Genomic DNA, 56,100 nt, shown 5'->3' with positions numbered 1-56,100 from the left:
GCTTCGCCGAGTACGTCGTCGCCCGCGAGGACGCTGTCGTGGCGCTGCCTGCCGCCGTCGACGACGTCACCGCCGCGGCGCTGCCGCAGGCGGCGAGCATGGCGCTGCAGGCGCTCGGCGACCGCGGCACTCTCGACGGACGGCGCGTGCTCATCGTCGGCGCCGGCGGGGGCGTCGGCACGTTCGCGCTGCAGCTCGCCACTGCGGCGGGCGCTCACGTCGCCGTCGTCGATCGAGCGGCGAAGCTCGACCGCCTGCGCGAGCTCGGGGCAACCGACTGCTTCGAGGCGGGTGCGATCCCAGCCGTGGCCGATGCGTTCGATCGCATCCTCGACGTCGTCGGCGCATTGTCGTCCGCCGAGCACCGGCGACTGCTCGCACCGCATGGCCAGGCGGTCGCGATCGGCGGCCGGCCCCGACGCATCCTGAGCTACGCGCTCGCCGGCGCGCGCAAGGCCGAACGCGACGGCGGCCGCGCCGTTCGCCTGCTCGCTGCCGTTCCGAACCGCGACCTGCCCGAGTTGGCAGCGCTCGTCGCTGCCGGATCACTTCGCGCGATCGTCGACGGTCCGCATCCGCTCGAGGCGGTGCCCCACCAGATGGATCGGCTGCGCGCCGGCGAGGTGTTCGGCAAGGTCGTCATCGTGCCGTAAGGGCTGCGCCGCCACTACGCGGCGACCGGCGCAACCCGCTCGGCGACGATCTGCTGCACGGCCGCTCGGCCCGCGCGGTTCGCGCCCACGGTCGACTGCGACGGCCCGTACCCGATGAGGAACAGCCGCGGCTCGTCGAGCGAGCGGCTGTCGGCGACGCGGAATCCACCGGCGGGCGTGCGCAGCTTCAACGGGGCGAGATGGTCGACGGCCGGCCGGAATCCGGTCGCCCAGAGGATGACGTCGGCCGCGAGGAGCGTTCCGTCGGGCATGCGGACGCCGTCCTCCTCGATCGCCGTGAACATCGGATGCCGCACCAGCACGCCGCGTGCCTGTGCCGCCCGCGCCCACGGCGTCCAATGCATGCCCGTGACCGAGATCACGCTGCCCGGCGGCAGGCCCTGTCGCACTCGCTCCTCGACGCCGGCGATCGCCGCACTTCGCGCAGGAAGATCGAAGTCCGCTTCCTCGACCCACTGCGGTTCGCGGCGCGTCATCCAGAGCGTCTCGGCGACGTGAGAGATCTCATCGAGCAGCTGGACCGCCGACACGCCCGCGCCGACGATGACGACGCGCCTGCCGGCGAACTCGTCGGCCGACACGTAGTCGGCGACGTGGAGCTGACGACCGTGGAATCGCTCGACGCCGGGGTAGTAGGGGCGGAAGGGGCGGGTCCACGTGCCGGTCGAGTTGATGACGTGGCGTGCAGCCCACGTGCGGCGGTCGGTCTCGACGAGCAGGCGCCCGTCGGGGTCGTCGTCGGCGCGCCGGACTGCCTGAACGTGGACCGGCCGTTGCACTTCGAGCCCGAAGTGCTGCTCGTACTCGGCGAAGTAGGGCGGCAGTGCATCGCGGCTCGCCGTCTGGGGATCGGCCGGCGGAACGGGGAATGCCGGCAACTCGTGGATGCCGTTCACCGTCGCCATCCGCAGCGACGCCCAGCGATGCTGCCACGCACCACCCGGTGCCGCGTTGGCGTCGAGCACGACGAACGTCTCGCCGGCACCCTGGTCGCGGGTGACCGGCGCGAAACCCCGCCGCTGCAGGTGGTACGCCGCCGAGAGCCCGGCCTGACCGGCGCCGATGACGGCGACATCCACGGCAATCGCATTCATACGTATGAAAAACGATGCGACGCGAGGTCGTATTCCATCGAATGCAGGACGAGCCCCGCGGGCGACCTCGACTCAGCGGGACCGTCGGCCACGGGGCATCCGCTCTGGTAGAGTATTGAGGTTGCCGTCATGACGGCCGCGCACAAAGAGAGCCCAGGCATTCGGCCACGGGCAGCGCGCAACGAAGAGAGAGGGGATCCCATCTATGGCACTCGAAGCAGACGTCAAGAAGGCGATCATCGAAGAGTACGCGACGCACCCCGGTGACACTGGATCCCCCGAGGTTCAGATCGCGCTGCTCACCAAGCGCATCAAGGACCTCACCGAGCACCTGAAGGAGCACAAGCACGACCACCACTCGCGTCGTGGCCTGCTGCTCCTCGTCGGTCAGCGTCGTCGTCTGCTCGGCTATCTCGCCGATGTCGACATCAACCGCTACCGCAAGCTCATCGAGCGTCTCGGGCTGCGCCGCTAAGCGGAGTCCTGTGCCGCATTCGAGCGGCAGCGCGGCTCTCGAAGACACCGCGAACTTCTTGCGAAGGCCCCCACCGTGCATGGCACGGGCGGGGGCCTTCGTCATTCCGTCACGCCGTGCGCGCCCGGTAGGCCCGCACCGCCATGCGGTTGCCGCAACGCGTGCTGCAGAACCGACGTGAGGCGTTCTTCGACATGTCGACGTAGAGGCTCTCGCAGTCGTCGGCGTCGCAGACGCGCAGGCGCGCCATCTCGTCGGCGCGGATGACATCGACGAAGGCCATCGCCGCCTCGACCATGATGCGGCGGGCGAGCGGGGCATCGATCTCGGTCGCGTGGATGTGCCAGTCGAGGTCGTCGTGGCGCACCAGTCGGGGGAGTGCTCGAGCATCGACGAGCAGGTCGTTGACCTCGTCGACCGCGTCGTCGCGGTCGAGCAACCAGAGCGCGCGCAGCCGTGAGCGGGCGCTGCGCACTTCGATGAGCTCGCGATCGTCGCCGTCGCGTCGCCCCGAGAATCTCCAGGCGTCGAGCAGGGCGGTCAGCTGCGCCGGCGTCGACAGTTCGTCGTCGCCGGAATCGGATGCCTCGGGCACGGTGTCGGCGAGTGCTGCGGCGAACCCGAGCGAGGCTTCGGTGTCATTGGTGAAAATCATTTGACTCCTGACGGATGTGCGGAGTAGTGTAACCAGCATAACGCGGTTCGGTCATGACATCGGCTGTGACTCGCGAACATCGCCACCAGCACACAGACCGATCAAGGGAGCGCCCGATGCGTGGATCACGCGGCATCATCGGAATCCTGCTCGGGCTCGCTTCGGGCCTAGCCTTCGGCGCGGGCGGGGCGGTCGTCAAGCCGTTGCTCGAAGCGGGTTGGTCGCCGGGGGCTGCGGTGTTCCTGCGGGTCTCGGTCGCGGCACTGCTGCTCATCGTGCCCGGCCTCATCGCGCTGCGATTCGACCTGCGCCCGCTCTGGCGCGCGAAGTGGACCGTGCTCGTCTACTCGGTCATCGCCGTCGCCGGAGTGCAGCTCGCCTTCTACGCCTCGATCGCCCGCATCCCCGTCAGCACCGCGCTCCTCATCGAGTACCTCGCGCCGGTGGCGCTCGTCGCGTTCGCCTGGGCGCGCACCCGCCGGGCACCGCAGTGGGTCGTGCTCGCGGGCTCCGTCGTCGCGATCGCGGGCCTCGTGCTCGTCATCGGCCCGGCGGGCGGCGCCATCGACCCGGTCGGCATCGCGCTCGCGGGCATCGCCATGCTCGGTGTCGCGGTCTACTACGTGCTCGGGGCGCGTGACGACCTGGGCGTGCCGCCCATCGCCCTCGCGGCGTCCGGCGTCTTCATCGGCGCCATCGTGCTCGGCCTCGCCGGACTCACGGGGCTCGTGCCGTTCGAGTTCGTGCTCACCGACATGTCGTTCCTCGGCGGCACCGCCCCATGGTGGGTGCTCGTGCTCACGGTCGGCGCCGTCTCGACCGCGTTCGCCTACGTCGCCGGCATCCAGGCCATCCGCATGCTCGGCACGAGGCTCGCGTCCTTCCTCGGCCTGTCCGAGGTCGTCTTCGCCGGCATCGTCGCCTGGGTGCTGCTCGGCGAGGCGATCGGTCCCGTGCAGATGCTCGGCGGAGTGCTCATCCTCGGCGGCATCGTCCTCGTGCGACTCGAGCGGCCCGCCGTCGAACCGGTGCCGCTCGAGATCGACCTCGTGCCCGTGTCGCGCACCGACAGCGGATCGTCGCACGCGCGCGAGCCCGAGCCCGAGTCCGCAGCAGCCGGCCATGTCCCCGGCCCCGCGACATCCGCTCGCATCGTCGACGGGCCGTAGACTCGCGCCATGCGTTTCGGCGTCGTCATCCTGCCCCAGTACGACTGGCCCGAGGCCGCGGTGCGATGGCGCCGCGCCGAAGAGTTCGGGTTCGACCACGCGTGGACCTACGACCACCTCTCATGGCGCGGGCTCGCCGGCGAGCGCTGGCACGCGACCGTGCCGACGCTGACCGCGGCGGCAACAGTGACGAGTCGCATCGGGCTCGGCACGTTCGTGGCTTCGCCCAACTTCCGGCATCCGGTACCGTTCGCGAAGGACATCGCGACCGTCGACCAGATCTCGGGTGGACGGGTGCTGCTCGGCCTCGGTTCCGGCGGCACCGGATTCGACGCCTACGTGCTCGGCCAGCCGCAGCTGACGCCGCGCGAGCGGTTCGCCCGCTTCGCGGAGTTCGCCGAGAGCCTCGACGCGCTGCTCCGATTCGAACGGGGTGCCGCCGACGGGGCATCCGGCATCTCGTTCGAAGGCGAGTGGTACACGGCAGCCGGCGCGCGCATGGTCGGCGAGCCCGCGCAGCGCCCCCGCATGCCGCTGCACCTCGCAGCGAACGGGCCGAAAGCGCTTGATCTCGCGGTGCGCATCGGCGACGGCTGGGTGACCACGGGCGGCGACCACGACGACGACGCCACGTGGTGGCGCAGCGTCGGTGACCTCATCCACCGACTCGACGACGCCTGCGCGGCGGCAGGGCGCGACCCGTCGACGATCGGCCGAACCCTATCGCTCGACGATGGGTCGCGCTACAGCCTCGCGAGTGCCGGGGCGTTCGACGAGGCCGTCGGGCGCGCCGCCGAGCTCGGCTACACCGACGTCGTCTCGCACTGGCCACGCGAGCACGGTCTCTACGCCGGCGACGAGTCGGTGCTCGACGAGGTGGCCGCGCGATTGCCCGCTCTGCGCGCGATAGCCTGATCCTCGTGCCCGCGCCCCGATCGAAGTCTCTGTTCGCCTGGGAGCCGTCTCCGTTCATCGTCGTCGGGGTGCTGCTGCTGGCGACCTCGATCGTGCGACCCGAAGCCCCGCCCTGGGTGTTGTGGCCGTTCGTCGCGCTGCTCGCGGTCGCGGTGGCGTGGCTCGCCGGCTCGCTTCTGCGCGGGGGCCGCAGCGCGAACCCCGACCAGTGGGGCGACCTGACGACCCTCGAGGGCCTCGAACTCGTCGACGCGCTGCACGTCGATCGCGGCGTACGCGCGGTGGCGCCGGTGTCCGACGTGCAGCGCCACCAGCCCGCGATCGAGCTCGCGCTGCTGCACGGCGGCACCCAGCAGCTCGCTGTGCTGGTGCCGCGGGCCAGTCGCTGGCTGTCTCGCCGCTACCGAATCGGGGTGCAACTCGTCGGCGGTGACCACCCTCGGCATGCCGGTTTCCTCGAGGAGGCGGCCGACGTGCGATGGCGAGATGCGCTCGACGCGATGCGGCAGCGGGGTCAGTACGTGCGCGTACCGGCCCTCATCGTGGGGAATGCCCGCCCATTCAAGGTGGAACTCGACCTCAGCGGACTCGAGCACGCGCTCGAGGCGCGGCCCGACCGCTGAGGCCGACGACCGAACGTCGTCGTCGGCTCAACCGTGTCGTCGGCGCGCGTCAGGCGGTGGGCTCGGCGGCTTCGGCCGCCTCGGCCTCGCGACGCGCGAGGTCGGCGCGCACCTGGTTCATGTCGAGCTCGCGCACCTGCGAGACGAGGTCGTCGAGTACCGGGCGCGGGAGTGCGCCAGCCTGGGCGAACACGCCGATGCCGTCCTTGAAGGCCATGATCGTCGGGATCGACGTGATGTTCATCGCCGCCGCGAGCTGCTGCTGCGCCTCGGTGTCGACCTTCGCGAACGTCATGTCGGGGTTCGCCTCGGCGGCGGCCTCGTAGTTGGGTGCGAACTGCAGGCAGGGGCCGCACCAGCTCGCCCAGAAGTCGACGAAGACGGTGCCTCCTTCGAGGATGGTCTTCTCGAAATCGTCAAGGGTGAGCGCAACGGTTGCCATGCATCCAGCCTAAGCGGAGGCGCTGAGTGCTCGCCCGGTGTTCGCTGGCAGCGACCCGGGCGGCGGTATGGTGAGGTCGTGGCGGCATTCGACGGGGTGCGCGGCGCATTCCGGCGCCGACCAGAGAACTCTGAATCGGCGGGTTCGGTCGAAGCGATCGATCAGGTCGTGGTCGACGACGCTCGCGCGCTCGACGAGGCCATTGCCGATCTCGACTGGCGGCGGCTGCCGCCCGGCACCGAGCGCAGTTGGTTCGACGCGCCGAGCGGGCGCCTCGCGCACATCGCGCTGGGCCCGACCGACGGGCATCGCATCGTCCTGGTCCCGGGTGCGACCGGCTCGAAGGAGGACTTCGTGCTCATGTTCCCGCTGTTCGCCGCAGCGGGATTCCGGGTCGAGTCGTACGATCTCGCCGGCCAGTACGAGTCGGCCGACGCCGGTCCGTGGAACCTCGACCCGCCGCGCACCCACTACGACGAGCGACTCTTCCTCGACGACCTGCTGGCAGTCCTCGACGACGGCGCCGGCCGTGCCCATGTGCTGGGCTACAGCTTCGCGGGAACGCTGGCCGAACTCGCCCTGCTCGAACGGCCCGACCGCTTCGCGAGCCTCACCCTGTTGAGCGCCCCGCCCGAGCCCGGGCAGGCGTTCCGCGGTGTCAAGCGCATCGGCCCGATCAGCGGCTTCACCAGCCCGCGGCAGGGGGCGGCCCTGATGCTCTGGGGCATCCGCAACAACCTGAACAAGGTGCCACCCGGTCGACTCGCGTTCGTGCGCGAGCGCTTCGCCCTCACCCGGCGCGAGAGCGTCGACGACATCATCGGCCTCATGATGCACACTCCCGACGTGCGAGCGCGCCTCGCTGCGACGCCCGTGCCGAAGCTCGTCGCGGTCGGCGAGCACGACCTCTGGCCGCGAGAGCTGCACGAGCGGTTCGCTCGAGAGATCGGCGCTCGCCTCGCCGTATACCGCACGGGGCACAGCCCGTGCGAGACGGCACCGCACCAGCTCGTGCGCGACATGACGGTGCTCTTCGCCGCGGCCTAGCCGCAGCTCTTCGGTCAGGCGAGCAGCGGTTCGTCGCCGTCGTGATCGCGGGTCGCCACCTCGGTCTCGGCAGCATCCCACACCCACGCCGGCGCCGTGCTGCGATCGGCGCGTCGCTCCTGCGGGGGCCATTCGCCCGATTCGACGTAGAGCGTATGGAATGCCATGCGCACTCGCCTGCCTATCGCCCCGAGGCTGTCGAACGGGCGCGCCGAAACCGAGACCGCGAGGCGCGGCTCGCGAACCACCGTCATGCCTGGTCGCAGCGACCAGGCGAGGTCGAGGTCGTCGTGCAGGTCGGCACGATCGCGGTGCACGTGGTGGCGAAGCTGCCGCCACGCGTCGGCGCGCAGTGCATAGTTCGAGCCGTAGATCGGCGGATGTCCCAACACCGCGCCGATCACCGTGAAGTACCCGCCGATGTAGAGGTTTCGGGCGATCCACCGAACCGCGGCGTTGTGCCCGTAGAACGTGCCGCCGTTGGTGAGGACGGTCGGCCGGTCGCGCAACGCCATGCGCCGCTCGATCTCGGCGATCCAATTCGGTGCGGGCACGGAATCGGCATCGAGTCGTGCAAGGATCTCGCCGCGGGCGGCGTCGAATCCGGCTGCGGTGGCCGGCCAGATGCCGCGAGTCGGCTCGGTGACCACGCGGACCCCCGCCGCATGGGCGACGTCGGGCGTGGCATCGGTCGAGCCGTTGTCGACGACGATGATCTCGTCGGCCGGGCGGGTCTGCCGAGCGAGCGCGTCGAGGCAGGCGGCGAGGAAGTCCGCGTCGTCGAGACTCGGAATGATGACCGAGATCGTGCCCATCACGGCGAGTCTAGCCACTGGCTCCCGCGCGCACGCACGATTTCTGCGCATGCCGAGGAGTTTCGTGCAAGGGCTTCTCTTGCGCGATCGATGCCCTTAGGCTCCCCCATAGCCGTGGCGCCCAAACAGGGCGCCCCAGTTGGAGGGAAGACAATGAAGTCACCTGTAACACGATCCCGCGGGATCGCGATCGCGACGGTCGCCGCCTTCGCGGTCGCGTTGATTCCGGTCGGCGCGGCGACGGCCGCACCGGCCGCGAAGTGCGACAACCGCAACAACAACACGATCGCGAAGCTGCTCGAGTGCGTCGACGCCGACGGTGCGATGGAGCACCTCGAGGCGTTCCAGGCGATCGCCGACGCGAACGGCGGCAACCGCGCTGCCGGGCTCCCCGGCTACGAGGCCAGCGTCGACTACGTCGTCGACACCCTCGAGGCCGCCGGATGGAACGTCTCGATCGACGAGTTCCCCTACACCTTCGTGGGCCCGTCGACGCTCGACCAGATCCTGCCGACGCCGGCGTCGTACCCCACCGGGCCGTTCACCGGCAGCGGGCCGGGCAACGTCACCGCCGCCGTGACGGCCGTCGACCTCCAGCTCGGTCTCGGGAACACCTCGACCAGCGGCTGCGAGGCGGCTGACTTCGCCGGCTTCCCGGCCGGAAACATCGCGCTCGTGCAGCGCGGCACGTGTCCGTTCGCCGACAAGGCCGTGAACGCGGAGGCCGCAGGAGCGGGCGGCGTGATCATCTTCAACCAGGGCAACCTCGCGTCCGACGACCGGCAGGGCCTGATCGTCGGCACCCTCGGCGGCCCGAACGTCGTCGGGATCCCCGTGGTGGGTGCGAGCTACGAGCAGGGCGTCGCGCTCTCGCAGGCCGGTTCCACGGCTCGCGTCTTCGTGCCGGCACCCGAGCAGCGTCCGCAGAAGAACGTCATCGCAGAGCTCCCCGGCACGAACGACGACAACGTCGTGATGGCAGGTGCGCACCTCGACTCGGTGCAGGCCGGCCCCGGCATCAACGACAACGGCAGCGGCTCCGCGGCGTTGCTCGACCTCGCGCAGAACATCTCCAAGCTCAAGCCGGAGAACACCATCCGCCTCGCGTGGTGGGGTGCCGAGGAATCGGGTCTCATCGGCTCCGAGGAGTACGTCGCCGAGCTCAGCCAGGAAGAGCAGGACCGCATCGCGCTGTACCTGAACTTCGACATGGTCGCCTCGCCGAACTACATCTTCATGGTGTACGACGGCAACGAGTCCGGCTGGCTGGCCCCCGAGGGCGTCCCGATCCCCGACGGCTCGACTGAGATCGAGAACCTGTTCGAGCGCTATTACACGAGCGTGGGCGAGCCCTACGACGACGCGCAGTTCAGCGGTCGCAGCGACTACGACGCGTTCATCCGCGTCGGAATCCCCGCTGGCGGACTGTTCACCGGTGCCGAGGTCGTCAAGACCGCGCAGCAGGAGGAGATCTGGGGCGGCATCGCGGGGGAGTCGTACGACCAGTGCTACCACCAGGTGTGCGACACGATCGACAACATCAACGAACACGCGATGGGCGTGAACGCCGATGCGGTCGCACTCGCCGTGCTCGCCTACTCCTACTCGACCGAGTCGGTGAACGGCGTTGCCGGCGTGGCGATCCCGGGTGGTCTGAACCTGCCTGCGGCGGCCGGACCCGAGGGCACGATCGGCGGCAACGCCGGCGGCCTCGACCACGACCACGACCACGGTCCGAGCGATCTCGACTGAGTCGCGCTGAATCAGCGAGGGCGGGGGTGCCGGATCGGCACCCCCGCCTTCGTGCGAAACGCGACAGGATCGACGGGAATAGATCGGTCGAGGCATCCGTTCTCGTCTATTGCATGCAAACGCATGGATCATGTCTCGGCCCAGGAGGGCGAAATGCAGTTCGGAATCTTCACCGTCACCGACATCACTCAAGACCCCACTACCGGGCGTACTCCGAGTGAGCACGAGCGCATCAAGGGCACCGTCGCGATCGCCAAGCACGCCGAGGAGGTGGGGCTCGATGTCTTCGCCCTCGGCGAGCACCACAACCCGCCGTTCTGGTCGTCATCGCCCACGACGACGCTCGCGAACATCGCAGGACAGACCTCGACCCTCCAGCTCTCCACGGCGACCACGCTGATCACCACGAACGACCCGGTGAAGCTCGCGGAAGACTATGCGATGCTGCAGCACGTGTCCGACGGCCGCGTCGACCTCATGCTCGGTCGCGGCAACACCGGCCCCGTCTACCCCTGGTTCGGCCAGGACATCCGGCAGGGCCTGCCGCTCGCCCTCGAGAACTACGAGCTCCTCCACCGCCTGTGGCGCGAAGACGTCGTCGATTGGTCTGGCAAGTTCCGCACCCCCTTGCAGGGGTTCACGGCCACGCCGCGACCGCTCGATGACGTGCCGCCGTTCGTCTGGCACGGCTCGATCCGCACGCCCGAGGTCGCCGACCAGGCCGCCTTCTACGGCGACGGGTTCTTCGCGAACCACATCTTCTGGCCTGCATCGCACACACAGCGCATGATCGCGCTCTACCGGCAGCGGTTCGAGCACCACGGCCACGGCACCGCCGCGCAGGCGATCGTCGGACTCGGCGGACAGGTCTTCATGCGCAAGAACTCGCAGGACGCCGTCAACGAGTTCCGCCCCTACTTCGACAACGCGCCGGTGTACGGTCACGGACCGAGCCTCGAAGACTTCACGCAGCAGACGCCCCTCACCGTCGGCAGCCCGCAGGAGGTCGTCGACAAGACGCTCGGGTTCCGCGACTACGTCGGCGACTACCAGCGCCAGCTCTGGCTCATCGATCACGCCGGCCTGCCGTTGAAGACCGTGCTCGAGCAGCTCGACCTGCTGGGTGAGGAGGTCGTGCCGGTGCTGCGCAAGGAGTTCGCGAAGAATCGTCCGGCCGAAGTCCCGGATGCCCCGACCCACGCGTCGCTCGTGCAGGCGAAGTACGGCGACCAGGCGCCCCGCCAGGCCACGCCGAACGCGAACCGCGGCGACAACCTCACCCTCGGGTCGCCGTACCAGGACACCGCGGTCGTCGACTCCTCGAAGCCCGGCTCGGCCTTCGGCGCCGCCGCCACCCGCAAGGAGTTCGTGCGATGACCACCAAGCGCATCGTCATCATCTCGGCCGGCCTCTCGACGCCGAGTTCCACCCGCCAGCTGGCCGACCGAATGACCGCCGACGCAGTGTCGATCATGCGTGAGCGCGGTGTCGAGGTCGAGGCCCAGGTGTTCGAGCTGCGCGACCTCGCGCACGACATCACGAACCACCTGCTCCTGGGCTTCGCCCCGCCGAAGCTGCAGGAGGCGCTCGACGCGGTGGCGACGGCCGACGGGCTCATCGCGGTCACGCCGATCTTCTCGACGAGCTATGCGGGCCTGTTCAAATCGTTCATCGACGTGATCGACCCGCAAGCGCTCACCGACCTGCCGGTGCTCATCGGTGCGACGGGCGGTACGTCTCGTCACTCCCTCGCGATCGACTACGCGATCCGGCCGCTGTTCACCTACCTGCACGCGATCCCGGTCACGACCGGCGTGTTCGCCGCGACCAGCGACTGGGGCAACGGCGGCGACGGAGTGCGTTCACTGCCCGACCGCATCTTCCGCGGAGCGAAGGAGTTCGCCGAACTCGTCGAGCGCACCGACCGATCAGACCTCGTGTCGGACCCGTTCGCGCTCGACCGTCCGGTCGGTCACCTCGTCGGTGGGTTCACCGGGGAGTAGGTCGGCCTTCCGGCGGCCGCTCGGCCTCACTTCGGGACCCGTTCGTGCTCGCCTGTTCCCTGGAGCACGTCGTCGAAGGTCTCGCGGGGGCGGGTGGGAACCTGCCCCGTGACTTCGCCACTCCGACTCGGCGCATCGATGCGACGGCCCCGTCGCGCCGCGGCGTGGTGTGCGCGACGGTCCTGCCGGGCCGCGGCGTGGTGTGCGCGACGGTCCTGCCGGGCCGCGGCGTGGTGTGCGCGACGCTGCTGCCGGACGACGGAGCGCTGCGCACGACGGCCCTTGCGCACCGCCGCATGCAGGGCGCGCCGGTGCGCGCGGGTCGGAACGGGGCCGCGCGTATCAGGCCAGTCGTGATCGACGACCGTGTCCGTCGGTCCGTCGTCCTTGCCGGTCTGCCTGCCGCGCCACCAGGGTGCCCACCACAGCGCGGTGCCGCCGGCCCATCCGACGATGAGGAGGTCGGCGATCTGGCCGGTCACGGGCGCCGATTGCATGAACGCGAGCGCGGTGATCGCCGACGCCAGGCCGGTCGCGGCTGCCGTCCATGCGATCGGCATGGCGTTTCGCAGCGGGTCGCGGGTGAGGCCACCGACCAGCGTGGCGGCGATCGCCGCGCCGATGATCGTGGCGCCGAGGACATGCCAGACGACGGCGGACCATCCGAGCGAGTTCGTCCAGCTGATTCTCACGGGAGCGAGCGACGCGATGGGGGTCGTCAGGAGCGTGGTGAACGCGATCGCCCCGACGGCACCGAGCACGGCGAAGACGATCGGACCGGAAGGTCTGCGTGCAAGGGTGACCGGCACGGTCTGGAGCGCATGCGCGGCCGCTTCGCCGACGGCGATGAACGCGATGAGGATCACCCAGTAGAGCACCTCGTCGATGCCGAACAACGCGACGACGGTGACGAGCGTCACGGCGAGGGCGATGGTGGCGCCCACCAGGGCGACGCGTCCACTCCGCGCCCGCCACTCGGCCCAGGTGATCACATCGCGTGTCCAGGGTCGGGTGGTGGTGTGCGCGAGGATCTGGCGGTCGTGACGACGCTTCGACTGCACGGCTGCCGCGAGTCGGATGACGATGAGCGCGACGGCCAGCGCCGTCAGCACGTACGCGATGACGGTGGTGTCGCCGACCTCCTGCAGCTCGGGCGTCGAGCTCATGGGCCACACGGTCACTGCGCTGGCGGCGATCAGGCCGGCCAGCAGGATCAGGCGCGGCATGGAGATGAAGGCGGGTAGGAGCACCGCGATCGGGCGCAGCAGCCAGTGCAGGAACCGCTTGGGAGACGTCGCCCGTTCACCGTGGGTCAGCGCACTCGACGCCGCGCGCAGCGTGCGCGAGACGATGGCCACTCGATACGAGTCCGACAACGCGTCGAAGCCCTGCGTGCCGCGCACGAATCGCTCGCGCGTCGCCTGGGTCCGGGGGACGTCCCGCCGCGCCGGGAGCCCGAGGAGCGTGAGCTGCTCCATGTTCGTGTCCTGGTCGGTGTCCGCGGCGCTCGCGACGGGAGCGGCGTCGAGTTGAGCGAGGAGTTCGCGGTGCACCCGCGCGAGGATCGCGGCCTCGTCCTCGGCGGCGGCGGCCGTCTGCCCGTCGGAGTCCGAGTCGGAGTCGGAGGGCGGCGATTCGGGCGCAGTCGGGAGCGATGAGAAGAATTCGACGATCCCGGACGCGGCGTCGAGCCGTCCCCACCACCAGTCGTTGAGGCGCCAATCGCGGCTCAGGAAGCCGGCGATGTTCGCGGCCCTGAGACCGGCGAGCTTGGCCGTCGAACGGAGGCTCTGCTCATCGAGCAGGTTGCCGACCGTGACGGCGTCGAGCTCGCGTGCGCGGTGGGCGAGGGCCGAGCGGTAGCCCCGAAGCAACTGGTCCTCCATGAGCCGCCGGTACTCGAGCGGCTGCGCCGGCTGCACGTCGGAGCCGATGCGGTGGAAGCGCACCGATGAGATCGGCTGTGGGATGCCGCTGCCACCGAACAACAGCGGCAACTGGCGGGCGGTGAGTGGATGCTCGGGGTGACTTTCGAGGCGCGACCACGGCGTCCGCAACCAGCGCTCCTTCGCCCTGGTCGCCTTGATCGTCTCCGACGTCGCGAGCAGCCACCGGATGATGCCGTCGAGCTCGTCCCATGCCTCAGCAAGATGCCCGCCACTGCGCGCGTCGGCCGCGAACCAGCTCGTCACGACACCGTGGGCGTCGAGCGGGCTCAGGGTGCCGCCCGCCCGCTGCGCGTTCATGCGGTCCTTCGCGCTCTCGAGCGTGGCGAGGATCGCCTCGTCGCGCGCCAGGGTCGCCGCTCGGATGACTCGGCTGAGCCTGCGTCGCACGAGAGCGCGAGGCGCAACCGCCGGCAGCGGCTCGACGCTCGGATCCATTCGGCTGCCCTCGCGGTCGACCGGATGGCGCCGGTCCTCGTCGCCGATCGGTGCGGGCGCGAGCGATGCGTCGAGGACGCCGTCGAGTTCGCCGAGCACGCGATCGTGGAAGGCCGTCTGCTCGATCGCCCTGATCCAGCTGAGGGCGGCCATGCTCGCGTCCACGAGTGCTTGTCGCCCACGAGCGGTGGCGAGACGGTCGGTCCGGTGTGGCGAGCGACCCGACTCATGCTCGATCGTGGGGTCGTGCAGCCGGTCGGCCTCGTCTCGGAACGCCGCTTCGACGTGCACGATGCTGAGGCGGTCGAGTGCCAGCAGCTCGGGTCGCTGGGCCAGGTCGGTGCCGAGCAGCCACTCGCCGGGATGCAGGAGGGATGGGACGAGCAGTTCGAAATCGCTCAACGCCCGGTACCCGGCATACGCGGCTGCGGCCCGCTCTTCCGACTCCGCATCGAGCGAGCTCCCGTCCATTCGTTCGGCGAGCAGTTCATTCCGCGCTTTCGCGACGCTGGTCGTCGCGCGCACCAGATCGACCTCTTCGATCTCGTCGTCGCGCGATTCCCGGGCACTGCGCTTGCGCAGCGCTGCGACGATCGTGCTCATGACCCGCGAGCCGACGTCGTCGCGCACCGTGGCGGCGTCGGTGCGGAACGCAGGTGCGGCGCCACCGTCCGTCATCGGCGTGCGCAGGAGGGTCGGACGGCTCGACGCATAGGCGGTGGGGCGCCGGAAGAGCGCCGCCGTCTCCTTCGGGGACGGGTCGAGGTAGAGGATCGCTCGGTTGCTGTGCTCGTCGGCCGGCATGTTCCGAACCGCGTTCAGCGCGCGATCGATCGGGATGTTGTCCAGGATGCCGCCGTCGGCGACTCGGAACGGATGCGTCGCGGCATCCTCTCGATGCGCATTGAACACCATGCGCATGTCAGGTGCGTCGAGCGCTTCGCAGGGATCGCGAGGGGAGGCCCAGCCGTGTGCGCCGGCGAGCGGGTCGCGACCCGAGTAGATGAGCGCGGGCTCGAAGATGAACGGGAACGAGGAGGTCGAGCGTGCGGCGTACGCGATGCGCGCGATGTCGGCGAGATCGCGCGCGTCCAGCGGGTCCGTGTAGCGCGGGGGGACGGCTCGATCGTCGAGGGCATCGTGCCCGCCGACGAACCGGAACTGCGCTCGACCTTCGGCCGTCGTGCGGTCGCTCGAGTCGACGGCATCGAGGAGGGTCGCCGAGAGGTCGACGACGACCTGGTCGGCGCGCAAGGGACTCACCGGGTCGCGACCGTCGATGATCTTCAGGATCTCGTGGGAGAGCTGCGGCCAGAAGTATCCGTCGCCGCGCATGATCGCATCGAACCGGCTCGGATCGCCCGTCTGCAGGAGCCCCCAGGCGGAGCCTGCCTCCAGCCAGGTGTCGAGCATGGTGTCGAAGCCGACCCCCGCCCGCTGCGCGACCGCGTACAGCACTCCGTTCAGGCCTCCCGCGCTCGCGCCGGCGAGCACATCGAACTCGACGCGGTCGTACCCGCGCGACCTGAGCAATCGCGCGTACTCCGACGCCCTGCGCACGAGATTCGGATCGGCGCCCCCACGTCCGCGCTCCTTCGCGTCGGTCTTGTGAAGCAGGATCGCGCGGCACGTGCCGTCGTCGTCGAAGAGGCGGATGCGCCGGAGGATGTCGAGTTCGGCCACCGCGCCCCCGATCCACACCGCCAGGCTGAGTCCGCCCTTCATCGCAAGTGCGATGCGCAGCGTTCGACGGTGCCAGGGTTGCAATTTCGCGATCCGGTCGGGCAGCAATGCCCGGTCGGCCGGTGTGCCGTCGGGCGAGAGGTCGTGGAACGTCGCGCGGCGAGGGCCATCCGACCCCGAGAACGAGGTCGATCCGTCGCCTGGCGGATCTTCGAGATCCAGCTCGATGAATCCCACATCGGAACGTCGCCCGCTCATGCGCGCCTCCCGTACGTAGAACATGAGAGACCTTCAGCAGGAATCTACGCCCTCCCGGGGCGGGAGCGTCAGTGTCGACCCTGAATCGCCTCATCCCGCCCGTCGCGTGATCAACCGATCGACGAGCAGTCCGAGCATGATCGCGAGTGGGATCGAGATGGCGACCGCGAGGATCGGGTTGTCACTGAAGGCGCTGCCGATCACGGCGCCGATCGCGACGTTGTAGCACGCCCATGCCAGCCCGGCGGCCGCCGACAGGGGGAGATACCGCCGCAGCGGCACGCGACCGGCGCCGGCGGCGAGGTTGACGGCGATCCGGGCGAAGGGCACGTAGCGAGCGGTGAACACGAGCACCGCGGTGCGGCGGTGCACGGCGCGCCGAACTCGCGCGATGGCCGCCCCGACCCGCCCTTCACGCTGCCACCGCCACCGGTCGAGGCCGACCCTCCGACCGATGAGGTAGCAGAGCGCATCGCCGACGACGGCACCCGCGGCCGCGACCGGGATGATGAGCCACCACGACGGGGCGCCGGTCGCGGTGCCGAGCGCCCCGAGCGCAACCACCGCGGTCTCACTCGGCAGCACCACGAGGAACGCGTCGCCGACGACCAGGGCGAAGAGCGTCGGGACGAGCCAGGGTGACGCGGCAACGCCCTCGATCCATGCCTCATCCACGCGTCAGTTCTCTCATCGCGAGGTGAACAGCCGGTGTTCGCGTGGTGTCGTCAGGGCCGATGAGCAGCCGGCTGGAACCAGAGATGAGATTTCCTCGTGATAGGGGTGACGAATCGCCCCGGTCGGAGTAGCCTCAGCACGGGGGCGCGGCGTTGGACGCCGCGAAATGCCGCGCGCTTTCCGATCGGGGCGGGACACGAGGCCATGCGGGGTCCGGGTGCACGCGCCACCGCACGCGATATCCGATCGGAAGGACTGTCATGAGCATTCGTCGCACCCTGGTGGCGCTCGCCGCCGCCGCGGGACTCGTTCTGGTGGGCGCAAGTCCAGCCATGGCGGGCGGAAACCCGCATTTCATCAAGAACGCCACGAGCGCGTCGATCGACGGGGTTTCGCTCGTCGTCGAGTTCAAGGAGGCCGGCCTGTCTTCGGGCGCGGTCGAGACGATCGTGGTGTCTGCTGACCTCGAGGCTCTGTACCAGTGCGTCAACGGCGGCGGCAACGTGCCGAGCGACCCGAAGAAGACGGTGTTCGACGACAGAGTGTCGGAGAGCGGAGTCTTCACCGCCGGTCAGAACGGCAACCTCATCGGTTCGCTGACCCTCGACCCGCCCGACGCCGATGCCGTGCTCGACTGCCCGGGTGGCCAGACGTCGACCCTGGTCTCGGTGATCTGGTCGAACGTCAGGATCGATGACACGACGAGCGGCGCGAGTCTCTCGCTGAGGGGCGTCTTCACCGGTCCCTGATCGAACCCTCGCACGCGACGACGGTGGGGAGGTCTGGGAGGCCCTCCCCACCGCCTCTGCCGAGTCGCGTCAGTCGTCGAGCACGAAGCTGACCTCGAGCACCACGGACCAGGCCGTGATCTTCCCCTCGGTCGCCTCGACCTTCTGCTCCTTGACCCACGCGCCACTCACATGGCGCAGCGTCTGCGCGGCACGCTCGATGCCGACCGCGACGGCGTCCTCGAAGCTCTTCTCCGACCGGACGGTGATGGTGGTGACGCGTGCGACGGATGACATGGTGTTCCTCCTCGAACTGGCGGAAATTGCCGGTGGACGTGCGTCCACGCCCATCATGCGCCCTTCCGCGCGCGAGCGCGAGGGTTGACGAGCGGATGCCTCGGGCTGTCCATTCGGTGCACCTCGGAGAACGGCATCCGACGACTGGGTGAACCCTCGGCGCATCGGGGCCGTTTCGGCGGGATCGGCGGATCGCGCACCCCACGCTTGAAGCGTGAAGGTCGTCCTCCTCGCAGAATCGTTCCTCCCGCACATGAACGGCGTGACGCACTCACTGCTGCAGGTGCTGCGCCACCTCGAGCGACGCGGCCATGACGCGCTCGTGGTCGCACCGCGATCCGGGCCGATCGACCGGACCCTCTACGGTGCCGAGCCCGTGCTCCTCCCGTCGGTACCCCTGCCGAGCTACCCCGACGTGCGCGTGACGTTGGCGAGCACCCACAAGCTCGCCACGATCCTTCGCGGGCACGAAGCCGACGTCGTGCACCTCGCATCGCCCTTCGTGCTCGGTTGGCGTGGCGTCCTGGCGGCCGAGGCGGCCGACATCCCGTCGGTCGCGGTGTACCAGACCGACATCCCCTCGTACGCCGAGCGCTACGGCATCCCCGGTGCCGCCCCGGTCCTGACCCGTCACCTCGGCAAGCTGCACCGCCGCGCCGATCTCACCCTCGCGCCGTCGACCTCGGCGCTCGACCGCCTGGAATCCCTCGGCGTCGACCGCCTGGCACTCTGGCGTCGCGGAGTCGACACCGAGCGGTTCGCGCCCGGGCGGCGCAGCCGCCGGTGGCGCCGCGAGGTTGCGCCCGACGGCGAGATCGTGGTCGGCTACGTCGGCCGACTCGCGCCCGAGAAGCAGGTCGAGGATCTCCGGGTGATCGCGGACCTCCCGGGGGTGCGTCTCGTCATCGTCGGCGACGGCCCCGACCGGCCGGCGCTCGAGCGTCTCCTACCCACTGCGCACTTCGCCGGATTCCTCGGCGGCGACGAACTGGCCCGCGCCATGGCGAGCTTCGACGTGTTCGTGCACCCCGGCGAGAGCGAGACGTTCTGCCAGACGATCCAGGAGGCGATGGCGAGCGGGGTTCCCGTGGTCGCAACGGGTGCCGGCGGCCCCCTCGACCTCGTGCACTCGAGCCGCGACGGCTGGCTCTACCGTCCGGGCGACCTCGCCGAGCTGCGCAGCCGCGTGCTCGACCTCACGGGCGACGACGCGAAGCGACGGGCGTTCTCGGTGCGTGCCCGCGAGGCCGTCGCCGGTCGCGGATGGGATCGCCTCGGCGACGAGCTCATCGAGCACTACGAAGGGGCCGTCGCGCTGCGACGCGCGACACGTGGCGAGCGGGTCGGCCGGGTGCGCCGCACCCGCGACGCCGTCTCGCGGTCGGCGGTCGGCGAACGAGCGGCGGATGTCCCGACATCCGCCCCGATCGCATCACCGCGCTGGCGGCGCTACGTCGCCGTCGGGGACTCGCTCACCGAAGGGCTGTGCGACGCCTCCCGCGTGCCCGCGGGGGAGTACCGCGGTTGGGCCGACCGGCTCGCCATGCTCCTCGCGCTCACGACCCCCGCCGCCGAGCAGGTCGGCTACGCCAACCTCGCCGTGCGCAGCCGCAGGGTCGACGACGCCGTCACCGTGCAGATGCCCCACGCGGTCGGGCTCGGCGCCGATCTCGTGACCGTGCTGATCGGCGCGAACGACCTCGTAGGTCGTCGTGTCGAACCCGATGCGCTCGCCGACCGGCTCGATGCCGCGGTCAGGAAGCTGCGAGCGACCGGCTGCGATGTGCTGCTCGTGACGCCGTTCATGCCGCGCCGACCCGCCACCCGGCTCTTCGCCGCGCGCTTCGCACGTTTCAACGCGCGGCTGCGCGCGCTCGCCGCCGAGACCGGCTCGATGCTGGTCGACGTCGACACGATGCCCGAACTCGTCGGTCACGACCGATGGGCCGAGGATCGGGTGCACCTGAACTCAGCCGGTCACCGAGGTCTCGCGTACGCGGCGGCGCGGGTGCTCGGCGTGCCCGACGCGCAGGAGCTCGGTGCGCTCGAGCGCGCGGTGCACGCGGTGGAACCGGTCGACGAGGTGAGCGACGACCGCACGGTCGGCGACCTCGAGTGGCTGCGCCGACACGCGGCGCCGTGGATCGTGCGTCGTCTGCAGGGTCGAACGGCCGGCGACGGCCGCGTCGCGAAGCGTCCGGACCTGCTGCCGATCGCCGTCGCGGCGGATCCATCGCCTGGGCCGACACCGATGCGGCGGGCCCGTCGGCTCGGGTGACGCCCCGCTGAACGGCTTAGCCGCTCTTGCGGCGGAACTCGCGTTTGTGGTCGACCGGTCCGTGCGTGCCCTGGGCGCCGGAGCCCCCGTCGAGGTGCGACTCACCCTCGCGTTGCTTCGAGGCCTTGTTCTTGCGCTCGAGCGCCTCGCGGAACTTGCGCTTCGTCTCGTCGGACGGGCCGGTCGTCTGGTCTTCGTCGGACGTCATGGGTTCGAGTCTGGCATGAATGCCGCTGCCACGTCGTGCGGGAGATGCGCACGTGTCGAGTCGCGGAAGGGACATCCGCTGTTCACAGGCGGAAAATGAGCCCTCTGCTAGCATTGTGGAGGTTGCCCGATGGGCAGCAACTGGAGCCCGCCTGAAAACGGGCCCCCATGGAGCAGGCCGGCAGGAAGCTGGTCCCCTGTGGTGGATCACCGAGCACGGATCGGTGGACTTCTACTGGTGGCCAGCGTGAACGCAAGCTCTTGCGGTTCGTAATGCCTGTTCCTGCTCCTCTGTATGAGTCGTGCCCACACGGGGTGCGACGGTAAACAAAGGAGACGACCTCTTGGAAGGTCCTGAAATCACGTTCGCCGAAACCGTCATCGACAATGGCAAGTTCGGCACGCGTACCATCCGCTTCGAGACCGGACGCCTCGCCCAGCAGGCGCAGGGTTCGGCCGTCGCCTACATCGACGACGAGACGATGCTGCTCTCGGCGACGTCGGTGTCGAAGCAGCCGAAGGAGCACTTCGACTTCTTCCCGCTCACGATCGACGTCGAAGAGCGCATGTACGCCGCAGGCCGCATCCCCGGCTCGTTCTTCCGCCGCGAGGGCCGCCCCTCGACCGAAGCGATCCTCACCTGCCGCCTGATCGACCGCCCCCTGCGCCCCTCGTTCGTCGAGGGCCTCCGCAACGAGGTGCAGGTCGTCGTCACCGTGCTCGCCATCGAGCCCGACGAGCTCTACGACGTGCTCGCGATCAACGCCGCGTCGCTCTCGACCCAGCTCTCGGGCCTGCCGTTCTCGGGTCCCGTCGCCGGTGTACGCGTTGCGCTCATCGACGGCCATTGGGTCGCCTTCCCGAAGCACACCCAGCTCGAGGAAGCCGTGTTCAGCATGGTCGTCGCGGGCCGTGTCGTGACCGAGGCCGACGGCTCGCAGGACGTCGCGATCATGATGATCGAGGCCGAGGCCACCGACAACGCCTGGAACCTCATCCAGGCCGGTGCCGTCAAGCCCGACGAGACCGTCATCGCGCAGGGCATCGAGGCGTCGAAGCCGTTCATCAAGCAGCTCGTCGAGGCGCAGGAGCAGGTCGCCAAGACCGCTGCGAAGCCGACCGCCGCCTACCCGACCTTCCCGCCGTACCAGGTCGAGACCTACGACGTCGTCGCGGGCCTCGCCTACGACGACCTCAAGGGCATCTACCAGATCGCCGAGAAGGTCGCCCGCCAAGACGCCGACGACGCGCTCAAGTCTCGCGTCAAGGAGCAGGTCGCAGCCAAGGTCGAGGCGGGCGAGCTGCCCGAGTCGGCCAACGCCGAGGTGTCGGCCGCCTACAAGTCGGTCACGAAGCTCGTCGTGCGCTCGCGCGTGCTCGAAGAGGGCGTGCGCATCGACGGACGCGGCCTCGCCGACATCCGCCCGCTCGACGCTGAGGTGCAGGTCGTGCCCCGCGTGCACGGCTCGGCCATCTTCCAGCGCGGCGAGACCCAGATCCTGGGCGTCACCACGCTGAACATGCTGAAGCTCGAGCAGCAGATCGACTCGCTGAGCCCGGTCACCAAGAAGCGCTACATGCACAACTACAACTTCCCGCCGTACTCGACCGGTGAGACCGGTCGAGTCGGGTCGCCGAAGCGTCGCGAGATCGGGCACGGCGCCCTCGCCGAGCGCGCGCTCGTGCCGGTGCTGCCCACGCGCGAGGAGTTCCCGTACGCGATCCGTCAGGTCTCCGAGGCGCTCAGTTCGAACGGCTCGACCTCGATGGGCTCGGTCTGCGCCTCGACCCTGTCGCTGCTCAACGCCGGTGTGCCGCTGCGCGCTCCCGTCGCGGGCATCGCGATGGGCCTCATCTCCGACACCGTGAACGGCGAGACCCGCTATGCGGCGCTCACCGACATCCTCGGTGCCGAAGACGCCCTCGGCGACATGGACTTCAAGGTCGCCGGTACGTCGGAGTTCGTCACGGCGATCCAGCTCGACACGAAGCTCGACGGCATCCCCGCGTCGGTGCTGGCCGGCGCGCTGACGCAGGCGAAGGACGCACGCACGACGATCCTCGCCGTGCTGAACGCCGCCATCGACGGCCCCGATGAGATGGCCCCGACCGCGCCCCGCGTGATCAGCGTGCAGATCCCCGTCGACAAGATCGGCGAGCTGATCGGCCCGAAGGGCAAGACGATCAACGCGATCCAAGACGAGACCGGCGCCGACATCTCGATCGAAGAGGATGGCACCGTCTACATCGGCGCGACCGACGGCCCCTCGGCCGAGGCCGCCCGTGCCCAGGTCAACGCGATCGCCAACCCGACCAATCCCGAGGTCGGCGAGCAGTTCCTCGGCACCGTCGTGAAGATCGCCGCCTTCGGCGCGTTCGTCTCGCTGCTGCCCGGCAAGGACGGCCTGCTCCACATCAGCGAGGTGCGCAAGCTCGCCGGTGGCAAGCGTGTCGAGAACGTCGAAGACGTGCTCGGCGTGGGTCAGAAGATCCTCGTCGAGATCACGAAGATCGACGACCGCGGCAAGCTCTCGCTCGCCCCGGTGCTGGCTGAAGAGGCCGACACCAACGGTCGCGAGACGACGCACACGCACGCCGAGGCTCCGGCCGAAGGCGCCGACGTCGAGGTCTGATCGAAGCAGCGAAACCAGCGGATGCCCCGCCCGAGAACCTCGGGCGGGGCATCCGCTGTCTGCGCGCCGGACGCGATGCGGCCCGAATCGCCGTCGGCGGTATCGACGCGGCCACCGATGGTGGCGACCGCAGCAACGCTACGCCGACGGGGCGGGAGCGGTGCTGCCGCGCACGACGAGCGACGGCGAGACCGTCGTCGGATCGGGGGTGGTGGCGGGGTCGGCGATGTAGTCGAGCAGGTGATCGACGGCGAGCCGGCCGATCTCTTCGAACGGCTGGGCCACGGTCGTGAGCGCCGGGCTGCAATAGGCGGCGAGTGCGATGTCGTCGACGCCGACCACCGAGACGTCGTGCGGTACGCGCCGTCCTTGCTCGTGCAGTGCGCGGATGAGCCCGAACGCCATCTCGTCGCTCGCGACGAAGACCGCCGTGACCTCGGGCATACGCGTGAGCAGGAGGCCTGCCTGGTAGCCGGACTCGGGCGACCAGTCGCCGCGCACGATCGGCGGAGCCTCGCGGCCGGCCTCAGTGAGCACGGCATGCCAGGCGGTCTCGCGCTCGCCCGCTTCGACCCATTCGGCCGGGCCCGCGACATGCCAGACGGTTTCGTGGCCGAGTTCGAGCAGGTGCTCGGTCGCGAGGCGGCCGACGGCGAACTGGTCGACCGCGACGACCTGCGTGGAGGCCGACCTGGAACCGTCGATCGTGACGGTCGGGATGCGGCGGCTGATCTCTTCGGTCGCGGCGCTGCCCGCGATGACGGGCACCGCGAGCACGATGCCCTCGACGGCCTGCTCGGCGAGGCGTGACATGGAGTCGGCGATCGACTCGGGTGCGAGCGAGGTCGTGGTGGCCACGCTCACGCTGTATCCGGCCGCGCGTGCGGCTCGCTCCATGCCGTAGCCGATGACGGCGCTCGAGAAGTTGAGGGTCGGCATGCTGACGACGCCGATGGTACGGCTGCGCCCCGACGAGAGCATGCTCGCGGCGGCGTTGCGGCGGTAGCCCAGCTGGGAAACGGCCGCCTCGACCTTGGCGCGGGTGCGGGCGGTGACGTTCGGATGGTTGCTGAGGGCGCGCGAGACCGTTTGCTTCGAGACGCCCGCGAGCGCGGCGACATCGCCCATGTCGGGGGTGCGGCCGGTGGTGGCGCGTTCGTTGCTCATCGATGCTCCTGTGCGTCGGATTCGGCGCGGGTGATGCCCTTTGTTGCGATGATAGCGATACTACAAGGCGACAAGCCGGAGTCGGCATTTTCGTCGGCGTGGCCGCGAAATCAGGCGAGCGTGAGAGTTGTTATCGGTAACAATCTGTGTCACACTCTTTCCGGCGGCCGTTCGGTCAGCCCCCTCTGCATTCGAAGGAGATTCAGTGAAGAAGACAGCACTTCGCTCGGCCACCCTGGCCGGCGCCGTCGCGGTGGGCCTCGCCCTCACCGCCTGTTCGGGCGGCGCCGACACGACGTCGGCCGCGAGCGGTCCCGCCGAGATCGACTTCTGGGGATGGGCGCCCGGTTACGCCGAGGCCGTCGACGCATACAACGCCTCGCAGGACGCGGTCGTCGTCAACTACGAAGAGATCTCGCCCGGTGCCAAGGGCGGCTACGAGAAGATGCTCAACGCGGTGACCGCGGGCAACGCCCCGTGCCTCGGCCAGGTCGGCTACGAGACCCTCACGAGCTTCGCCGCGCAGGGCGCCCTCGAAGACGTCTCCGACATCGCCGATGCGAACAAGGACGAGTTCAGCGCCGCGACGTGGGCGGCCATGAGCGTCGGCGACGCCGTCTACGGCGCCCCCGTCGACCAGGGTCCGATGGCGCTGTTCTACAACACCGAGGTGTTCGACTCGCTCGGCATCGCCGTGCCGACCACGTGGGACGAGTACCAGGCCGCGGCCCAGAAGATCCACGCCGCCGACCCGTCGAAGTACATCTCGGCGACCTACCTCAACTACGACTACGCCGGGTTCGACTGGCAGGCGCAGGCTCCGTGGTTCGGCGTCGAAGGCGAATCGTGGAAGGTCTCGATCGACTCGGCCGCCGGCAAGAAGGTCGCCGACTACTGGCAGGGCCTCGTCGACGAGGGCCTCATGAGCCCCGCCCCCATGTGGGACCAGTCCTGGTACACGGGACTCGGTGACGGCAGCATCGCCACGCACGTCGGTGCGGTGTGGATCGCCGGCATCCTCAAGGGAAGCGCGCCCGACGGCGCCGGCAAGTGGGCCGTCGCCCCGATGCCGCAGTGGACCGCCGGCGACGACGTCACCGGCAACGTCGGCGGCTCGGGCACCGCGGTGCTCGAGGGTTGCGACAACCCCGAGGCCGCGTGGGACTTCGCGCACTTCATGAGCACCGACGCCGACACCTTCTCGGCCCTCGTCGAGACCGCGGGCCTCTACCCGGCCGCGAACGACCTGCTCACCCTCCCGGTGCTGAGCGAGGGCGATGACTACTTCGGCGGCCAGAACATCTACGAGGTGTTCGCCGAGAGCTCGGCGCAGGTCGCCGAAGGCTGGGTCTGGGGCCCCAACATGCCCGAGACGGTCGGGTTCCTCGACGACTCGCTGAGCGGCGCATGGGCGGGCACCGGCACGATCGCCGATGCCCTTGCGACCACGCAGAAGAAGACCGTCGTCGGGCTCGAAGCACAGGGCCTCTCGGTCACCGAGTAGCACTCGCGACGCGGCATCCGCTGCGTTCCCGATCGGTGGCGGGCCGGCTCGCCCGGTCCGCCACCGTCATGGAGATCCGAACCGCCCGGCGCGAAGCGGCCGCACGTGCGCCACCGCCCGAACCCACATCAACGACTGGAGTGACATGTCAGCGATCACTACGGGAGCCACGAGCGCTCGAACGCTCAGATGGCGCACGCCATGGCTCTTCCTGCTGCCGTTCCTCGTGCTCTTCGTCGCGATATACGTCGCACCGATCCTGTTCGCATTCACGCAGAGCCTGTTCACCCTGCAGCGCGACGGGCTCGGCCTCACGGCACCGACGCTCGCCTTCGACCCCTTCGCGAACTACGCCCGCGTGTTCGGCGACGCCGAGTTCCAGGCGTCGCTCGGCCGAGTGCTGCTCTTCGGCATCGTGCAGGTGCCCATCATGCTCGGGCTGGCGCTCCTCATCGCACTGCTGATCGACTCGAAGTCCGCTCGCGGGCGCGGATTCTTCCGCATGGCGAGCTTCCTGCCGTTCGCCATCCCCGGCGTCGTCGCCGCGGTCATGTGGTCGTTCCTCTACTCGCCGGTCACGAGCCCCATCAACGGGTTCCTCGAATCCGCGTTCGGCTTCTCGATCCCGTTCTTCAGTGACGGGCTCGCGCTCTGGTCGGTCGCGAACGTCGTCACTTGGGTCTGGACCGGATACAACATGCTCATCATCTACTCGGCGCTGCAGACGATCCCGGCAGAGACCCTTGAGGCCGCGAAGATCGACGGCGCCTCCGCCACCCGCATCGCATGGAGCATCAAGATCCCCATGGTGCGTCCGGCGCTCATCCTCACCACCGTCTTCTCGATCATCGGTTCCGCACAGCTCTTCAACGAGCCGACCGTGCTGAAGTCGATCTCGGGTGGTGCGATCACCTCGACCTACACCCCGCTCATGGCGGCGCAGTCCTCGGTCGCCGCACAGAACTACCCCTATGCCGCTGCGCAGTCGGTCGTGCTCGCCGTACTCGTCGGCGTGGCGTCCTTCGTCTTCTTCAAGCTCACCTCGCGAGGCGAACAATGACCCCCACACTCGCGTCGGCGACCCGCCCGCCGCGCAACGACCGCGCAAGCGATGCGCCCGGCCGCGGACGTGCGCAACGCGACACCACGCTCGGCAGCCGCATCGGCGTCATGTCGGTGCTCGTGCTCGCGACCATCTACTTCCTGCTGCCGATCTGGTGGCTCATCGTGGCGAGCACGAAGCCCGCCGGCCGCCAATTCAGTGGGAACGGGCTCTGGTTCGAGGGCTTCGGGCTGTTCGAGAACATCGCGCTCGTCTTCGAGGTCAACGACGGCGTCTTCGGGCAGTGGATGCTGAACAGCGTCTTCTACGCCGGCACGTCGGCGCTCATCGGAACCGTCATCTCGGCGATGGCCGGGTACGCGATCGCGAAGTACGAGTTCCGCGGACGCGGCGTCGTCTTCGGCATCATCCTCGCGGCCGTCCTGATCCCGAAGATCATGTTCACGCTCCCGCTGTTCCTCATGTTCAACCAGGTTGGGCTGCTGAACACGCCGATCGCGATGCTGCTGCCGTCGATCGTCAGCCCGTTCGGCGTCTACCTGGCCCGGGTCTTCGCAGCTCAGTCGGTACCCGACGAGCTCATCGAAGCCGGCCGGCTCGACGGCGCGGGGGAGTTCCGCGTGTTCCGCTCGGTGTCGATGCGCATCATGGCGCCGGCGCTCGTGACCATCTTCCTGTTCCAGTTCGTCGAGGTGTGGAACAACTACCTGCTGCCCGCCATGGTCCTGAACGACACGTCGTTGCAGCCCGTGGTCGTCGGCCTGGTCGGCTGGTCGGGTTCGAACGGCGTGGTGCCCGCGGGCACGGTCGTCGTCGGCGCGTTCCTCTCGGTGATCCCCCTGCTGATCGCGTTCCTCTTCCTGCAGCGCTTCTGGCGCGCGGGCCTGACCGCCGGCGCGATCAAGTGACCGCGTTCGAGTCGACGCAGCTGGCCGAGGCGGGCCGCCCCGATTCGGGCGAGCGAGCGGATGCCCCCATCCTGACCTTCGCCGACGGGCAGTTGTTCCGCGCTGGGCTGCCGCACCGCATCCTCAGCGGCTCGATCCACTACTTCCGCGTGCATCCCGACCTGTGGCGCGACCGCCTCGAGCGGCTCAGGTCGCTCGGGTTCAACACGATCGACACCTACATCGCCTGGAACTTCCATCAACGCGGGCCCGACGAGGCCGACTTCACGGGCTGGCGCGACATCGAGCGGTTCATCGGCCTCGCCGGCGAACTGGGCCTCGACGTGATCGTGCGTCCCGGGCCGTACATCTGCGCCGAGTGGGACAACGGCGGCTTTCCGGCCTGGCTCACCGGCCTGCCCGGGCTGTCGCTGCGCTCGAGCGATCCGCGCTACCTCACCGAAGTCGCCACGTGGTTCGACGAGCTGCTGCCGCGCCTCGCCCCGCTGCAGGCGGCGAACGGAGGCCCGGTCGTCGCCGTGCAGCTCGAGAACGAGTTCGGCAGCTACGGCGACGACGTCGCCTACCTGCGATGGCTGCACGACGCCCTCATCGAGGGTGGCATCACCGAGCTGTTGTACACCGCCGATGGGCCGACCGACCTCATGCTCGATGGCGGCACCCTCGATGGGGTGATGGCGAGTGCGACGTTCGGCTCCCGCGCGTCGCAGGCCGCCGAGCTGCTGCGCTCGCGCCGCGAGGGCGAGCCGTTCCTGTGCGCCGAGTACTGGAACGGCTGGTTCGACCATTGGGGCGAGCACCATCACGTGCGTGAACCCGGGGGTTCGGTCGGGGTCGTCGACGACATCCTGGCATCGGGTGGTTCGGTGAGCGTCTACATGGCGCACGGCGGCACGAACTTCGGCCTCTGGTCGGGGGCCAACCATGCCGACGGCGTCCTGCAGCCGACCGTCACGAGCTACGACTCCGACGCGCCGGTGAGCGAGCACGGCGCGATCACCGAGAAGGGGCGGATGCTCCGCGAGCGGCTCCTGGCATTCACCGGAGCCGTGGCGACCCCGGTGCCGCAGCCGGGCCCGGTGCTGCCGGCGCGCCGGCTGGAGATCGAAGCCGCGGCGCCGCTGCTGCCCGCGCTTCGCGGCGCGGCGCTCACGAGCGAGTCATCGGCGCTGCGCACCCCGGCGCCGCGCACCTTCGAAGCGCTCCGACAGGATGCCGGCCTCGTACTGTATCGCGCCGAGCCGATCCTGCCCGCGGGCACGAGCACGATCTCGATCCGCGGCCTGCACGACCGCGCGCACGTCTGGGTCGACGGCCGGCTCGTGGGCGTAGGCGACGAGGCGGCTGCCGCCACGGGTTTTGCGGTGACCGGCGAGGGCGAGCGCGTGCGACTCGAGATCCTCGTCGAGAACCAGGGGCGCATCAACTATGGTCCGTTGCTCGGGCAGGGCAAGGGCATCCTCGGCGGCGTGCAGATCGATCGCAGGCTCGTGCAGGGCTGGACGAGCCTGCCCCTGCCCATCGATCTCTGGTCCGAGGCGACGGTCGGGCTCGTCGCGTCGGGCGGCGCCGACGCGACATCCGTTCGCCGTACCGGCGCCGAACCGGGATTCTCGACAGCCCGCTTCGACGTCGACTCGCCCGCCGACGCGTTCCTCGCGCTGCCGGGCTTCGCAAAGGGGTTCGCCTGGGTCAACGGGTTCCTGCTCGGCCGCTACTGGGAGATCGGGCCGCAGCTCACGCTCTACGTGCCGGCGCCATTGCTCGCGGCGGGCGCCAACACGATCACGGTGCTCGAACTCGAACGCAGCGGGGCGCACCTCGAACTGCGCGCCGAGCCCGAGCTCGGGCCCACCGAGGAGTACATCGAGCTGTTCGACTAGCGTTCGAGCAGCGGCAGCAGCCGGTAGGGGATGAGCTCGCCCATGGCGAGCGACGTCTCGGTGCGTTCGACGCCGTCGATCGCGAGGATCTCGCGGTCGATGCGGAACAGGTCGTGCGCGTCACGGCACACGAGGCGCACGAGCAGGTCGATCGAGCCGGTGATGCCGTGCGCCTGGATGACCTCGGGGATGCGGGCGATCTCGTCGACCACCTCGGCGAGCACCCGCTGTCGCACGTGCACCGACACGTACGCCTCGAGCGGGTAGCCGAGCGGCGCCGGGTCGATGCTGCGTTCGAACGAGAGGAACGCGCCGGATGTCTCGAGCCGGGCCAGTCGCGCCTGCACGGTGTTGCGTGACAGGCCCAGACGCTCGGCGAGTGCGACCACGGTCGCGCGCGGGTCGCGGGCGAGGGCAGCGAGCAAGGCCCGATCGACGGTGTCGTAACCGCTCATAACGCCACACGATAGCACGGGACGGCACCCCAAAACTGGGCAACATGCTCAACGGACTCCAGCCTGCTTGAGCTGTGTGACACATCGACGTACCCTCGAAGTATCCGGCAGAGCCGCCGGGCGCGGGCAGCCCACAAGGCACGCCGCCGAAAGCGAGGATCGACGATGACCCCATCCGACCGAGACGCGACCGGGCTCCTGACCCGGCCCGAGCCCTTCGTGCAACTCGTCACCCCCACGGGCGAGCGCCGCGCGAACGCCGAGTTCGACCCGTGGATCGCCGATATCGACCTGGCGGCCGTCGGCCGCCTCTACCGCGACATGTCGATCATCCGACGCATCGACTCCGAGGCCACCGCACTGCAGCGGCAGGGCGAACTCGGGCTGTGGCCGCCGCTGGCCGGTCAGGAGGCCGCGCAGATCGGATCGGCCCGTGCGCTGCGCGACGACGACTTCATCTTCTCGAGCTACCGCGAGCACGCGCCGGCCTGGGTGCGCGGCGTGAAGCCCGCCGAGATGCTGAGCGTGTGGCGCGGTACGGCGTCCTCGGGATGGAACCCGTACGAGCACAACATGGCGGTGCCGCAGATCATCATCGGCGCGCAGGCGCTGCACGCCACCGGGTACGCCATGGGGCTTGCGTGGGAGGGCTCCGACGCCGCGACGATCGCGTACTTCGGCGACGGCGCCACGAGTGAGGGCGACGTGAACGAGGCGCTCGTCTTCGCGGCGAGTTTCGACGCGCCCGTCGTGTTCTTCTGCCAGAACAACCAGTGGGCGATCTCCGAGCCGGTCGGGCTGCAGTCGAAGCAACCGCTCGCCCGCCGTGCCGACGGGTTCGGCATGCCCGGCATCCGCATCGACGGCAACGACGTGCTGGCCGTGCTTGCGGCGACCCGCATCGCGCTCGACCGCGCGCGTCGCGGCGAGGGCCCGACGTTCATCGAGGCGGTGACCTACCGCATCGGCCCGCACACCACGGCCGACGACCCCAAGCGCTACCGTTCCGATGACGAGATCGCGCAGTGGCGTGAGCGCGATCCGCTCACGCGCGTGCTCGCGCTGCTCGAGGCCTCGGGTGTCGACTCCGCGGGCCTCGAACGCGAGGTCGCCGCCGACGCCGATCGTGCGGCCGCAGAGCTGCGCGCGGCGATCACGACGCTCGCCGACCCCGAGCCGCTCACGGTCTTCGACCACGTCTACGTCGAGCCGAACACCCATCTCGCGCGACAGCGCGACCACTACACGCGCTACCTCGCGATGTTCGACGAGCCGGGTGCCGGGGCATCCGACCGCACCGAAGGAACCACCCGATGACGACCCTGACCCTCGCGAAAGCACTCAACGCCGGCCTTCGCCGTGCCCTTGCCGACGACGAGAAGGTCGTGCTCATGGGCGAGGACATCGGCACGCTCGGAGGCGTGTTCCGTGTCACCGACGGGCTGAAGGCCGAGTTCGGCGCGCACCGCGTGGTCGACACACCGCTGTCCGAGGCCGGCATCGTCGGCACTGCCGTCGGCCTCGCCTACCGCGGGTTCCGGCCGGTCATCGAGATCCAGTTCGACGGCTTCATCTACCCGGGCTTCGACCAGATCGTCGCCCAGGTCGCCAAGCTGCACTACCGCTCGCGCGGCAATGTGCGCATGCCCATCACGATCCGCGTGCCGTTCGGCGGCGGCATCGGCGCTGCCGAGCACCACTCCGAGTCGCCCGAGGCGTACTTCGCGCACACGGCCGGCCTGCGCGTCGTGGCATGCTCGAATCCCGCCGACGCGTACATGATGGTGCGCCAGGCCATCGCGAGCGACGACCCCGTGCTCTTCTTCGAGCCCAAGCGCCGCTACCACGTGAAGGGCGAGGTCGACGAGTCCGCGAGCCTCGCCGATGCGCCTCCGATGGGCGTTGCGACAACGGTCGCGACCGGTCGTGACGTGACCCTCGTCACCTACGGCGCCCTCGTGCAGACCGCGCGCGATGCCGCGCTGGCGGCGGCCGAGGACGGCATCTCGATCGAGGTCATCGATCTGCGCTCGCTCGCGCCGGTCGACTACGCGGCGGTCGCGGCCTCGGTGCGCCGCACCGGGCGGCTCGTCATCACGCACGAGGCCGGGCAGCAGGGCGGTGTCGGCGCCGAGATCGCCGCGTCGATCACCGAACGCTGCTTCGAGTACCTCGAGGCCGCGCCGGTGCGCGTCACCGGCCACGACATCCCCTACCCGCCCGCGAAGCTCGAGCGCCACCACCTGCCCGACCTCGACCGCATGCTCGACGGGGTCGACCGCGTGATGGGGCGCCCGAACTCGCTGAGCGGGGTGGAGGCATGACCACGATGATCCGCGACTTCCCCCTGCCCGACCTCGGTGAAGGCCTCACCGAAAGCGAGATCGTCGCCTGGCGCGTGGCCGTCGGCGACCGGGTCGAGCTCAACCAGATCATCGCCGACGTCGAGACCGCGAAGGCCGTCGTCGAGCTGCCGTCGCCGTACGCCGGCGTCATCACGGCGCTGCACGCCGCCGAGGGCGAGACGATCGATGTCGGTGCACCCCTGTTCTCGTGCGACACCGGCGAGCCGGTGACCGAATCGGATGTCCCTGCCCCGCCGGTCGCGTCGGCCGAGCCTGTCGCAACGCCCGCGCCGGTCGAATCCGCCGCGCCGGCAGTCGAAGCGACCGAAGCCGCGCCGGGGCCGAACCTCGTCGGCTACGGCGCGGCCGCCGAGACCGGGCCGAAGCGGCGTGCTCGGGCCGGACTGCACTCGGCTGCGGCGTCCACGGCGCCTGCCGAGACCGCGCCGTCGCACGTCGCCGCCCACGACGCCACCGTCACCGAGGTCGAACCGCTCGCCGAACGGCCTCGCTCGACCCCACCCGTGCGCAAGCTCGCCCGCGACCTCGGCGTCGACCTTCAGGCCGTCGCCGGCACGGGGGAGCGAGGGCTGATCACCCGCGACGATGTCGAGGCAGCGGCATCCGCCTCGACGTCGGGCGCCCGGATATCGCCGCCTGTCGAGTCGCTCGGGGAGTTCCTGACCGACTCGACGCACCCGGCCGACCTCACGGGCCGGCAGCAGCCGCCCGCAGAGACGCGCATTCCCATCCGAGGCGTGCGCAAGCACACCGCCGCGGCCATGGTTCGCAGTGCGTTCACCGCGCCGCACGTCACCGAGTTCCTCACGGTCGACGTCACGGCGACGATGCAGCTGCTGCGGGGCATCCGCGACGACCGCGCGTTCGCGGGGCACAAGGTGACCCCGCTCGCCGTCGTCGCGAAGGCGCTGTGCATCGCCGCACGCCGTACGCCTGACGTGAACTCCAGATGGGATGAGGAGGCGCAGGAGATCGTGCAGTTCGGCGGTGTGAACCTGGGCATCGCCGCGGCGACCGAGCGCGGCCTCGTCGTACCGAACATCAAGGGTGCCGAGGCGATGACCCTCGTCGAACTCGCCGACGCGATCACCGCGCTCGCCGACACGGCGCGCGCCGGCCGCACGCAGCCGGCCGACCTCGCCGGCGGCACGATCTCGATCACGAACATCGGCGTGTTCGGCATCGACGCGGGCACCCCGATCCTCAACCCGGGCGAGGCCGCGATCCTCGCCATGGGCGCCGTGCGACGCCAGCCATGGGAGTACCAGGGCGAGATCGCGCTGCGCGAGCTCATGACGCTGAGCCTGTCGTTCGACCACCGACTGGTCGACGGTGCGCAGGGGTCGCGGTTCCTCGCCGACATCGGCGCGATCCTCCGCGAGCCCGGCCTCGCCCTCACGATGGCGTGAACCCGACCTGCACGGCCCGAGTCGCCCCGACCGTTTGCCGGATCGGGGCGACTCGAGGGTGTCGCGAGCGGCGATCGGCGAGAGGATGTGTGCATGGACGGACGTAGTATCCTCGTGCCCGCCGACACCGCCGACGATCTCGCCGGGACGGCCTTCATCCACGTCGACGACCAGCTCGTCGGCACCTACGCGACCGACGACTTCGCGAGCGCCGTGCGTCTGCTCGATGCGGTCGCCGCGGTGGCCGACGAACTGAACCACCACCCCGAGGTGCATCTCGGCTGGGGGCACATCGAGTTCGAGCTCTGGTCGCACGACGTCGGCGGGGTGACCTCGCGCGACCTGGCGCTCGTGCGGCGCATCGGCGAGCTCGCGACCGCGCAGGGAGCGCGCCCGGGCAACTGAGGCCGCAGGGTGACGCCCCGCACGCGGCATCCGCTCGGGCGGTGCTGCTCGATTCGGGGATTCTCGCGACACGCCGTGCGGTCGACTGCGGTCGTCGGCGTGTTGCGAGAATCCCCTGAACGGGAGACACAGCGGGGCGTTGGGGGCCCGGTCGCCTACGTCAGCGTGTAGGTGCGCTCTTCGATCTCGGTGCCGCGCGCGTTGGCGAAGCTCACCTCGACCCCGACGAGCGTGAAGCCGAGCTTCTCGAGCACGGCGATCGACCCCGCGTTGTCGGCGGCGACGCGCGCGCGCACCGGTCGCTCGTCGCGGGTGTCGAGGAAGAGCTTCATCGCGCGGGTCGCGATGCCCTCGCCCCAGTGCGCGCGGTCGACCCAGTAGGTGATCTCGGCGGTGCCCTCGTCGACCCAGCGGGCGACGCTGCCCACGATGTCGCCGTCGGCCCTGATGGTGCGGGCATCGACGCCTGCGTCGGAGAGCAGGCGATGCCAATGGGCGTCGAACATCGCCCGATCGGTGGGATCGGGCGGCGTGAACGCGGCCATCTGCACCGCCACATCGTCCTGTTCGATCAGGAACAGTGCGTCGAGATCGCCCGCGCGGGTCGCGCGCAGGGTCACGACATGAGGCTTGCCCATGCCATCTCCTCCAGGATGCCGCGGACGACGCCGTCGGCGGGTCTGCGCCCAGGGATGCGGGCGCTGTGCGGAGTGGAGTTCAGCAGTCCGAAGGCGGCGTGTGCCCGGACCCTGAGCTCCTGCTCGGCCCGATCGGGCCGGAGTCGCGTGAGGGTGTCGACCCAGTGTTCGACGTACTGGCGCTGCAGGAGCCGCACGTCGTGTCTCGTGCCGGCGTCGAGCTGTTCGAACTCTCGGTCCTGCACGAGGATGACGTCGGCTTCGGCGAGGGCGAAGTCGACGTGGAAGGCGATGAGCGAGCGAAGAGCGGATGCCGCGTCGGGGGTTGTGAGGATGACGCGCTCGGCGCCGCTCAGCAGTGTCGAGCTCGCGTCGGAGAGGATGGCGGCGAGCACCGCGGACTTGCCGGGGAAGTGCCGGTAGACCGCGGGCCCCGACACGCCGGCCGCTGAACCCAGATCTTCGATCGTGACGCCCGCGTAGCCGCGCTCGGCGAACATGGTCGCCGCGGACTCGAGGATGGCTGCGCGGCGGTCGGCCTTCTGGCGCCCGCGCTCGGTGAGCGTGGGAACGCCGTCGGCGTCATGGGCGTTGAGTGCGCTTGCCATGTCGGTGCTTGCTCGCTAACATCGGGAATCGAGTTAGTGCACACTAACCGAAATCACGCGCCGACCACAAGTGGGAGCGCGCCGTCGACGCAGACAGGCGGGGCAGATGTCCATCCTCCACTCGAACCTCGATCCCGCGAGCGATGCGGCGCAGGCGAATGCCGCCGGCCACGCCGAACTCGTCACCGAGCTGCGCACGAGGCTCGCCGCCGCGGCGCTCGGCGGGCCCGAGGCATCCCGCGACCGCCACGTCGCGCGCGGCAAGCTGCTGCCGCGCGACCGGGTCGCGCGCCTGCTCGACGAGGGCAGTCCGTTCCTCGAGGTCGCCCCGCTCGCCGCCGAAGGACTCTACGGCGGCGACTCACCCGGTGCCGGCATCATCACGGGCGTCGGACTCGTGCACGGCCGCGCCGTCATGGTGGTCTGCAACGACGCGACGGTCAAGGGCGGCACCTACTATCCGATGACCGTCAAGAAGCACCTGCGCGCGCAGGAGGTGGCGAAGGAGCAGCGGCTGCCGTGCGTGTACCTCGTCGACTCGGGCGGCGCGTTCCTGCCGCTGCAAGACGAGGTGTTCCCCGATCGCGAGCACTTCGGCCGCATCTTCTTCAACCAGGCGCAGCTCTCGTCGATGCGCATCCCGCAGCTCGCGGCCGTGCTCGGCTCCTGCACCGCGGGCGGCGCCTATGTGCCGGCGATGAGCGATGAGACGGTGATCGTGCGCAACCAGGGCACGATCTTCCTCGGCGGGCCGCCGCTCGTGAAGGCGGCGATCGGCGAGGTCGTCACCCCCGAAGAGCTCGGCGGCGGCGAGCTCCACTCACGCGTCTCGGGCGTCACCGACCACCTCGCCGACGACGACGAGCACGCCCTCGAGCTGGTGCGCGACATGGTCGCGACCCTGCCCGAGCCGGCGCCACGAGCGTGGGCCGTGCGCGAGCCGCGACCGCCGGCCGTCGATCCTGTCGACCTCACGGCCGCCGTCCCCGTCGACGTGCAGCAGCCCTACGACGTGCGCGAGGTCATCGCGCGGCTCGTCGATGGCAGCGAGTTCTCCGAGTTCAAGCCCGACTACGGCGACACCCTCGTCACGGGCTTCGCCCACATCGACGGGCACCCCGTCGGCATCGTCGCGAACAACGGGGTGCTCTTCAGCGAGTCGGCGATGAAGGGCGCGCACTTCATCGAGCTGTGCGACCAGCGGGGCATCCCGCTCGTCTTCCTGCAGAACATCTCGGGCTTCATGGTCGGCCGCGACGCCGAGGCGGGCGGCATCGCCAAGCACGGCGCGAAGATGGTCACCGCGGTCGCCACGACCCGCGTGCCGAAGTTCACGGTCGTCATCGGCGGGTCGTTCGGCGCCGGCAACTACTCGATGTGCGGCCGGGCGTATTCGCCGCGGTTCCTCTGGATGTGGCCGAACGCCCGCATCTCGGTGATGGGCGGCGAGCAGGCGGCGTCGGTGCTCGCGACCGTCAAGCGCGATCAGCTCGCCGTCAAGGGCGAGGAGTGGTCGAGCGAGGCCGAGCAGGCGTTCAAGGACCCGATCCGCACCCAGTACGACGATCAGGGCAGCCCGTACCATTCGACCGCGCGGCTCTGGGACGACGGCATCATCGATCCGGCCGACACCCGCACCGTGCTCGCTCTCGCGCTCGAGCTCGCGAGCCGCACTCCGCTGCCAGAGCCTGCGTTCGGCCTCTTCCGCATGTAGCGACCGCCGCGATCCGCCGGACGTGCCGAGAGCGCAGTCGACGCCGTGTCAAGGGCGACGACTGCGCGCTCGAGACGGCAGATGCCGTGCGAGTTCACGAATCGGATGTCGCAGCCGCGCGTGCGACCTCGCGCACGGCCTCGGCGACCCCGCGATTCCACGGCGTGCCGTGCCCGGGAAGCACCCACGTGGCCTCGATGCCCTCGAGCCGGCCGAGCGAGGCGAGTGCCTCGGCGGGGTCGTCGGTGAACGGAGCCGGCCGCGGGCCCGCCGCGCCGGTGAGCACGTGCCGCGTCGTGAGCGCGTCGCCGACGAACACGGCGTCGGCGACGGGCACGTGGATCGCGATGCTGCCGGGGGAGTGGCCGGGCATGCCGATGACCCGCGGTGCCCCGGGCAGATCGAGCACGTCGCCGTCGCGCACGGGGACGACCTCGGTGAGGTGCGTGGTGCGCACGCCGCCGTGGGTGAGCGCGTACCAGAGGAACTTCGCGGTCGCGGCGAGCTTCATGCGGCCCCATTCGGGCTTGGTCGACTCCTCGCCGCGGGCGCGGGGCGCGTCGGCCTCGTGCACGTACACGGGGACAGCATGGTCGCGGTGCAGTCGCTCGGCGAACCCGATGTGGTCGGTGTCGCCATGGGTGAGCACGACCCCGCGGATGTCGCCGATCGAGCGACCCATCGCGGACAGCTCGGCGGTGAGGTCGCGCCACTGGCCCGCGAGGCCCGCGTCGATGAGCGTGATGCCGGCCGGGGTGTCGACCAGGTACACGGCGACGATGTCGTTGCCGATTCGGTGCAGGGAGGGGCCGAGTTGCATCGGTGTTCCGCCTTCGTCGCTTGTGGTGGGTATGATGGCTAATATACATAGCCATCATGGCTATTGTCAATAGCCAACACGAGTTCCGACCCCGGGGGGACCCATGCCGACACCTGACCGCACCTCACTCGACGAGATCGTCGCGGCGGGTCGCGCGCTCCTTGAATCCGAGGGGCTCGCCGGCCTTACGATGCAGGCCGTCGCGACCCGTGTCGGGGTGCGGGCGCCCTCCCTCTACAAACGCGTGCGCAACCGAGCCGAGCTCGTCGCGCGGGTCGCCGAGGCGGCCGCGCGTGAACTGGGCGAGCGACTCGACGCCGCGGCGGCAAGCGCCGCTGATGCTCGTGAGCGGCTCATGGTGCTCGCGCGCACCTTCCGCGGCTTCGCGCACGAGCGCCCGGCGGCATTCGGTCTGTTGTTCACTCCGGGCAGAGACCTCCCGATCGACCTCGACGCGCTCCAGCAGGCGAGCGCGTCGATGCTCGAGGTCGCGGCCGAGTTGTCGGGTCCCGAGCATGCGCTCGACTCGGCCCGCACGCTGACGGCCTGGGCGAACGGCTTCGTGAGCATGGAGCTGGCCGGCGCCTTCCGCCTCGGCGGCGATGTCGAGCGAGCGTTCGAGTACGGGGTCCATCGCCTCGCCGACGCGCTGGCTGAACGTCCCTCCTGACCGGCCGCCATCGACCGCTTGTGGTTTCAGTTAGTCACCACTAACATGATTCCAGTTAGTGCGCGCTAACTGTGTGGCGCGCGAGCGGCAGAGAGGCGCGCGAATGGTCACGCTCACGAGCACACCCGATCCCGCGCGACTGAGCGCCGGTGACGACCACGCCCGGCGCCCCTTCGATCGGGTGCTCGTCGCCAACCGCGGCGAGATCGCCGTGCGAGTCATCCGCACGCTGCGCCGCCTCGGCATCCACTCGATCGCGGTGCACTCCGACGCCGACGCCGACGCCCCGCACGTGCTCCTCGCCGACGAGGCCGTGCGCATCGGCCCGGCCCCCGCGACCGAGAGCTACCTCGACCCCGCCCGCATCGTCGACGCGGCCCGAGCCACCGGCGCACAGGCGGTGCACCCCGGGTACGGGTTCCTCTCCGAGCACGCGGGCTTCGCCCGCGCCTGCCGTCAGGCGGGCATCGTCTTCGTCGGACCGGGCGACGAAGCCCTCGACGTGATGGGCGACAAGATCCGGGCCAAGCTGCACGTCGCGGCATCCGGTGTGCCGATCGTGCCCGGAATCGCCGACCCGACGCTCGATGACGCCGCGCTCGTCGCCGCCGCCGATACGGTCGGGTTCCCGCTGCTCGTCAAGCCCTCGGCGGGCGGCGGGGGCAAGGGCATGCAGGTCGTGCGCGCATCGGCCGAGCTGACTGCGGCGCTCGCCACCGCACGCCGCGTGGCCAGTGCCGCGTTCGGCGACGACACGCTGCTGCTCGAACGTCTGATCGAACGCCCCCGCCACATCGAGGTGCAGGTCCTCGCCGATGCGGCGGGCGCCGTCGTGCACCTCGGCGAACGCGAATGCTCACTGCAGCGGCGTCACCAGAAGGTCATCGAAGAGGCGCCCTCACCACTGCTCGACGCATCGACGCGCGCGCGCATCGGCGCGGCGGCCTGCGATGCCGCCCGCAGCGTCGGCTACCTCGGCGCGGGCACGGTCGAGTTCCTCGTGTCCGATGCCGCACCCGACGAGTTCTTCTTCATCGAGATGAACACCCGACTGCAGGTCGAGCACCCCGTGACCGAGCTCGTGACCGGCGTCGACCTCGTCGAGCAGCAGCTGCGCATCGCCGCGGGCGAGCCGCTCGCGTTCACCCAAGAGCAGGTGCGCCTCGAGGGGCACGCCATCGAGGCGCGGGTCTATGCCGAGACTCCGCACCGCGGGTTCCTCCCGTCGACGGGGCCGGTGCTCGCATGGCGGGCACCCGAGGGCGAGGGCGTGCGGGTCGACGCGGGCATCCGCGAGGGCCAGCAGATCACCGCCTTCTACGACCCGATGATCGCCAAGGTGATCTCGTACGGCTCTGATCGCTCGCAGGCGCTCGAGCGTCTCGACGGCGCCCTCGCCGACACCGTCGTGCTCGGGGTCGACACGAACATCGCCTTCCTGAGGCGTCTGCTCGCCGAACCGGAGGTGCAGTCGGGCGACCTCGACACCGGGCTCATCGACCGCATGCCCGAGGCGCATGTCGCCGAGCCGGTGCCCGCGCTCATCGAGGCGGCGGCACGCCGGTTCGTTCGCGACGGCGCCGACGAGCGGCTCGCGGGGCGCATCGCCGGTCCGACGGCCTGGCAGTCGGCCACGGGCTGGCGCCCGGGAGCCGTGCACCCGACCGACGTGCTGCTCGCCCCCCGCGACCATCCGCATGAGTTGCGCACGGTCGCAGCCGCAGCCGACGGCCCGGCAGCCGACGCACTCGACGGCGTCGACGATGCGATCGTCCGCGTCGACGACGACGGCGCCGTCTGGGTGCACCACGACGGCGCCTCGGCCGCCTTCGTGCGCATCGACCGTCGCACCCACGCCGAGCGGCGTCGCGCGGCGACCGAACGCGGCGGACTCGCCGCCGATCCCGAACTTCGCGCGCCCATGCCCGGAACCGTCACCGCGGTATTCGCCGAGAACGGCGACTCCGTCGAGGCGGGCGACGCCATCGTCGCCATCGAGGCGATGAAGATGGAGCACCGCGTCGTCGCAGCCCTCGACGGCACGGTGCGGCTCGCCGTCGCCGTGGGCGACCTCGTCGGCCGCGACCAGGCGGTCGCGCGCATCGAGCCGCACCCCGCGACATCCGACCCGAAATCCGACCCGAAATCCGCCCCCTCCGACGGCCCTCACGAGAGCGCCGTCGCGCATGCATCCGACCAGGAATGAGGAGCACCATGCACGACCTGAGCCCCGAGGAACAGCAGCTGTACGACATGGTGTGCGAGTTCGCCGACACCGTCGTCGCCCCGCAGTCGTACGAGGCCGACCGCACCCACACGCTCTCCATGGACGTCGTCGCGCAGATGGGCGAGCTCGGGCTCTTCGGCCTGCCGTTCCCTGAAGAGGTCGGCGGTCAGGGCGGCGATTACCTGGCGCTGTGCCTCGCGATCGAGGCCCTCGCCCGTGTCGACCAGTCGATCGCGATCACCCTCGAGGCGGCCGTCGGCCTGGGTGCCATGCCGATCTACCGTCACGGCACCGACGAGCAGAAGGCCGAGCACCTTCCCGACCTCGTCGCCGGGCGCGCGCTCGCCGGATTCGGCCTGACCGAGTCCGAGGCCGGCTCCGACGCCGGCGCGACCCGCACGACGGCCGTGCTCGACGGCGACGAGTGGGTCATCAACGGCTCGAAGCAGTTCATCACCAACTCGGGCACGCCGATCACGAAGTTCGTCACGGTCACGGCGGTGACCGGTGAGCGCGAGCGCCCCGACGGCTCGGTCTCGAAGGAGCTCTCGACGATCATCGTGCCGAACGGCACTCCCGGGTTCACCGTGGCACCGGGCTACGACAAGTCGGGCTGGCGCGCCTCCGACACCCATCCGCTCACGTTCGACGACGTGCGCGTGCCGGCCGCCAACCTGCTCGGCGAACGGGGCCGCGGCTTCGCCAACTTCCTGCGCACGCTCGACGAGGGGCGCATCGCCATCGCCGCGCTGGCAACCGGCGTCGCCCAGGGCTGCCTCGACGAGGCGCTGAGCTACGCCAAGACCCGCAACGTCTTCGGCGTGCCGATCGCGTCGCACCAGTACGTCGCCTTCACGATCGCCCAGATGCAGGCCCGGGTCTACACCGCACGCCTCGCCTGGCACGACGCGGCCCGCCGGGTCGATGCGGGCCTGCCGTTCAAGAAGGAGGCCGCGATGGCGAAGCTCGTCTCGAGCGACGCCGCCATGCTCAACTCCCGCGACGCGACCCAGATCTTCGGCGGCATGGGCTTCATGAACGAGAGCCTCGTCGCGAGGCACTACCGTGACTCGAAGATCCTCGAGATCGGCGAGGGCACGAACGAGGTGCAGCTCATGGTCATCGCACGAGAGCTGGGCATCGGCTAGGAGGTTCACCATGACGGATGCCTCGAGTGAACAGGCGCCGCTGCGCGAGGTCGTGCAGCGCGGGCTCTGGTTCGAGGAGTTCGAGGAGGGCGTTCGCTATCTGCACCGCCCGGGGCGCACGGTCACCGAGGCCGACAACGTCCTGTTCACGACGCTGACGATGAACCCGCAGCCGCTGCACCTCGACGCGGCATGGTCGGCCACGCAACCGTTCGGGCAGCCGCTCGTGAACTCGCTGTTCACCCTCTCGACGCTCGTCGGCCAGTCGGTCGGCCAGCTCACCCAGGGCACGCTCGTGGCGAACCTCGGCTTCGGAGCCGTCGCGTTCCCGCACCCGGTGTTCGTCGGCGACACGCTCTACGGCGAGAGCGTCGTCGAGTCCAAGCGCGAGTCGGCGTCGCGCGCCGGCCAGGGCGTCGTGACGCTCGCGCACACGGCGCGCAATCAAGACGGCGTCGTCGTCGCGACGGCGTCGCGCACGATGCTCGTCTGGCTGCGCGAGGCTGGCGAACGGCAGGCGGCTGCCGCTGCGGCTGCCGCTGCCGCTCGCGAAGGCGAGGAGACCAGCGGATGACCCACCCCGCGTTCCGCTTCGGCCCCGCGCTGCTCTTCTGCCCCGCCGACCGGCCCGACCGGTTCGCGAAAGCCGCCGCGCGAGCCGATGCCGTGATCCTCGACCTCGAAGACGCCGTCGCCGACGATGCGAAGCACGCCGCGCGGATCGCGCTGCTCACCACGGCGATCGACCCCGAACGCGTGATCGTTCGCGTGAACCCGGCCGACGGGCCGCACCACGAGGCTGATCTCGCGGCGCTCGCCGAGACGCCGTACCGCACGGTGATGCTCGCGAAGTGCGAGGGCACGGCCGATCTCGTCGGACTCGTCGACTACGAGGTGATCGCCCTCTGCGAGACCGCACGCGGGGTCCTCGCTGCGGCCGAAATCGCCGACGTCCCGAACGTCTCGGCGCTCATGTGGGGGGCCGAGGATCTCGTGGCGTCGCTCGGCGGCTCATCCAGCCGATTCGACGACGGGCGCTATCGTGACGTCGCGAGGCATGCCAGGTCACAGGTGCGCCTCGCGACGGCCGCGAACGGCATCGCCGCGATCGATGCGGTGCACCTCGAGATCGCCGATCTCGACGGGCTTCGCGCCGAGGTCGACGACGCCGCGGCGCTCGGGTTCGCCGCGACCGCGTGCATCCATCCGTCGCAGGTCGAGGTCGTGCGCGAGGGGTACCGCCCCGATCCCGAACGCCTCGCCTGGGCTCAGGCAGTGCTCGAGGCGGCCGCGACCGAGGCCGGCGTGTTCGCGTTCCGCGGCGAGATGGTCGACGCGCCCGTGCTGCGTCAGGCAGAGGCGCTCGTGCGCCGGGCGGGGTGACGCGCGTCGCGACATCCGCTCGCTCGATCGCTCGAAGAAGCGCGTGAGCCCGCCTGCCGAAACGATTCGGTAACGGTTCACTCGGATTTCCGGAGTTTGGTTCAGCAGTGCGTCGCACCGTGCTTATCCTCGATATCCAAATCCTGGGGAGGAGGAGCAGAGTGGCTCGACGACACAGCATGCAGGGCCATGCGGCGAGCGTTGCGGGGGCGACGTACACGCAACGCGGGCGCGCGACGACGCTGAGTCCACTCGACGACGAGGTCGAGGGCACCGCGACCGACACGGCCGAACACCGTATCGAGACGATCACGTCGAACCCGCTCTCGGGTCCGATCACGGTGCCGCGGCGCGTCACGATCGGCGACACCGGCCTCTCGGGGCACCCCCTCGCACTCGGTGGTTCGACGTTCGGGTGGACCGTCGACCCCGAAGCGGCGTTCGCCGTGCTCGACCGGTACGCCGGCACCGGTGGTGCGATCATCGACACCGCCGACAGCTTCGCCGGGGGGCGCAGCGAGTCCATCATCGGAGCGTGGATGGCTTCACGTGGCACCCGCGACCGCATGGTCGTCTCCACCAGGGTCGGCCGACACCCCGATCATCGCGCGCGAGGTCGTGTCGACCTCGTCGCCGCCGTCGACGACTCGCTGCGCCGTCTCGACGTCGACCGCATCGACCTGCTGTGCTTCCACGACGACGACCTCGAGATCCCGCTCGAAGAGCGCCTCGGCGCGGTCGATGCCCTCATCGCCGCCGGAAAGGTGCGAGCGATCGGCGCCTCCGACTTCTCACCCGAACGGCTCATCGAGGCCCGCGTGCTCGCCGCGAACGGCCTGCCCCGCCTCGAGGCGCTCACCACGAAGTACAACCTCCTCGATCGGCGAACGTTCGAGGGTGCCCCAGAACTCGTCGCGCATGCGCAGGGACTCTCGGTCCTGCCGTACTTCGCGCTCGCGAACGGATTCCTCGGAGGCGGCGTACGCCGCCGCTCCGACGCGAGGCACGACGCCCGCGGCGCACGGCAGGCCGCGCACCTCGGTCGTCGCGGCCACCGCGTGCTCGCCGCGCTCGACGCCGTCGCGTTCGCCCACGGCGTGCAGCCCGCCACGATCGCCCTCGCCTGGCTGCTCGCCAAGCCCACGGTCACCGCACCGGTGGTCAGCGCGACGCGTGCTGAGCAGGTCGAGGCGCTCATGGGTGCGGCCGATATCGAGCTGCAGCGTTCCGAACTCGTCGAACTCGATCGCGCCTCGGCCTGACCCATCGGGCGAGCGACCCGCCGCACGGCGGTGCGAACCTCGCCCGCACCCAGCGTGTGGCATAGGCTGGGCGGGATGAACGGCGCCGTCGACCTCCCACTCGGCCTGTCCGAGCTCTCGTTCGAGGCCACCGGCGGTGCCCGCGTACGGCGAAGCATCCTCCCGTCGGGCGTCCGCGTGCTGAGCGAGCAGGTGCCGGGCAGCCGAAGCGTCACCATCGGGTTCTGGGTCGCGGTCGGGTCTCGCGACGAGCAGGGGGCCGACGCGGCTCACTCCGCGAGCTACGGGTCGACTCACTTCCTCGAGCACCTGCTGTTCAAGGGAACGCCCTCCCGAACGGCGCTCGACATCGCGATCTCGTTCGACTCGGTGGGTGGCGAGCACAATGCGCTCACCGCCAAGGAGTACACCTGCTACTACGCCAAGGTGCAGGATCGCGACCTGCCGATGGCCGTGGCCGTGCTGGCCGACATGTTCACCTCGTCGCTGCTCGACGCCACCGAGTTCGAGAACGAGCGCGGGGTCATCCTCGAAGAGCTCTCGATGGCCGGCGACGACCCCGCCGACGTCGCCAACGAGCGGTTCTTCGAAGCCGTGCTCGGCGAGCACCCGCTCGGCCGACCGATCGGCGGCAACCCCGACACCATCCGGGCGGCGACCCGCGCGGCCGTGGCCGAGCACTACCGCGCCAACTACCGCCCGCAAGACCTCGTGGTGAGCGTCGCCGGCGCCGTCGACCACGACGCGCTCGTCGTCGAGCTCGAGCGCGCCCTCGGCACGGCCGGCTGGGACCTCACGGTCGCCGCGGCACCGGTCGAGCGCCGGCCGGCGCTCGCGGCGAACCTCGCGGCGGGGAATCCGCTCACGGTCGTCGAACGGCCCACCGAGCAGGTGAATCTGCTGCTCGGCGTGCCCGGTCTCGTGGCGACCGACGACCGCCGCTCGACGATGAGCATGCTCAACGCCATCTTCGGTTCGGGCATGTCGTCACGACTGTTCCAGCAGGTCCGCGAGCGCCGCGGCCTCGCCTACGCCGTGTACTCGTTCGCACCCGCGTACTCCGATGCGGGACTCTTCGGCATGTACGCGGGGTGCGCGCCGGCCAAGGCGGGCACCGTCGCCGAACTCATGCGCGACGAACTGCAACGGCTCGCGAGCGACGGCGTCACCGCCGACGAACTGCGCCGCGCGGCCGGGCAGCTCGCCGGCGCTTCGGCGCTCGCGCTCGAAGACTCCGACACCCGCATGTCACGGCTCGGCCGTGCCGAACTGACCCTCGGCGAGTTCGCCGACCTCGATGAGGCCCTGCGGCGCATCGCACTCGTCACGGTCGACGACGTTCAGGCGCTCGCGGCCGACCTCGTCGCGAGGCCCTTCTCGCTCGTCGCCGTCGGGGCGACCGACGAGGCGGCCTTCACCGGTGCAGTCGACCGCATCGCGCCGAGCATCGACGTCGCCTGAGCGACCCGACACGAGTACAGGAGACGATACCCAGTGGCCCACCATCTCTACCTCGTGCGACACGGCGAGCAGATCGACGCCGAGCACGGCATGCCCGACGGGCCGCTCTCGCCGCGCGGCCGCCGGCAGGCCGAGCTCCTCGCCGAACGGCTCGGCGGCATCCCGTTCGACCACGCCTGGCACTCGCCCCTGCAGCGTGCCGCCGAGACCGCGGCGATCATCGCGGCGAAAATGCCGGCGCTGAACCCCCAGCCGTCGGCGTTGCTCTTCGACTGCATCCCGTCGGGGCCCGCCCCCGAGACGCCGAAGGTCTACGATCCCTTCTTCGGCTCGGTCACTGAAGAGGAGATCGAGGCCGGCAGCGCCCAGATGGTCGATGCCGTCGACGAGTTCCTGCGCTCGCATCGCGAAGACCGGCACGAGTTGCTCATCACCCACAACTTCGTGATCGCGTGGTTCGTGCGCGAAGTGCTCGGGGCGCCCGACTGGCGCTGGGTGTCGATCAACCAGGCGAACTGCGGTCTCACCGTGCTCACGCAGAAGCCCGGGCGTCCGTGGAGCCTCGTGGTGCACAACGATCTCGCGCACCTGCCGCCCGAGCTGCGCACCGGCCTTCCCGAGCCCTACTCGATCTGACGGGGCGCTACACCCGCTTGCCGTACCAGTTCGTCGCGTTCGGGTTGTCGTTGTAGGGCTCGATCGGCGCGTACCCGGCCGACTGGTAGAGCCCGCCGGCGGCTTCGAGGCTCGCGTTCGTGTCGAGCACGAGTTCCTGCGCGCCGAACTCGATCGCACGACGTTCGAGCTCGTCGAGCAGGCGACGCCCGCCGCCCTGGCCCCTTGCCGCCGGCGCGAGCCACAGGTGCTTCACCTCGAACCGCACCTCGAGCGTCTCCGGGCGCTGCTGGATGCGTCGCACTCCGCCGCAGCCGACCGGCTCGCCCTCATCGTTCTCGACCACGAGGAACACGCCGGCCGGCGGCGTGAACTGCTCGGCACTCGGCCACGTCGGGCTGTACCGGCCCTGCTCGACCGGAAATCCGGCCGCGCGCTCGGCGAAGTACGCGTCGAGCAGTGCGGTGGCATCGGGGTCGGTCACGTCGGCCGGGCGGAAACGCAGCATGCGATCAGCCTACGATGCGGCCACGGGCGCACCCCGCGACATCCGATCGGTCGGATGCCGCTTGCTAGGGTGAAGGCGTGACGAAACGGGTCGCCGTGGCCGGGGCCACCGGCAAGATGGGGCAACTGGCGATACGACTCATCGACGAGGCCGACGACCTCGAACTGCACGCGGCGCTCGACTCGCGGTCGAGTCTCGACGAGATGCTCGGCGCCGATGTCGCCTTCGACGTCACCCACCCCGGTGCGAGTGCTGCCATCGTCGAGTTCGCCGCCGGCGCGGGCATCCCGATCGTGGTCGGCACCTCGGGCTGGTCGAGCGATCGCATCGCTGAGATCACCCAGTTCGTGCGCGGTCACGACGACGCGGGCGCAGTCGTCTTCGTGCCGAACTTCTCGATCGGCAGCGTGCTCGCCTCGTCGTTCGCCGCGCTCGCCGCCCCCTACTTCGACTCGATCGAGATCGTCGAGGCGCACCATGCCGGCAAGGTCGACTCGCCGTCGGGTACTGCGGTGCGCACCGCCGAGCTCATCGGCGAAGGTCGCGGCGTTGCCGGGCCGGTCGCCGCGCCGCACGCCGACCAGCGCGCACGCGGGCAGCTCGTCTCGGGCATCCCCGTGCACAGCCTGCGCATGTCGGGAGTGCTGGCCGAGCAGCGCGTCATCCTCGGCGGCGACGGCGAGACCCTCACCTTCACGCACTCGACCCTGTCGCCGAGCTCGTACGAGGCCGGCATCCTGCTCGCGCTGCGACGCGCGACCGAGGTGTCGGGCGTCACCGTCGGCCTCGACGCTCTGCTCGACCTCGGGTTGCCGGGCACGATCCGATGACCACGAGGACCGGCGCGCTCATCATGGCTGCGCTACTCGTCGTCTACGTCGTGCTCGTGGGCTGGCGCGCGGTGCAGTTCATCGGCACCGGCGAGCCCATCGCGATCGGCATCGGCATCGCCCTCATCGTGCTGCCGATCATCGCGGCATGGGCACTCTGGCGCGAACTCGCGTTCGGCATCCGCTCGCAGGCGCTCGTGAAACGACTCGAGGCCGAGGGCGGACTCGAGCTCGGGTTGCCGCTGCGTCCCAGCGGCCGACCCGAGCGGGCCGCCGCCGACGCCGCCTTCAACGGGTTTCGAGCCGAGGCCGAGGCCGCGCCCGACTCGTGGCGGGCATGGTTGCGGCTGGGGCTGGCATACGATGCGGCCGGTGATCGTCGACGCGCACGTCAGGCCGTCAGACGCGCCATCGAACTCGATCGCGCACAGCGCTGAGTCGTCGTGCGCCGAAGCGGCGCCGGCTGTCGAGCTACCGACCGAGCATCGCGTCGAGGGCCGTCTCGACCGTCGCATGCTCGAAGCGATAGCCGTCGTCGAGGAGCCGCTGGGGCCGCACCTTCTGACTCGAGAGCAGCAGCTCATCGGCCGCCTGACCGAGCACGAGCTCGAGCAGCTTCTCGGGAACGCTGAAGACGTGCGGCCGGTGCATGCGCTCGGCCATCGCCGTCATGACGCGGTCGGCGGTGGCGGGGGTGGGGCCGGCGAGGTTGACCGGTCCCGACATGTTCGACTCGAGCAGGTGCATGATCGCACCGACCTCGTCGGCGATGGCGATCCAGGGCCAGTGCTGCCCGCCCGTGCCCAGCCGTCCGGAAACGCCGAGCTTCGTGAGCGTGCCCACCCGCTTCAGGCTTCCGCCGTGTCCGCGGCTGTGCGCGTGGCCGACGACGATGCCGCTGCGCAGGGTCACCGTGCGCGTCTCATCGGGAGCGAGCCGCGCCACCGCCTCCCACTTCTCGACGACCCCCGCGAGGAACCCGGTGCCCGCGCCGGAGTACTCGGTGATCAGCTCGCCCGGCCGGTCGCCGTAGTACCCGACCGCCGACGCGTTGATGAAGGTGGTGGGTGCCCGCCGTGCCTTGCGCATCGCATCGGCGAGTGTGCGCGTCGTGCTGACGCGCGAATCGAGGATCTCGCGGCGGTGACCCGTTGTCCAGGGAATGCGTGCGAGCGATGCGCCGGCGAGATTCACGACCGCGTCGACGCGGTCCATCAGGGTGAAGTCGATGATGCCCGCGGCAGGCGACCACGACACCTCATCGGGTGACTGTGCGCGTCGCCGCACGAGCCGCACGACCTCGTGTCGGGCGGCGGCGAGTCGGTCGACCAGCTCGGCGCCGATGAATCCGGATGCCCCGGCGACGAGCACTCTCATGGTCAGGCGAGTTCTGCTTCGATCGTGATCGGAATCCCGAGAGCCTTCGAGATCGGGCAGTTGTCTTTCGCGTCTGCTGCGAACGCCTCGAACTCCGCCTCGCTGATGCCCGGCACTCGAGCGCTCACGAGCAGGTGGCTGCCGAGCACGCCCTTGCCCGCCTCGAACGTCACGGCGGCAGTGGTCTGGATGCTCTCGGCCGGGTTGCCCGCCTGCGCGAGTGCGAGCGAGAGCGCCATCGAGAAGCACGACGAGTGCGCCGCGGCGAGCAACTCCTCGGGATTGGTCATGTTCGCCACGCCCTCTGCGCGAGCCGTCCAGTTCACCGGGAAGGTCGCGAGCCCCGACGAGTCGAGGGCGACATCGCCGGACCCTTCGAAGAGCGTGCCCTTCCAGATCGTGGTCGATTCACTCGTGAGCGCCATGGGATCCTCCACTTCGAGACGGACTCCCAGCCTATCGGCGGATGTCGCGGGCGTCAGGTGCCGGGAATGACTCGCGCACGAACGAGCAGCAGGTACATCTGGCAGCCGAGGCAGAACCCGAAGGCGGCATTGAGGAACGCCGCGAAGAACGCGATGCCCGCGGCGATCGGCACCGCGGACGGCACGCCGAGCACGCCGAGCAGGACGCCGGCGAGGCCGACGGCGAAGCCGACGCCCTGGGCGAACGTCGGCGGGCGAGGGTCCTCGTGTTCGGCCGGCGGCGCGAGCCGCGGACGCACGAGCTTCGCGAAGAGGAGGCCATATGGGTGTCGTCGGATGCCGGCGAACGCACCCCACGCGAACAGCGCGGTGGCGGCCACGAGCAGCCAGAAGGCAGCGGTCGACGCGCCGGCGACGCCGAGCACGACGGTGACGAGCAGGAGTACCGCGGTGATGCCCGCGCCGAAACGGGGGCCGCGCGGGTCGATCGCGGGGGGCGTGCCGGAGCCGACCTGCCGCTCAGTGATGGGTTCCGACATGATGCCTCCCGAGGATCTCATCGAGCTTGGTGCGCACCGCGTGCGCATGTGGGGCCCCGCTGAACCGCGCTCGCACGATGCCATCGGCGTCGAGGAGCAGGGTGGTCGGCGTCTGCATGACGTCGAACCTGCGCGCGAGGTCGGCGCGCCGGGTCAGGTCGATCTCGACGTGCCGCGTTCCGCGCGCGTCGCCGGCGATCGAGTCGAGCAGCCGCGCCGTCGCGGGGCACTTGGCGCAGAACTCGGTCGAGAACTGCACGAGGGTCGCCGCGTCGCCGAAGGAGACCGGGCCGAGCTCGGCAGGGCGGACGCGCTCACCCGAGCCGGCGTGCGCGCGACCCTGCCGCGACCGCCAGAGCAGCCCCGTCGCCGTCGTCGCCGTGACGAGCACGGCGCCGACCGCGAGCGCTGCCAGCCAGTCCATGATCCGAGCGTAGGCACGCCGGGCGCGGGCGTGGCGAGTGTGACGGACGATGACGGGCGCGGGACATCCGATCGCTCGCCGACGGCGCCGATGCGGCCGTGTCCACGCGCCGAAGTCGCCGGGCGGGGTTAGCCTTGTCGCGATGTCCGAGACGATTCCCACACCGTACGAAGACCTGCTGCGCGACGTGCTCGAGCACGGGGCCGTGAAGGGCGATCGCACCGGCACGGGCACGCGCAGCGTGTTCGGGCGGCAGTTGCGGTTCGACCTGTCCGAGGGCTTCCCCCTCATCACGACCAAGCGCGTGCACTTCAGGTCGATCGCCTACGAGCTGCTGTGGTTCCTGCAGGGCTCGTCGAACGTCGGCTGGCTGCAGCAGCACGGCGTCTCCATCTGGGACGAGTGGGCCGACCCCGATGGTGAGCTCGGCCCGGTCTACGGCGTGCAGTGGCGCTCGTGGCCGACGCCGTCGGGCGAGACGATCGACCAGATCCGCGACGTCGTCGAGCAGATCCGTGCGAACCCCGACTCACGCCGGCTCATCGTCTCGGCGTGGAACCCCGCCGACATCCCCGACATGGCGCTCGCGCCCTGCCACGCGCTCTTCCAGTTCTACGTCGCCGACGGCAGGCTGTCGTGCCAGCTCTACCAGCGCAGCGCCGACCTGTTCCTCGGGGTGCCGTTCAACATCGCCTCCTACGCCCTGCTCACCCACATGGTCGCGGCCCAGACCGGGCTCCAGGTCGGCGACTTCGTGTGGACGGGCGGCGACTGCCACATCTACGACAACCACGTCGATCAGGTTCGCGAGCAGCTCTCGCGCGACCCCTACCCGGCACCGACCCTGCGGTTCGCGCGCACGCCCGGCTCGATCTTCGACTACGAGTACGACGACTTCGTCGTCGAGGGCTACCGGCACCACCCGGCGATCCGCGCCGCCGTCGCGGTATGAGCGCTGCCGCCGCGCCGCGCATCGGCCTGATCTGGGCGGAAGCCGAGGGCGGTGTCATCGGCCGCGGCGGCGGCATGCCCTGGCACGTCCCCGAAGACCTCGCGCACTTCAAGCAGGTCACGCTCGGGTCGCCTGTGGTCATGGGGCGTGCGACCTGGGAATCGCTGCCGCCGCGCTTCCGGCCGCTGCCGGGGCGCCGCAACGTGGTAGTGACGCGTCAGCGCGATTGGGCCTCAGAGGGTGCCGTGGTCGCGGCATCCGTCGACGCGGCGCTCGCGCTCGCCGCAGCGCCACTCGCAGCCCGAGATTCCCCACCCGACCGGGTGTGGGTCATCGGCGGCGCGCAGTTGTTCGCGGCGACCCTGTCGCTCGCCGACCGCATCGAGGTGACCGAGCTGCGCCACTCGCATGACTCGCCGTTCACACCCACAGCCGCCGACGTGCTGGCACCCGACATCGACTCTGCCTTCCGCCTCATCGCGGTCGAACCCGACTCGGGCGCCCACACCTCGACAAGTGGCATCCGCTACCGGTTCCTCACCTACACCCGCGTCTGACGCCCTCGACGCGCCCGCGCACTGCGCGCTGATCCCACCTCCCCGCGCCCGCCGGCCTCACCGCGTGCGAGTCGTCGGACGAGTTGCGCGACACGCCGCCGGTGGGGCAGCTCGCATCCGCGTGTCGAGCCGGGCGTCTGACGACTGGCGCTCCGGGTGCCCGACGACTGGCACGCCGGCGCCGGCCGACCGGAGCGATCACTGCTCCTCCCCAGGCCCGGAGGCGGGGGGAGTATCAACACGTCGTCTGCGTGGCGTGCGCGGCGACCGGTGTCGAGGCGAGCATGGCGCATGCGATCTCCATCCGAAGCCGCCCGTTGCTGCAGAGAGCTCGGCGGGGTGGTGCGCACAGCGCAGCTCCGCGACAGTGGCGTCACCCGGCGCGAGATCGCGCGCGCGGTCAGTGTCGGCGCGCTCCTTCGTCTCAGGGAAGGGGTCTTCGCGCTGCCAGGACTCCCTGCTGAGGTGCGCGCAGCGGCGGCGCACGGTGGGATGCTGAGCTGTCTGTCGGCCGCGGCGGCGGCGGGACTCTGGGTCGTCGAGCACGACGGTCTCCATATCGCGGTCGGCGCGCGCGACCGCGTCCACGCGCATGCCGACTGCGACTGCGTCGCGCACCGCACGCGCCGACCGGTCGAGATCGGCCGGCGCAGCACGGTGCGACGTGCTCTGATCGAGATCCTGCGCTGCGCCGGCGACGAAGCATTCTTCGCGACACTCGAGTCCGCCCTCTTACATGGCCGGCTTTCTGCTGTCGATCTCGAGCACCTGCGACGGAGCATCCCGGTGCGACATCGGTGGATGCTCGATTTCGCCCGGGCAGATGCCGACAGCGGACTGGAGTCGCTCCTGCGGTTCCGGCTTCGCGCGGACGGCATCGAGTTGCGATCGCAGGTCGACATTCCCGGTGTCGGATGCGTCGACTTCGTGCTCGGAGACCGACTGATCCTCGAGGTCGACGGCGTCCAGGGTCACGCCGATACCAAGCACTCGCGCCACAAGGACCTCGTTCGCGACGGCATCGCCGCTGGACTCGGCTTCGACACGCTGCGGTTCGACTACGCGCTCGTCGTCCACGAGTGGCCCACGGTCCGTGCCGCCATCCTCGCCAGGGTCGACGCCGGTCTGCACCGTCGCGTCGCAGGCGTACGGTTCGGATGACTGGGGCAGGCGAGTCACCCGAAATGCCATTCACTCCCAGGCGGGTGAGGTGCGGGTCGTCGGACGATGTCTGCGACACGCCGTGGCCGGAGCGGCTGCCGCCGGTGTGTCACCTCGAACCCCCGACGACCGGCACACAATGACGAGCGCGACGGCAGCGCGTGGCCACCGATCGCCGCGGGCGACGCGGTACGGGGCCAACCGATACGCTGGTCATCGTGACTGCAGAGAACCCCTTCGGACAAGTGCTCGTCGCGCTCGTCACGCCGATGACGGCTGACGGCGAGGTCGATTGGCCCGGGGTCGAGAAGCACATCGACGACGTCATCTCGGCGGGTGCCGACGGCATCGTCGTCACGGGAACCACGGGCGAGACCTCGACGCTCACCGACCCCGAGAAGATCCGCCTCGTCGAGGTCGGCAAAGACGTGGCGGCCGGACGCGCCAAGATCATCACGGGCGGCGGCTCGAACGAGACCGCGCACGCCATCGAGCTCTACACGCACTCCGAGCAGGCCGGCGCCGACGGCATCATGATCGTCACGCCGTACTACAACAAGCCGACGCAGGCCGGAATCCTCACGCACTTCCGGCTCGTGGCCGATGCCACCGACCTGCCGGTGATCCTCTACGACATCCCGGGCCGCACCGGAGTGCCGATCAAGTACGAGACGATCCTCCGCCTGGCGAAGCACCCGAACATCCTCGCGATCAAGGATGCCAAGGGCGATTTCTCCGAGGTGAGCCGGGTGCTGAACCAGACCGACCTCATGTACTTCTCCGGCGACGACGCGAACGTGCTGCCGCACCTCGCGATCGGTGCGACCGGGCTCATCGGGGTGACCGCGAACATCGCGCCGGCGCCCTACCGAACCATCGTCGACGCGGTGAACCGCGGCGACCTCGCGACCGCGACCGCCGAGCACCAGCGTCTCGAGCCGCTCGTGCGCGCGGTCATGACGCACGTGCCGGGCACGGTCGCGGCGAAGTACATCCTGCACGGCCTGGGCCGCATCTCCAGCCCGCGTGTACGACTGCCCCTCGTCGGTCCCGAAGAGTGGGAGGCCGCGCTCATCGAAGACGAGATCGACCACGTCCAGGGCATCCCCGGCGTCGACTTCCACCGCTTCCGCCCCGACCGCAACGCCGCCGCCGGCGGCGCACTGCCCAAGGTCGCGGGCACCACCCGCTGAACCTCACCCCAGACACCCGCGACGCCAGAGCGCCGCACGAACTGAACACCGCAACGTAAGGAGGGCATATGCCCGACGTCGTCATCGATCCCGCTCCGCTCGAAGCCGGAACGCTCCGCATCATCCCCATCGGCGGCCTCGGCGAGGTCGGCCGCAACATGACGAGCTACGAGCTCGACGGCAAGATCCTCATCGTCGACTGCGGCGTGCTCTTCCCCGAAGAGCACCAGCCCGGCGTCGACCTGATCCTGCCCGACTTCGGATTCCTCAAGGAGCGCCTCGACGACATCGTCGGCGTCGTGCTCACGCACGGCCATGAAGACCACATCGGTGCGGTGCCATACCTCCTGAAGTTGCGCGGCGACATCCCGCTGATCGGGTCGCAGCTGACGCTCGCGCTCGTCGAGGCGAAGCTCAAGGAGCATCGCATCCAGCCCTACAGCCTCACCGTCAAGGAGGGCGGGCGCGAGCGGATCGGCCCGTTCTCGCTCGAGTTCATCGCCGTCAACCACTCGATCCCCGATGCACTCGCCGTGGCGATCAAGACCGACGCAGGCACGGTGCTCGCGACCGGCGACTTCAAGATGGACCAACTGCCGCTCGACGGCCGCCTCACCGACCTGCGCGAGTTCGCGCGCCTCGGCGAGGAGGGCGTCGACGTCTTCATGGTCGACTCCACGAACGCGGATGTCCCGGGCTTCACCCCGCTCGAGCGCGCGATCGGCCCCGTGCTCGATGAGGTCATCAACCGCGCACCCCGTCGCGTCATCGTCGCGAGCTTCTCGAGCCACGTGCACCGCGTGCAGCAGGTGCTCGACGCGGCGTGGCAGAACCACCGTCGGGTCGCGCTGCTCGGCCGCAGCATGGTGCGCAACATGACGATCGCCGCCGACCTCGGTTACCTGAGGGTTCCCGAGGGCGTGCTCATCGACTACAAGAAGGCCGGCAACGTGCCCGACGATGAGATCGTCTACATGTCCACCGGGTCACAGGGTGAGCCGATGGCGGTGCTCTCTCGCATGGCGAACCGCGACCATCAGATCGAGATCGGCGAGGGCGACACGGTCATCCTCGCGTCGAGCCTGATCCCCGGCAACGAGAACGCCGTCTACCGGGTGATCGACGGTCTCACGAAGCTCGGCGCGAACGTCGTGCACAAGGCGAACGCGAAGGTGCATGTCTCGGGTCACGCCGCCGCGGGGGAGTTGCTCTACTGCTACAACATCCTGAAGCCGAAGAACGTGCTGCCGATCCACGGCGAGTACCGGCACCTGTTCGCGAACGCCAAGCTCGCCCAAGACACGGGCATTCCCGAGAAGAACACCTTCATCGGCGAGAACGGCTCGGTCTACGATCTGCGCGACGGCGTGCTCAAGGTCGTCGGTCAGCTCGATCTCGGGTTCGTCTACGTCGACGGCTCGACCGTCGGCGAGATCACCGACGCCGACCTGAAGGATCGCCGCATCCTCGCCGAAGAGGGCTTCATCTCGGTCATCGTCGTCGTCGACGCGACGACCGGTGAGGTGATCACCGGACCCGAGATCCATGCTCGCGGTTTCGCTGAAGACGACGCGGTGTTCGAGGACGTGAAGCCGAAGATCATCGCGGCGCTCGCCGAGGC

54 protein-coding genes (2 of these 54 only partly in view) are annotated in these 56,100 nt (G+C 70.1%); 36 read left to right on the top strand and 18 right to left on the bottom strand.

Annotation, left to right across the window (positions count from 1 at the left end):
- Window positions 1-653: the 3' portion of an NAD(P)-dependent alcohol dehydrogenase gene (locus LSF15_RS00535; RefSeq protein ID WP_232496576.1), read on the top strand. Its footprint begins 325 nt before the window's first position; only the last 653 of its 978 coding nucleotides appear in the window; its start codon lies beyond the left edge, outside the window; it ends in the stop codon at window positions 651-653.
- 14 nt (window positions 654-667) lie between these two features.
- Here LSF15_RS00535 and LSF15_RS00530 read toward each other — a convergent pair whose 3' ends face one another.
- The gene (locus LSF15_RS00530) at window positions 668-1,768 is read right to left on the bottom strand and encodes an NAD(P)-binding domain-containing protein (protein WP_232496575.1); all 1,101 of its coding nucleotides are present in this window, start codon (window positions 1,766-1,768) and stop codon (window positions 668-670) included.
- Between the two features lie 205 nt (window positions 1,769-1,973).
- On the opposite strand from LSF15_RS00530, the gene rpsO reads away from it, so the two are divergent.
- The gene (gene rpsO / locus LSF15_RS00525) at window positions 1,974-2,243 is read left to right on the top strand and encodes a 30S ribosomal protein S15 (RefSeq protein ID WP_056658110.1); all 270 of its coding nucleotides are present in this window, start codon (window positions 1,974-1,976) and stop codon (window positions 2,241-2,243) included.
- A gap of 109 nt (window positions 2,244-2,352) precedes the next feature.
- Here rpsO and LSF15_RS00520 read toward each other — a convergent pair whose 3' ends face one another.
- On the bottom strand, window positions 2,353-2,898 hold the full coding sequence (locus LSF15_RS00520) for a CGNR zinc finger domain-containing protein (protein ID WP_232496574.1): 546 nt from the start codon (window positions 2,896-2,898) through the stop codon (window positions 2,353-2,355).
- A gap of 116 nt (window positions 2,899-3,014) precedes the next feature.
- Here LSF15_RS00520 and LSF15_RS00515 point away from each other — a divergent pair, with 116 nt between their 5' ends.
- From LSF15_RS00515 to LSF15_RS00505, 3 genes are read left to right on the top strand one after another with little or no spacing between them, the layout of a single operon-like run.
- A complete protein-coding gene (locus LSF15_RS00515) occupies window positions 3,015-4,067 on the top strand; it encodes an EamA family transporter (protein ID WP_232496573.1) in 1,053 nt (350 codons plus the stop codon).
- 9 nt (window positions 4,068-4,076) lie between these two features.
- Window positions 4,077-4,982, top strand: a complete 906-nt coding sequence (locus LSF15_RS00510; RefSeq protein WP_232496572.1) for an LLM class flavin-dependent oxidoreductase — start codon at window positions 4,077-4,079, stop codon at window positions 4,980-4,982.
- A 5-nt stretch (window positions 4,983-4,987) separates the two neighbouring features.
- Window positions 4,988-5,605: a hypothetical protein gene (locus LSF15_RS00505; RefSeq protein ID WP_232496571.1), complete on the top strand. Its 618-nt coding sequence runs from the start codon at window positions 4,988-4,990 to the stop codon at window positions 5,603-5,605.
- 49 nt (window positions 5,606-5,654) lie between these two features.
- Here LSF15_RS00505 and LSF15_RS00500 read toward each other — a convergent pair whose 3' ends face one another.
- Window positions 5,655-6,047, bottom strand: a complete 393-nt coding sequence (locus LSF15_RS00500; protein WP_232496570.1) for a thioredoxin family protein — start codon at window positions 6,045-6,047, stop codon at window positions 5,655-5,657.
- Window positions 6,048-6,203: 156 nt separating this feature from the next.
- Between LSF15_RS00500 and LSF15_RS00495 the strand changes: the two genes are divergently transcribed.
- Window positions 6,204-7,094 (top strand): alpha/beta fold hydrolase, encoded by an 891-nt coding sequence (locus LSF15_RS00495; RefSeq protein ID WP_232496954.1) that lies wholly within the window; start codon window positions 6,204-6,206, stop codon window positions 7,092-7,094.
- 14 nt (window positions 7,095-7,108) lie between these two features.
- Here the strand turns inward: LSF15_RS00495 and LSF15_RS00490 are convergent, their stop codons facing one another.
- The gene (locus tag LSF15_RS00490) at window positions 7,109-7,909 is read right to left on the bottom strand and encodes a glycosyltransferase family 2 protein (protein ID WP_232496569.1); all 801 of its coding nucleotides are present in this window, start codon (window positions 7,907-7,909) and stop codon (window positions 7,109-7,111) included.
- A gap of 153 nt (window positions 7,910-8,062) precedes the next feature.
- Between LSF15_RS00490 and LSF15_RS00485 the strand changes: the two genes are divergently transcribed.
- From LSF15_RS00485 to LSF15_RS00475, 3 genes are all read left to right on the top strand, one after another.
- On the top strand, window positions 8,063-9,661 hold the full coding sequence (locus tag LSF15_RS00485) for a M28 family peptidase (RefSeq protein ID WP_232496568.1): 1,599 nt from the start codon (window positions 8,063-8,065) through the stop codon (window positions 9,659-9,661).
- 153 nt (window positions 9,662-9,814) lie between these two features.
- Window positions 9,815-11,038 carry an LLM class flavin-dependent oxidoreductase gene (locus LSF15_RS00480; RefSeq protein WP_232496567.1) on the top strand — a complete coding sequence of 408 codons (1,224 nt, stop codon included), beginning with the start codon at window positions 9,815-9,817 and terminating at the stop codon, window positions 11,036-11,038.
- The gene (locus LSF15_RS00475) at window positions 11,035-11,664 is read left to right on the top strand and encodes an FMN reductase (RefSeq protein WP_232496566.1); all 630 of its coding nucleotides are present in this window, start codon (window positions 11,035-11,037) and stop codon (window positions 11,662-11,664) included. The genes LSF15_RS00480 and LSF15_RS00475 overlap by 4 nt, the downstream gene beginning before the upstream one ends.
- Before the next feature lie 26 nt (window positions 11,665-11,690).
- On the opposite strand, the gene LSF15_RS00470 is transcribed toward LSF15_RS00475, so the two are convergent.
- Both LSF15_RS00470 and LSF15_RS00465 read right to left on the bottom strand, forming a co-directional pair.
- The gene (locus tag LSF15_RS00470) at window positions 11,691-15,989 is read right to left on the bottom strand and encodes a DUF3376 domain-containing protein (RefSeq protein WP_232496565.1); all 4,299 of its coding nucleotides are present in this window, start codon (window positions 15,987-15,989) and stop codon (window positions 11,691-11,693) included.
- Between the two features lie 90 nt (window positions 15,990-16,079).
- Window positions 16,080-16,664 (bottom strand): DedA family protein, encoded by a 585-nt coding sequence (locus LSF15_RS00465; RefSeq protein ID WP_232496564.1) that lies wholly within the window; start codon window positions 16,662-16,664, stop codon window positions 16,080-16,082.
- A gap of 260 nt (window positions 16,665-16,924) precedes the next feature.
- Here LSF15_RS00465 and LSF15_RS00460 point away from each other — a divergent pair, with 260 nt between their 5' ends.
- Entirely contained in the window at window positions 16,925-17,413 is a 489-nt protein-coding gene (locus LSF15_RS00460; RefSeq protein WP_232496563.1) for a hypothetical protein, read from the top strand.
- A 69-nt stretch (window positions 17,414-17,482) separates the two neighbouring features.
- Here LSF15_RS00460 and LSF15_RS00455 read toward each other — a convergent pair whose 3' ends face one another.
- Complete coding sequence (locus LSF15_RS00455; protein WP_232496562.1) at window positions 17,483-17,689, bottom strand: dodecin family protein; 207 nt, start codon at window positions 17,687-17,689, stop codon at window positions 17,483-17,485.
- A gap of 214 nt (window positions 17,690-17,903) precedes the next feature.
- Here LSF15_RS00455 and LSF15_RS00450 point away from each other — a divergent pair, with 214 nt between their 5' ends.
- Complete coding sequence (locus LSF15_RS00450; RefSeq protein ID WP_232496561.1) at window positions 17,904-19,967, top strand: glycosyltransferase; 2,064 nt, start codon at window positions 17,904-17,906, stop codon at window positions 19,965-19,967.
- 16 nt (window positions 19,968-19,983) lie between these two features.
- Here LSF15_RS00450 and LSF15_RS00445 read toward each other — a convergent pair whose 3' ends face one another.
- Window positions 19,984-20,175: a DUF5302 domain-containing protein gene (locus tag LSF15_RS00445; protein WP_232496560.1), complete on the bottom strand. Its 192-nt coding sequence runs from the start codon at window positions 20,173-20,175 to the stop codon at window positions 19,984-19,986.
- Between the two features lie 343 nt (window positions 20,176-20,518).
- Here LSF15_RS00445 and LSF15_RS00440 point away from each other — a divergent pair, with 343 nt between their 5' ends.
- A complete protein-coding gene (locus tag LSF15_RS00440) occupies window positions 20,519-22,807 on the top strand; it encodes a polyribonucleotide nucleotidyltransferase (RefSeq protein WP_232496559.1) in 2,289 nt (762 codons plus the stop codon).
- A gap of 138 nt (window positions 22,808-22,945) precedes the next feature.
- Here LSF15_RS00440 and LSF15_RS00435 read toward each other — a convergent pair whose 3' ends face one another.
- The gene (locus tag LSF15_RS00435) at window positions 22,946-23,974 is read right to left on the bottom strand and encodes a LacI family DNA-binding transcriptional regulator (RefSeq protein ID WP_232496558.1); all 1,029 of its coding nucleotides are present in this window, start codon (window positions 23,972-23,974) and stop codon (window positions 22,946-22,948) included.
- Window positions 23,975-24,179: 205 nt separating this feature from the next.
- Here LSF15_RS00435 and LSF15_RS00430 point away from each other — a divergent pair, with 205 nt between their 5' ends.
- From LSF15_RS00430 to LSF15_RS00415, 4 genes are all read left to right on the top strand, one after another.
- Entirely contained in the window at window positions 24,180-25,478 is a 1,299-nt protein-coding gene (locus LSF15_RS00430; protein WP_232496557.1) for an ABC transporter substrate-binding protein, read from the top strand.
- A 145-nt stretch (window positions 25,479-25,623) separates the two neighbouring features.
- Window positions 25,624-26,538, top strand: coding sequence for a carbohydrate ABC transporter permease (locus tag LSF15_RS00425; protein ID WP_232496556.1), 915 nt, complete (start codon window positions 25,624-25,626; stop codon window positions 26,536-26,538).
- On the top strand, window positions 26,535-27,449 hold the full coding sequence (locus tag LSF15_RS00420; RefSeq protein ID WP_232496555.1) for a carbohydrate ABC transporter permease: 915 nt from the start codon (window positions 26,535-26,537) through the stop codon (window positions 27,447-27,449). Before LSF15_RS00425 ends, LSF15_RS00420 begins: the two co-directional genes overlap by 4 nt.
- Entirely contained in the window at window positions 27,446-29,332 is a 1,887-nt protein-coding gene (locus LSF15_RS00415) for a glycoside hydrolase family 35 protein (RefSeq protein ID WP_232496554.1), read from the top strand. The genes LSF15_RS00420 and LSF15_RS00415 overlap by 4 nt, the downstream gene beginning before the upstream one ends.
- Here the strand turns inward: LSF15_RS00415 and LSF15_RS00410 are convergent.
- Window positions 29,329-29,787, bottom strand: coding sequence for an Lrp/AsnC family transcriptional regulator (locus LSF15_RS00410; protein ID WP_232496553.1), 459 nt, complete (start codon window positions 29,785-29,787; stop codon window positions 29,329-29,331). The genes LSF15_RS00415 and LSF15_RS00410 overlap by 4 nt on opposite strands.
- Window positions 29,788-29,952: 165 nt before the next feature.
- Between LSF15_RS00410 and pdhA the strand changes: the two genes are divergently transcribed.
- The 4 genes from pdhA to LSF15_RS00390 all read left to right on the top strand — a co-directional run bounded on the left by pdhA (window position 29,953) and on the right by LSF15_RS00390 (window position 33,967).
- A complete protein-coding gene (gene pdhA / locus LSF15_RS00405; protein ID WP_232496552.1) occupies window positions 29,953-31,104 on the top strand; it encodes a pyruvate dehydrogenase (acetyl-transferring) E1 component subunit alpha in 1,152 nt (383 codons plus the stop codon).
- Window positions 31,101-32,111 (top strand): alpha-ketoacid dehydrogenase subunit beta, encoded by a 1,011-nt coding sequence (locus LSF15_RS00400; protein WP_232496551.1) that lies wholly within the window; start codon window positions 31,101-31,103, stop codon window positions 32,109-32,111. Before pdhA ends, LSF15_RS00400 begins: the two co-directional genes overlap by 4 nt.
- Before the next feature lie 5 nt (window positions 32,112-32,116).
- Entirely contained in the window at window positions 32,117-33,562 is a 1,446-nt protein-coding gene (locus tag LSF15_RS00395) for a dihydrolipoamide acetyltransferase family protein (protein WP_232496953.1), read from the top strand.
- Window positions 33,563-33,655: 93 nt separating this feature from the next.
- Window positions 33,656-33,967 carry a 4a-hydroxytetrahydrobiopterin dehydratase gene (locus tag LSF15_RS00390; RefSeq protein ID WP_232496550.1) on the top strand — a complete coding sequence of 104 codons (312 nt, stop codon included), beginning with the start codon at window positions 33,656-33,658 and terminating at the stop codon, window positions 33,965-33,967.
- Window positions 33,968-34,122: 155 nt separating this feature from the next.
- Here LSF15_RS00390 and LSF15_RS00385 read toward each other — a convergent pair whose 3' ends face one another.
- Together LSF15_RS00385 and LSF15_RS00380 are read right to left on the bottom strand one after the other, a co-directional pair.
- Window positions 34,123-34,605 carry a GNAT family N-acetyltransferase gene (locus LSF15_RS00385; protein ID WP_232496549.1) on the bottom strand — a complete coding sequence of 161 codons (483 nt, stop codon included), beginning with the start codon at window positions 34,603-34,605 and terminating at the stop codon, window positions 34,123-34,125.
- The gene (locus LSF15_RS00380; protein WP_232496548.1) at window positions 34,584-35,213 is read right to left on the bottom strand and encodes a TetR/AcrR family transcriptional regulator; all 630 of its coding nucleotides are present in this window, start codon (window positions 35,211-35,213) and stop codon (window positions 34,584-34,586) included. Before LSF15_RS00380 ends, LSF15_RS00385 begins: the two co-directional genes overlap by 22 nt.
- Before the next feature lie 106 nt (window positions 35,214-35,319).
- Here LSF15_RS00380 and LSF15_RS00375 point away from each other — a divergent pair, with 106 nt between their 5' ends.
- Window positions 35,320-36,927, top strand: coding sequence for a carboxyl transferase domain-containing protein (locus tag LSF15_RS00375; protein WP_232496547.1), 1,608 nt, complete (start codon window positions 35,320-35,322; stop codon window positions 36,925-36,927).
- 94 nt (window positions 36,928-37,021) lie between these two features.
- Here LSF15_RS00375 and LSF15_RS00370 read toward each other — a convergent pair whose 3' ends face one another.
- Complete coding sequence (locus LSF15_RS00370; protein ID WP_232496546.1) at window positions 37,022-37,747, bottom strand: MBL fold metallo-hydrolase; 726 nt, start codon at window positions 37,745-37,747, stop codon at window positions 37,022-37,024.
- Between the two features lie 103 nt (window positions 37,748-37,850).
- Between LSF15_RS00370 and LSF15_RS00365 the strand changes: the two genes are divergently transcribed.
- From LSF15_RS00365 to LSF15_RS00330, 8 genes are all read left to right on the top strand, one after another.
- Window positions 37,851-38,417, top strand: a complete 567-nt coding sequence (locus tag LSF15_RS00365; protein WP_232496545.1) for a TetR/AcrR family transcriptional regulator — start codon at window positions 37,851-37,853, stop codon at window positions 38,415-38,417.
- Window positions 38,418-38,520: 103 nt separating this feature from the next.
- Window positions 38,521-40,623 (top strand): acetyl/propionyl/methylcrotonyl-CoA carboxylase subunit alpha, encoded by a 2,103-nt coding sequence (locus tag LSF15_RS00360; RefSeq protein WP_232496544.1) that lies wholly within the window; start codon window positions 38,521-38,523, stop codon window positions 40,621-40,623.
- 8 nt (window positions 40,624-40,631) lie between these two features.
- Window positions 40,632-41,792 (top strand): acyl-CoA dehydrogenase family protein, encoded by a 1,161-nt coding sequence (locus LSF15_RS00355; protein WP_232496543.1) that lies wholly within the window; start codon window positions 40,632-40,634, stop codon window positions 41,790-41,792.
- A gap of 10 nt (window positions 41,793-41,802) precedes the next feature.
- Window positions 41,803-42,366 carry a MaoC family dehydratase gene (locus tag LSF15_RS00350; RefSeq protein ID WP_232496542.1) on the top strand — a complete coding sequence of 188 codons (564 nt, stop codon included), beginning with the start codon at window positions 41,803-41,805 and terminating at the stop codon, window positions 42,364-42,366.
- Complete coding sequence (locus tag LSF15_RS00345) at window positions 42,363-43,175, top strand: HpcH/HpaI aldolase/citrate lyase family protein (RefSeq protein WP_232496541.1); 813 nt, start codon at window positions 42,363-42,365, stop codon at window positions 43,173-43,175. Before LSF15_RS00350 ends, LSF15_RS00345 begins: the two co-directional genes overlap by 4 nt.
- Before the next feature lie 161 nt (window positions 43,176-43,336).
- Window positions 43,337-44,437: an aldo/keto reductase gene (locus LSF15_RS00340; protein ID WP_232496540.1), complete on the top strand. Its 1,101-nt coding sequence runs from the start codon at window positions 43,337-43,339 to the stop codon at window positions 44,435-44,437.
- A 75-nt stretch (window positions 44,438-44,512) separates the two neighbouring features.
- A complete protein-coding gene (locus LSF15_RS00335; protein ID WP_232496539.1) occupies window positions 44,513-45,898 on the top strand; it encodes a M16 family metallopeptidase in 1,386 nt (461 codons plus the stop codon).
- Window positions 45,899-45,931: 33 nt separating this feature from the next.
- A complete protein-coding gene (locus tag LSF15_RS00330) occupies window positions 45,932-46,534 on the top strand; it encodes a histidine phosphatase family protein (RefSeq protein ID WP_232496538.1) in 603 nt (200 codons plus the stop codon).
- Between the two features lie 7 nt (window positions 46,535-46,541).
- Here the strand turns inward: LSF15_RS00330 and LSF15_RS00325 are convergent, their stop codons facing one another.
- The gene (locus LSF15_RS00325; RefSeq protein ID WP_232496537.1) at window positions 46,542-47,021 is read right to left on the bottom strand and encodes a GNAT family N-acetyltransferase; all 480 of its coding nucleotides are present in this window, start codon (window positions 47,019-47,021) and stop codon (window positions 46,542-46,544) included.
- Window positions 47,022-47,098: 77 nt separating this feature from the next.
- Between LSF15_RS00325 and dapB the strand changes: the two genes are divergently transcribed.
- On the top strand, window positions 47,099-47,851 hold the full coding sequence (gene dapB, locus LSF15_RS00320; RefSeq protein WP_232496536.1) for a 4-hydroxy-tetrahydrodipicolinate reductase: 753 nt from the start codon (window positions 47,099-47,101) through the stop codon (window positions 47,849-47,851).
- Window positions 47,848-48,288 (top strand): hypothetical protein, encoded by a 441-nt coding sequence (locus tag LSF15_RS00315; RefSeq protein ID WP_232496535.1) that lies wholly within the window; start codon window positions 47,848-47,850, stop codon window positions 48,286-48,288. Before dapB ends, LSF15_RS00315 begins: the two co-directional genes overlap by 4 nt.
- A 34-nt stretch (window positions 48,289-48,322) precedes the next feature.
- Here the strand turns inward: LSF15_RS00315 and LSF15_RS00310 are convergent, their stop codons facing one another.
- The 4 genes from LSF15_RS00310 to LSF15_RS00295 are packed head-to-tail and all read right to left on the bottom strand — an operon-like array spanning window position 48,323 to window position 50,616.
- Window positions 48,323-49,228 carry a TIGR01777 family oxidoreductase gene (locus tag LSF15_RS00310; RefSeq protein ID WP_232496534.1) on the bottom strand — a complete coding sequence of 302 codons (906 nt, stop codon included), beginning with the start codon at window positions 49,226-49,228 and terminating at the stop codon, window positions 48,323-48,325.
- 2 nt (window positions 49,229-49,230) lie between these two features.
- Window positions 49,231-49,653, bottom strand: a complete 423-nt coding sequence (locus tag LSF15_RS00305) for an OsmC family peroxiredoxin (RefSeq protein WP_232496533.1) — start codon at window positions 49,651-49,653, stop codon at window positions 49,231-49,233.
- A 53-nt stretch (window positions 49,654-49,706) separates the two neighbouring features.
- Complete coding sequence (locus tag LSF15_RS00300) at window positions 49,707-50,192, bottom strand: DUF4395 domain-containing protein (RefSeq protein WP_232496532.1); 486 nt, start codon at window positions 50,190-50,192, stop codon at window positions 49,707-49,709.
- Window positions 50,173-50,616 carry a TlpA family protein disulfide reductase gene (locus LSF15_RS00295; protein ID WP_232496531.1) on the bottom strand — a complete coding sequence of 148 codons (444 nt, stop codon included), beginning with the start codon at window positions 50,614-50,616 and terminating at the stop codon, window positions 50,173-50,175. The genes LSF15_RS00300 and LSF15_RS00295 overlap by 20 nt, the downstream gene beginning before the upstream one ends.
- A 142-nt stretch (window positions 50,617-50,758) precedes the next feature.
- Here LSF15_RS00295 and LSF15_RS00290 point away from each other — a divergent pair, with 142 nt between their 5' ends.
- The 5 genes from LSF15_RS00290 to LSF15_RS00270 all read left to right on the top strand — a co-directional run.
- A complete protein-coding gene (locus LSF15_RS00290; protein ID WP_232496530.1) occupies window positions 50,759-51,568 on the top strand; it encodes a thymidylate synthase in 810 nt (269 codons plus the stop codon).
- Entirely contained in the window at window positions 51,565-52,125 is a 561-nt protein-coding gene (locus LSF15_RS00285) for a dihydrofolate reductase (protein ID WP_232496529.1), read from the top strand. The genes LSF15_RS00290 and LSF15_RS00285 overlap by 4 nt, the downstream gene beginning before the upstream one ends.
- A gap of 342 nt (window positions 52,126-52,467) precedes the next feature.
- Window positions 52,468-53,286, top strand: coding sequence for a DUF559 domain-containing protein (locus LSF15_RS00280; protein ID WP_232496528.1), 819 nt, complete (start codon window positions 52,468-52,470; stop codon window positions 53,284-53,286).
- Window positions 53,287-53,501: 215 nt separating this feature from the next.
- Window positions 53,502-54,479, top strand: a complete 978-nt coding sequence (dapA, locus tag LSF15_RS00275) for a 4-hydroxy-tetrahydrodipicolinate synthase (RefSeq protein ID WP_232496952.1) — start codon at window positions 53,502-53,504, stop codon at window positions 54,477-54,479.
- A gap of 68 nt (window positions 54,480-54,547) precedes the next feature.
- Window positions 54,548-56,100 carry the 5' portion of a ribonuclease J gene (locus LSF15_RS00270; protein ID WP_232496527.1) on the top strand. 124 nt of this gene lie beyond the right edge of the window, so the window shows 1,553 of its 1,677 coding nt (coding positions 1-1,553); the start codon lies at window positions 54,548-54,550; its stop codon lies off the right edge, out of view.

The organism is Agromyces humatus (assembly GCF_021228295.1).
GTDB classification, from domain to species: Bacteria; Actinomycetota; Actinomycetes; order Actinomycetales; family Microbacteriaceae; genus Agromyces; species Agromyces humatus.
Note: the sequence above shows the minus strand (reverse complement) of the source record. Positions and strands in the feature narration are given on the sequence as shown.

Excerpts from the sequence above, each read along its gene's own strand:
- LSF15_RS00460 (WP_232496563.1), top strand. The coding sequence starts at position 16,925 with ATGAGCATTCGTCGCACCCTGGTGGCGCTCGCCGCCGCCGCGGGACTC.
- LSF15_RS00520 (WP_232496574.1), bottom strand. The coding sequence starts at position 2,898 with ATGATTTTCACCAATGACACCGAAGCCTCGCTCGGGTTCGCCGCAGCA.
- LSF15_RS00370 (WP_232496546.1), bottom strand. The coding sequence starts at position 37,747 with ATGCAACTCGGCCCCTCCCTGCACCGAATCGGCAACGACATCGTCGCC.
- LSF15_RS00315 (WP_232496535.1), top strand. The coding sequence starts at position 47,848 with ATGACCACGAGGACCGGCGCGCTCATCATGGCTGCGCTACTCGTCGTC.
- LSF15_RS00355 (WP_232496543.1), top strand. The coding sequence starts at position 40,632 with ATGCACGACCTGAGCCCCGAGGAACAGCAGCTGTACGACATGGTGTGC.
- rpsO (WP_056658110.1), top strand. The coding sequence starts at position 1,974 with ATGGCACTCGAAGCAGACGTCAAGAAGGCGATCATCGAAGAGTACGCG.
- LSF15_RS00335 (WP_232496539.1), top strand. The coding sequence starts at position 44,513 with ATGAACGGCGCCGTCGACCTCCCACTCGGCCTGTCCGAGCTCTCGTTC.
- LSF15_RS00365 (WP_232496545.1), top strand. The coding sequence starts at position 37,851 with ATGCCGACACCTGACCGCACCTCACTCGACGAGATCGTCGCGGCGGGT.
- LSF15_RS00325 (WP_232496537.1), bottom strand. The coding sequence starts at position 47,021 with ATGCTGCGTTTCCGCCCGGCCGACGTGACCGACCCCGATGCCACCGCA.
- LSF15_RS00475 (WP_232496566.1), top strand. The coding sequence starts at position 11,035 with ATGACCACCAAGCGCATCGTCATCATCTCGGCCGGCCTCTCGACGCCG.
- LSF15_RS00305 (WP_232496533.1), bottom strand. The coding sequence starts at position 49,653 with ATGGCGCTCACGAGTGAATCGACCACGATCTGGAAGGGCACGCTCTTC.
- LSF15_RS00500 (WP_232496570.1), bottom strand. The coding sequence starts at position 6,047 with ATGGCAACCGTTGCGCTCACCCTTGACGATTTCGAGAAGACCATCCTC.
- LSF15_RS00425 (WP_232496556.1), top strand. The coding sequence starts at position 25,624 with ATGTCAGCGATCACTACGGGAGCCACGAGCGCTCGAACGCTCAGATGG.
- LSF15_RS00285 (WP_232496529.1), top strand. The coding sequence starts at position 51,565 with ATGAGCGCTGCCGCCGCGCCGCGCATCGGCCTGATCTGGGCGGAAGCC.
- LSF15_RS00490 (WP_232496569.1), bottom strand. The coding sequence starts at position 7,909 with ATGGGCACGATCTCGGTCATCATTCCGAGTCTCGACGACGCGGACTTC.
- LSF15_RS00485 (WP_232496568.1), top strand. The coding sequence starts at position 8,063 with ATGAAGTCACCTGTAACACGATCCCGCGGGATCGCGATCGCGACGGTC.
- LSF15_RS00470 (WP_232496565.1), bottom strand. The coding sequence starts at position 15,989 with ATGAGCGGGCGACGTTCCGATGTGGGATTCATCGAGCTGGATCTCGAA.
- LSF15_RS00510 (WP_232496572.1), top strand. The coding sequence starts at position 4,077 with ATGCGTTTCGGCGTCGTCATCCTGCCCCAGTACGACTGGCCCGAGGCC.
- LSF15_RS00480 (WP_232496567.1), top strand. The coding sequence starts at position 9,815 with ATGCAGTTCGGAATCTTCACCGTCACCGACATCACTCAAGACCCCACT.
- LSF15_RS00435 (WP_232496558.1), bottom strand. The coding sequence starts at position 23,974 with ATGAGCAACGAACGCGCCACCACCGGCCGCACCCCCGACATGGGCGAT.
- LSF15_RS00295 (WP_232496531.1), bottom strand. The coding sequence starts at position 50,616 with ATGGACTGGCTGGCAGCGCTCGCGGTCGGCGCCGTGCTCGTCACGGCG.
- LSF15_RS00395 (WP_232496953.1), top strand. The coding sequence starts at position 32,117 with ATGATCCGCGACTTCCCCCTGCCCGACCTCGGTGAAGGCCTCACCGAA.
- LSF15_RS00345 (WP_232496541.1), top strand. The coding sequence starts at position 42,363 with ATGACCCACCCCGCGTTCCGCTTCGGCCCCGCGCTGCTCTTCTGCCCC.
- LSF15_RS00455 (WP_232496562.1), bottom strand. The coding sequence starts at position 17,689 with ATGTCATCCGTCGCACGCGTCACCACCATCACCGTCCGGTCGGAGAAG.
- LSF15_RS00290 (WP_232496530.1), top strand. The coding sequence starts at position 50,759 with ATGTCCGAGACGATTCCCACACCGTACGAAGACCTGCTGCGCGACGTG.
- LSF15_RS00360 (WP_232496544.1), top strand. The coding sequence starts at position 38,521 with ATGGTCACGCTCACGAGCACACCCGATCCCGCGCGACTGAGCGCCGGT.
- LSF15_RS00350 (WP_232496542.1), top strand. The coding sequence starts at position 41,803 with ATGACGGATGCCTCGAGTGAACAGGCGCCGCTGCGCGAGGTCGTGCAG.
- LSF15_RS00530 (WP_232496575.1), bottom strand. The coding sequence starts at position 1,768 with ATGAATGCGATTGCCGTGGATGTCGCCGTCATCGGCGCCGGTCAGGCC.
- LSF15_RS00385 (WP_232496549.1), bottom strand. The coding sequence starts at position 34,605 with ATGGGCAAGCCTCATGTCGTGACCCTGCGCGCGACCCGCGCGGGCGAT.
- LSF15_RS00420 (WP_232496555.1), top strand. The coding sequence starts at position 26,535 with ATGACCCCCACACTCGCGTCGGCGACCCGCCCGCCGCGCAACGACCGC.
- LSF15_RS00380 (WP_232496548.1), bottom strand. The coding sequence starts at position 35,213 with ATGGCAAGCGCACTCAACGCCCATGACGCCGACGGCGTTCCCACGCTC.
- LSF15_RS00375 (WP_232496547.1), top strand. The coding sequence starts at position 35,320 with ATGTCCATCCTCCACTCGAACCTCGATCCCGCGAGCGATGCGGCGCAG.
- LSF15_RS00310 (WP_232496534.1), bottom strand. The coding sequence starts at position 49,228 with ATGAGAGTGCTCGTCGCCGGGGCATCCGGATTCATCGGCGCCGAGCTG.
- LSF15_RS00390 (WP_232496550.1), top strand. The coding sequence starts at position 33,656 with ATGGACGGACGTAGTATCCTCGTGCCCGCCGACACCGCCGACGATCTC.
- LSF15_RS00400 (WP_232496551.1), top strand. The coding sequence starts at position 31,101 with ATGACGACCCTGACCCTCGCGAAAGCACTCAACGCCGGCCTTCGCCGT.
- LSF15_RS00410 (WP_232496553.1), bottom strand. The coding sequence starts at position 29,787 with ATGAGCGGTTACGACACCGTCGATCGGGCCTTGCTCGCTGCCCTCGCC.
- pdhA (WP_232496552.1), top strand. The coding sequence starts at position 29,953 with ATGACCCCATCCGACCGAGACGCGACCGGGCTCCTGACCCGGCCCGAG.
- LSF15_RS00515 (WP_232496573.1), top strand. The coding sequence starts at position 3,015 with ATGCGTGGATCACGCGGCATCATCGGAATCCTGCTCGGGCTCGCTTCG.
- LSF15_RS00300 (WP_232496532.1), bottom strand. The coding sequence starts at position 50,192 with ATGTCGGAACCCATCACTGAGCGGCAGGTCGGCTCCGGCACGCCCCCC.
- LSF15_RS00445 (WP_232496560.1), bottom strand. The coding sequence starts at position 20,175 with ATGACGTCCGACGAAGACCAGACGACCGGCCCGTCCGACGAGACGAAG.